The sequence below is a fragment of the Bradyrhizobium sp. AUGA SZCCT0169 genome (assembly GCF_018130085.1).
Lineage (GTDB): Bacteria > Pseudomonadota > Alphaproteobacteria > Rhizobiales > Xanthobacteraceae > Bradyrhizobium.
The window spans coordinates 1-56,419 of the sequence record NZ_JAFCMC010000005.1 but is presented as its reverse complement, the minus strand read 5'-3'; the positions used below and the strand labels follow the sequence as shown (position 1 = coordinate 56,419).

The following is a 56,419-nucleotide window of genomic DNA, read 5'->3' as shown; positions in this document are numbered from 1 at the left end:
CCGCGGCGACGAGCTGATCGCCGTCGCCCTGACCGACGTGCTCAGCGACGGGCTGTCGATGGTGTATTCGTTCTTCGAGCCGTCGGAGCACAGCCGCTCGCTCGGCACCTTCATGATCCTCGACCATATCACGCGCGCAAGGCGGCTGGGGCTGCCTTACGTCTATCTCGGCTACTGGATCGAAGGCTCCAAGAAGATGGACTACAAGGGCCGCTTCCTGCCGCAGCAGCGGCTGGCCCCCTCAGGCTGGCTGCGCATCGACGCGTCAGGCGAAGTACTGACCGAGCCGCAGGATTGAAGATGGCGAATGGCGAATAGGGAGTGGCGAATAGGGTAACTTCCATTCGCTACTCGCCCTTCGCGACTTCTTCAGCCAAACAGCGTGTCGTACAGCAGCTTGACGTTCAGCGTCACGATGATCCCGGCGACGATCCACGCCAGCGTGGCGACCGAACGCGAAATCGCGAAATCACCCATCTTGCGGCGGTCGGAAACGAATCGCACCAGCGGGATCACCGCGAACGGCAATTGCATCGACAGGATGACCTGGCTGAAGACCAGCAGGTTGGACGTGCCCTTCTCGCCATAGAGTGCGGTGACGATCACGACGGGGACGATCGCGACGCCGCGGGTGACCAGCCGCCGCGCCCAGTTCGGCAGGCGCAGGTGCAAAAAGCCTTCCATCACGATCTGGCCGGCCAGCGTGGCCGTTACCGTCGAGTTGAGGCCGGACGCCAGCAGCGCGACGGCGAACAGTGTCGAGGCGATCCCGAGGCCCAATAGCGGCGACAACAGCTCATACGCCTGCCCGATCTCGGCCACATCGGTACGGCCGCTGGAATGGAACGTCGAGGCGGCCACGATCAGGATCGCGGCATTGATGAACAGCGCCAGCATCAGCGCGATGGTCGAGTCCGTGGTCGCCCATTTGATCGCATCGCGCCGGCCCTCGTCGGTGCGCGGATAGGCGCGGGTCTGCACGATCGAGGAGTGCAGATAGAGGTTATGCGGCATCACGGTGGCGCCGATGATGCCGATCGCGATGTACAGCATCTCCGGATTGGTAACGATCTCGGTCGACGGCAGGAAGCCGCGCAGCACCGCGGCAACCGGCGGCGCGGCCGCGAAGATCTGGATCGCAAAACAGACCGCGATGACGATCAACAGCGAGATGACGAAGGCTTCGAGGAAGCGAAAACCCTTGTTCATCAGAAGCAGCAGCAGGAAGGCGTCGAGCGCGGTGATCAGCGCGCCGCCGATCAGGGGAATGCCGAACAATAGCTTCAGCGCAATCGCGGTGCCGATCACTTCCGCCAGATCGCAGGCGATGATCGCGGCCTCGCAGGCCAGCCACAGCATGAAATTGACCGGACGCGAAAAGCTGGCGCGGCAGGCCTGCGCGAGATCGCGGTCGGTGACGATGCCGAGCCGTGCGGCGAGCGCCTGCAGCAGGATCGCCATCAGGTTCGACAGCAGGATCACCGACAGCAGCGTGTAGCCGAACTTCGATCCACCGGCGAGGTCGGTCGCCCAATTGCCGGGATCCATATAGCCGACGGAAACCAGATAGCCGGGCCCAAGAAACGCCAGCAGCCGGCGCGCCCAATGGCCACCCAGCGGCACCAAGATGGTCGCGTTGACTTCGGCCAGACTGCGCTGCCTGTTCGCTGCGGCGTCGGCGCGCCAGCCGGCGTCGGCGTCTTGCAAGGCCACAGCCAAGCTCTCCGAATTAGTCTTTCGGCCCAATTCGGGCGTTCGTGCATCCATCTCATCAAGATGGTCGAAATTCGCCCTTATTGCAACTCATTTGCAACTGCATCTAGTGATCACCCTAAGATGATACCGGCAGACGAGAAATTCGCGTCGAGACCGGCCTGCGGTGACCCTCGGCCTGCGCGACCGCGCCAGTTTACGTGGCTGGAACCATGAACCGGCGAATCCCGCTCGACGACAAACAGATCGCGATCAAGGGACCAACAACCATGACCATCAGCACAGTTCGAGGACGCGTCTTGGTTTCATTCGAAGTTCCGGGCTACCTTGCCGGTTGGGAGTGCCCCTTCCCGGCTCACCTGGTCTCAGACGGCCCGGCTTACGAGATCGACATCGCCGTCAAATCCCAACCGGAGAAGGCCATGACCCACGAAACGGCGATCACCGAACGCCTCGCGCGGATCAAATCCTCACAATGAGCGCCGTCATCGACCTCCTGCTGGCGGCGGACGTCCGCCCCTTCACGATCGCCGCGGCCATCGTGGCAGTGCTTGCCGTGATCGAACTGCTGTCGACGATGGTTGGGTTTTCGCTCAGCCACATCGTCGGCAAGGATGTCGAGATCGAGGCCGACGGCCACAGCGCCATCTCCGGCCTGTTTCTCTGGATCAATGCGGGGCGCGTTCCGCTTTTGATTCTTTTGATGTTGACGCTTGGCATGTTTTCGATCGTGGGATTTTTCCTGCAGGCCATCGCGCACAGTGTTGGAATTTCTCTCCCGGTTTCGCTCGCCGCCGTCGGCGCCATCATCGGCGCCATTCCGGCAGTCCGGGTTACCAGCCGCGCGATCTCACGCGTGATCCCGCGCGACGAGACCTATGCGGTCGATGAGGCCGACTTCGTCGGCCAGGTCGCCGTGGTTTCGATCGGTCCGCTCGACCAGGGACTGCCCGGCCGCGTCCGTCTCAAGGATGTCTTCGGCAACTGGCACTCTGTCCCGGCGCGCGCCGGCCCCGATTCGAAAGCGCTCGCGGTCGGCACCAGCGTGTTGCTGGTCGACCGCGACACCAGGAGCTTTATCGCGATTGCCGCACCAGCCAACCTCATTGCACAACAATGGTCATCAGACAGGGCATGAACATGTGGGAACTTGCAGTACCGATCGCTATCGGCGTCCTTCTCTTTGTCATCATCGGCTTCATGTTCGCGACGCTGTACCGGCGTTCGACCCGCGACGAGGCCTATGTCCGGACCGGTCTTGGCGGCCAGAAAGTCGTTCTCGACGGCGGCTCCGTCGTGCTTCCGGTTTTCCATTCCACGGCAGCCGTCAATCTGAAGACGTTGCGGCTGGAGGTCGCCCGCGGCGGCCCGGACTCGCTGATCACCAAGGACCGCATGCGCGTCGACATCGGCGCCGAGTTCTACGTCCGTGTCAAACCGGACATGTCGTCGATCGCGCTGGCCGCGCAGACGCTCGGCAACCGCACCAACGACGCTGCTGAACTGCGCGAACTGATCGAGGCGAAATTCGTCGACGGCCTGCGCTCGGTCGCCGCCACCATGCATCTCGAAGAGCTGCAGGAACAGCGCGCGACTTTCGTCAAATCGGTGCAGGACGCGGTCGGCGCCGACATCCAGAACAACGGCCTCGAGCTTGAATCGGTCTCGCTGACGAGGCTCGACCAGAGCGACATCAAGCATTTCAACCCGAGCAATTTCTTCGACGCGCACGGCCTCACCACGCTGACCAAGATCACCAAGGAGCGTGAGCAGGAGCGCAACCAGATCGTCCGCACCACCGAGGTGAACATCGCGCAGCAGGATCTGGTTGCCCGCCAGACCACGCTGACGATCGAGAGCACCAAGCGCGAGGCGGAACTGGCGCAGCAGCGCGACATCGCCAACAAGACCGCCGCGATGCGCGCGCAGACCGCGCAGGTCGAGCAGACGGCGCTGCAGAACGAGGCCGAATACCGCATCCAGCAGGAACTGGCCGTCGCCAACGTCCAGACCGAGGCCAACCAGGCCCGCGACACCAAAAAGATCGAGGCTGATCTGGCGGTGAAGCGCCGCACCACCGAAATGGAACGTGATCTCCAGATCGTGGCGCAGGAAGCCGCGATCGTCGTCGCCACCAAGAACAAGGAGCAATCCGAAGCGCAGACCATCGCGGAAACGGCGCGCGCGCTTGCGATCGCAGCCGAAGAAAAGGTCACGACGGCACGGGCCACAGAAATCGCCGAGCGCGACAAGATCATCAACGTGATCGCGGCGCGCAAGGTGGCGGAAACCGACGCGATGCCGATCACCGTGATGGCGGAAGCCGAACGGCAGGCCGCCGCCAACAAGGCGGAAGCGATCAACGTGCTCGCCAAGGCCGACGCCGACGCCGCAACCACGCGTGCGACCGGCGTCAAGGCGCTCGGTGAAGCCGAGGCCGAGGTGGCGGCGCTCAAGGCTGAGGCCCGCAACAAGCTCGGTGCCGAGATGATCGAGTACGACCTCAACCTCGCCCGCATCAATATCATTCCGAGCGCGCTGGCCGAAGCGGTCAAGCCGATCGAGAAGATCTCCGACATCCGGATCTTCGATACCGGCGGCATGCTCGGTCGCGGTGGCGGCAACGGCGCGATGAACGGCGGCGGCAATGGCGGTCTCGGACTCGGTGATGGTCTCGCCGCGCAGCTATTGTCGGTATCGGCGTTCAAGCCGATGATCGACAGGATTCTCGGCGAGGCTGGCTTCCCGGCTGGCCCCGACGGCATGACCAGCCTGTTGAATGCGCTGCGTGCCGGCAGCGGCCCGCTGACCGAAGCGGAGTTGCCGGCCCCTGCCGACAGCCCCGCAACACCGCCGACCACCCTCTCGGGCACGGGCAAGGCGACGCTCGGACCGAAGTCGTAGTCGCGATGACGGTCTGAGCCGCCGTCAGATCGCAAATAGAGAGAAGCCCGCCGCAGTCGATGCGGCGGGCTTTTTTTACGCCTTGCCGGGCACGGCGCGTTCGTCCCCTTCATTTCCTTATTGCAAATGCTTCTCATTAGTGACACTAGTTGCGAATAATTCGCAATTGCAGGTCAGGGAGACGGTCGATGCGTCAGCTCAAGCGGGCTTTTGGCGGCAAGGACGGAGACCATGACGATTTCCACTTTGGCCATTTTTCCCAGCATTTTTTCCTGCCGCACCAGCCTCACGGTTCACATGGCTCGCACGACGCCCACCCCTCTCACGGATCCCATGGTTCTCACGGGGGCCACGGCTCTCATGGCCCGCATGACGGCCCGTCGTGCCAACCGGGTCCGCAGCCGGTAAAAATCGAGTACCGCAGCTTCGACGGCTCGCAGAACAACCGGTCCGATTCCACCCTCAACGCCGCCGGCACCGAATTCGCACGTATCGGGACGGCGCATTTTGCCGACGGCATTTCCGTGCCGCTGGGCGGCAACAATCCGCGCACCATCAGCAATCTCGTGGTCGGCGCCGGCGATGCCGACGTGGCGAACCCGGAAGGTGTTTCCGCGTTCATGTACGCCTGGGGCCAATTCATCGACCATGACATGACGCTGACCCGCACCGACGGCGTCAACGACATCAGCGTCGTGGTCCCCGCCGGCGATCCCGTATTCCCCGCCGGCACCATCATTCGGATCACCCGCGCCGTCACCGATCCCACGACCGGTGCCGGCAGGTCCAATCCGGCGATGGCGGTCAATTCCAATTCCGCCTGGCTCGACGCCTCGATGGTCTACGGGTCGAGTGCAGCGGTAGCCGCCAGCCTGCGCACTGCCGACGGCCACATGAAGACGTCAGCGGGAGACAATTTGCCCATCGTCAACGGCATGGTCGTGGCCGGCGACGGCCGTGCTGCGGAAAACCCGGCGCTGACCGCGCTGCAGACGCTGTTCGTGCGCGAACACAATTACCAGGTCGACAAACTGCACCTTGAGCATCCGAACTGGAGCGGCGACCAGCTCTACAATTACGCCCGCGCCATCGTGTCGGCGGAAATCGCCAACATCACCTATTCCGAGTTCCTGCCGAACCTCGTCGGCAAGGACGCGCTCACGCCCTATGACGGCTACGACCCCAATGTCGATCCGCATTTGACGCTGGAATTCGTCGCCGCGGCGTTCCGCTTCGGACACTCGATCGTCTCGGGCGAAACCGAAGGCCTTGCGGAGAACGGCGAGGTCATCGCCGGCTCCGAGGAAGACCTGAAAGACGTGTTCTTCCAGCCGGCGGCCAACTTCATCGACAATGGCGGCGCCGACGGACAATTGCGCCATCTGGCCGCCGATCCCTCGCAGGCGCTCGATGCGCGCATTGTCGAGGATCTGCGTAATTTTCTGGTCGATGCGCCGGTGTCGATGGATCTCGCCGCGATCAATATCCAGCGCGCCCGCGACCTCGGCCTCGGCACGCTCAACCAGACCCGTGAAGCGCTCGGGCTCGACCCCTACACGGATTTCAGCCAGATCACGAGCGATCCTGAGACGCTGGCCGGGCTGAAGGCGGCCTACGGCAACGTCAACAATGTCGGCCTGTGGACCGGCGGCCTGTCGGAAAACCATGTCCCCGGCGCGCTGGTCGGCGAAACTTTTCAAGCCATCCTGACGATGCAGTTCGAGGCGCTGCGCGATGGCGACCGGCTCTGGTTCGAGAACCAGGGTTTCGATGCCCGGACGCTATCCGAGATCAAGGGCACGACGCTCGCCGACATCATCCTGCGCAACACCGACACCAAGCACATCCAGGATGACGTCTTCGTCACCTATGTCCGGCACACCGGCCTTGCCGGCGGCGTCGAGTCCGAAGACCCCGACGCCCGCCAGATCGTGATCGGCTCCGATGGCACCGACACCCTGATCGGCGGTCCGCAGGGCGATTACCTGTTCGCCGGAACCGGCAAGCAGACCATGACAGGCCATGCCGGCGCCGATCGTTTCGTGTTCGATACCGGCGCCACCAAAGCCAGGATCACCGACTTCGATCCCGGCGTCGACCTGCTGGTGTTCGAGCATGCCGGCCGCCTCGACTTTCGCGATGTAAAAATCTCGGGCAATCACGGCAACACGATCGTGCACGTCGGCGACGACTGGATCGAATTGATGGGTGTGCGGCCCTATGAACTCAGCAGGCACGACTTTCTGTTCGACGTCTGATGGGTCAGCAAGACGTGGATGCCGGGGCAGGTTTAGCCCGGACAGATCACTGACAGGTGTTGGGAGACATCGCTGACCCATCAAGGTGAGAAACCCCCACACGTTCGCGTGTGGAGGTTTTTTCGTTGCCCCACCGCTTGTCGGGAAACGGGTGGGTTGGGCCGTGCTGTCGTCGGACAATGAGGGCCGATAAAGCCATCAGGGAATCGCCCCATGTCCGCCGCCGAGACGCCGCGCCTGCCACCGACCTTCAACCGCCTCGCCTGGTCGAACCTCGCCGCGCAATCGGCCGAACAAGTCGCGCTGGCCGCCGCCCCGATCGTCGCCGTGCTGCTGCTGGGCGTCGGCGAAGGTCAGACCGGCCTGCTGCAGACCGCGCTGACGCTGCCCTTCATCCTGTTTGCGATCCCTGCCGGCCTGCTCGCGGACCGCATCTCGCGGCGCTGGCTGATGGCGGGCGCCGAAGCGCTGCGCGCGGTGGCGCTCGGCGGAATCCTGCTGCTGATCTGGCTCGGCTGGATGACGCTGCCGCTGCTGGCTCTGCTCGGCTTCATCGCGGTGTGCGGCACGGTCGCCTACAGCGTCGCGGCACCGGCGCTGGTGCCCTCGCTGGTGAACCCGGAGCAACTGCCCGCGGCCAATGCGCGGATTGAACTGGCGCGCACAGTCGCCTTTGCCAGCGGCCCCGCGCTCGGCGGCGTGCTGGTCGGATGGGTCGGCGCCGCCCCCGCGTTCGGATTTGCCGCTGCGCTGTCGGTCATCGCGGTCGTGCTGCTGTCGGGCATCTATGAGCCCGCCCGCGCGCCCGCCCCGCGCCGCCATCCGCTGCAGGAGATCAAGGAAGGCGCTGTCTTCGTGTTGCACCACAAGCTGCTGCGGCCGGTGTTCATCACCCAGTTCATCTTCAACACGGCCTCCTTCCTGCTGCTTGCGGTGTTCGTGCCCTATGCCGTGCGTCATCTCGGCCTTTCCGCGACCGGCGTCGGCACCACGCTCGCGATGTACGGCGTCGGCATGGTGGTCGGCGCGCTCCTGGCGACGCGCGTCATGAAGCGCCTCGCCTTCGGCACCGTGATCGGGCTCGGCCCGGTGACCGGTTTCGTCGCCGCCGCCGTGATGGCGCTGACGACCATCTTTCCCTCACCGCTGCTCGCGGGCCTGAGCTTCTTCCTGCTCGGCGTCGGTCCGATCCTGTGGGTGATCTCCACCACGACGCTGCGCCAATCGGTGACGCCGCCCTCGCTCTTGGGCCGCGTCTCCGCCATCAACATCATGAGCTATGGCGCCCGCCCGCTCGGCTCGGCGCTCGGCGCCATCGTCGGCGGGCTCTACAGCGCCGAAGCCTGCCTCTACCTGGCGGCCGCGATCTTCGCCGCCCAAGCGCTGGTCATCCTGATGTCGCCCGCCGTCTCGCTGACGCGGCAGCCGGAAATGGTCGGCGACGGGCCGGCGCTGCGGGCGCATGCGTTCTGAAAAGGTCCTCGTCATGCCCGGGCTTGACCCGGGCATCCACGTCTTCCTTGGCTGCAACCGCGAAAGTAAGTCGTGGATGGCCGGGTCAAGCCCGGCCATGACGAATCAACGCCAACACAAAGCAAAATGGCATGGCTTTTTGCGTTTCCGCACCCCGTTTTATATGATATACATCATCTTATCGAAATGCGGGAACCCTCCATGGCCGACCAGACCGTAGCGATCGCGCGCCCCCGTCCCGAGGCCTCCTCCACCGTTCTGCAGATCGCGGTGCTGGCGGCGCTGGCTGCCACCGGGACGCTGGCGACCAATATCCTGCTGCCGTCGCTCCCGCAGATGGCAGCCTCGCTGCACGTCACGAGCGCGGCGGTCACGTCAGCGATCACGATCTTTCTGGCGGTGTTCGCAGTCGGCCAGCTGGTGGTCGGGCCGATCTCGGACCGCTACGGTCGCCGCTGGCCGGTGCTGATCGGATTTGCCGTGTTTTTCGCCGGCAGCGTCTGGTGCGGCCTCGCCACCGACCTGCCCAACCTGCTCGCCGGCCGCGTGGTCCAGGCCGCCGGCGCCTGCGCCACCTCCGTGCTGTCACGCGCTATTGCGCGCGACCTGTTCTCCGGCGCCGCATTGGCGCGCGCGATGGCGCTGATCATGATTGCGATGGCGGCGGCGCCTGGCTTCTCGCCGCTGCTCGGCGGCGCGCTCGACCATTATTTCGGCTGGCGTTCCGAGTTCGCGCTTGTCGCCGCCTTTGCCGTGCTCGGCGCGCTCGCCTACGGCATGGTTCTGGGCGAGACCCATCATGCGACGCGCACACCGCTCGACCCGCTCGCGATTGCCAAAAACTATCTTGGCCTGATCGCCGACCGGCGTTTCGTGGTGCCGGCAGCGACCGTGAGCCTGATCATGGGCGGTCTGTTCGCGGTGTTCTCGGCCGCGCCCCGCGTGCTGATCGAAGCGATGCACTTTACGCCAATTCAGCTCGGCCTGTTCTTCGCCGGCACCGTGCTGATCGTATTCGCGGCCGGAATGCTGGCGACAAAGCTGGCGCCGCGCTACGGACTCGACCGCTCGATCCGTGGCGGATTATTCGCGGCGGCAGCCGGCAGCCTCGCGATGCTGCTGGTGTCGCTGTATAGCCCGACCTTCCTGCCGTTTCTGGGCGCGATGAGCGTGTTCCTGCTCGGCATGGGCATCGTGAACCCCTTGGGCACCGCACAGGCGCTCTCCCCGTTCGGCGAGAAGGCAGGCGCGGCCTCCGCGCTGGTCGGCTTCTGGCAGATGATGAATGCGGCGATCGGCGTCTGGCTGGCCGCGACGATCTCGCACGAGGCGCTGTTCGCGCTCGGCGTGGTGCTGACGGTGTTTTCCCTGGTGGCGGTCGGGCTCTACACGCTGCGCGCCAAAGCGGCCTAGCTTCCGAGATACCGCTCGTACTTTCCGGCCACGACTTCATCCGACGCAATGTCCGGATCGAGCGTATAGAGATCCTGCGCGCGGCCGATGCCACGCAGTGCATAGCGGCCGGTGGAAACCAGATAGTTGCGCCCCGCAGCATCCAGTCCGGTCCGGAACGCCTGCGATGTCAGCAATTCGCGGTCGACCGAACGGCACATCGAGGCGATGCGGCTGACCTCGTTGACGGCCGGCCCCACCACGGTGAAGTCGAGCCGGTCCTCGCTGCCGATATTGCCGTAGAAGACCTCGCCGACATGCAGGCCGACATGGGCCGTCGTCACCGCCACCCCTTCGGCGGCACGGCGCGCGCTGACCGCAGCCATGTTGTGGCGGAAGCGATGCTCGGCGCGCAGCGCCGTGCGCTTGGCAACGGCCATGTTCTCATGGGTGAACATCGCCAGCACGCCATCGCCGATCAGTTTCAGCACCTCGCCGCCGGCATCGTGGATGGCGTCGATCGAGGCCTGCGCGTAATCGTTCAGGAACGGGATGATCTGGCCGGGCTCGATGCTCTCGCTGATCGAGGTCGAGCTGCGCAAATCCGAAAACCACAGCACCGCGTTGATACGCTCGGTGACGCCGCGGGCAATGCGGCCGCGCAGCACCTGCTCGGACGCGTCCCGGCCGAGATAGACCCGCCCCAGCGTCCGCGCGACCTCAGCCTGTGCGGCGGATTTGACCGCAAGCCCGAGCACCGGCACCAGCTCGCGCAGGGCGGCGAGCCCCTGCTCGCCAAACCCTTCGTCGCTCCGGGTTACCCATGTCGAGTAAAAGCAGTCCATCTGGCCCATGGTGCCTGCTTCGCCGAACCGGTGCACGAAGCTGAGAAAATGCTTGTGACCCTTGGCGGTCAGGTCCTCGATCATGTTGAAATCGAGGCCTTCGCAATCGGACAGATCGATCAGCAGTTCGTCGCCACCGGTTTCAAGCAAATGGTAAAATGTCGAGCGCCGCCAGTTATCCGCGACGGCGCCCTCGCTGCTCGAACCATATTCAAACCTGTCGGCCTCGTTGGTCTGGGAATCGCTCCAGCGAAATCCGCGGCCCTCGAACACCGGGTGCAGCGTGTCAATGATGACCATTGCGCGCGACAGCTCCAGGCCATGGGCGCGGCAGCGTTCGCAAAAGCCGCGGAGCAGATCGTTCTCGGGCAGGCCTGTCAGGCTCTGATGGGCGATCCAGTTCATCAGGCGCAGGCGGGGCGTGAGTTCCATGCCGCCATTATGCCGCGCAATCGTGACAGACGGAAGCCTGCGGAAATCCCTTAGGTTTTCCTGGATACGACGACTTCGCCGTCTTCCTTCACGAAGGAGGCCACGGGACGGTCGAGCAGGTCGAGCACCATCTCCGACGGCCGGCACAGCCGAACCCCCTTCGGCGTCACCACGATCGGCCGGTTGATCAGGATCGGATGGGCGAGCATGAAATCGATCAGTTCGTCGTCGCTCCATTTGGGATCGGCAAGGCCGAGCTCCGCATAGGGCGTGCCTTTTTCGCGGAGCAGCTCGCGCGCGGAGATGCCCAACGCGGCGATCAGCTCGACCAGCCGGGCGCGGCTCGGCGGCGTCTTCAGATACTCGATCACCTCGGGCTCTTCGCCGCTTTGCCGGATCATTGCCAGCGTATTGCGCGAGGTGCCGCAGGACGGGTTGTGATAGATCGTCACGCTCATGAGCGAGCTTCCTTCGCAGTTGCGGCCACCTCGCCTGCCTCGCGCAGCAGCCAGCCCATCAGCATCATCGCCAAGATCGCACCACAGAGTTCGGCGGCGATGAAACCGGGCAGATCGGTCGGACGAATTCCCGAAAACGTATTGGTGAACGATCGGGCGATGGCGACCGCGGGATTGGCAAACGACGTCGACGATGTGAACCAATAGGCCGCCGTGATGTAAAGCCCGACCAGCCACGGGATCGCCGGCCGGTTGAACCGGATGCCGGCGAGAATCGTGACAACCAGGCCGAACGCGGCCACGCCTTCGGCCAGCCATTGCGCACCGCCGGTTCGGACCTTCAGCGAGGCATCCAGCAGCGGCAGGGCGAACATCGCGTGTGCCATGATGGTTCCGGCGATGCCGCCGGCGATCTGCGCCGCCACATACGACAACGCCTCGCGCGCCGTCAGCTCGCGCCGGAGCGCAAACACCAGGGAAACCGCAGGATTGAAATGCGCGCCCGATATCGGCCCGAGAATGCTGATCAGCACGACGAGGATCGCACCGGTCGGCAGCGTGTTGCCGAGCAGCGCGAGCGCAACGTCCTTGGTCAGCGTTTCCGCCATGATGCCGGAGCCGACCACGGTTGCGACCAGTATCGCCGTGCCGAGGGCTTCGGCGGTCAGGCGGCGCGGAAGATCAAAATCGGACATCAACTCGCCTTCTCGTGACCGTTAGTGGCACCATCGATGCGGCCGATATCGCGCAGCCGCGTTCCCAGCGACAGCGCATCGATGCTGCTCAGCGGCAGGCTCGTGAACGCGGCGATACGATTCTTCATGTACCGGAATGCTTCGACGAATGCCGCTTCGCGCTCGATATCGGTACCAACAACCTCCGCCGGGTCTGCAATACCCCAATGCGCAGTCATCGGCCGGCCGGGCCACACCGGGCAGGACTCGCCTGCGGCATTGTCGCAAACCGTAAAAATGAAATCCATCGCGGGGGCGCCGGGGCGCGCGAACTCCTCCCAACTCTTGGAGCGCAAATCGCCGGTCGGATAATCGAGGCTATTGAGGACCCTGATCGCGAACGGATTCACCGTTCCCTTCGGCTGGCTCCCCGCGGAGAAGGCGCGGAAGTGGCGATGGCCATCCTTCCGCAGAATCGCCTCGGCCAGGATCGAACGGGCGGTATTTCCAGTGCAAAGGAAGAGAACATTATACATGCGATCAGACATGGGCTTTCCTCCTCTTCGATTTAGGTGAACAGCAAGGCGTGAGGTCCTCGATCAGCGGCGCGCAGATTTCCGGACGTCCGTCGCAGCAATCCCTGACCATGAACAGCATGACCGCCCGAAACGCGTCGAGATCGGCGCGGTAGACGATCGAGCGGCTGAAGCGCTGGGCCGTCACCAGCCCCGCCCGCGACAGGATCGCCAGATGAGACGACATGGTGTTTTGCGGCACCGCCAGCGACTTGGCGATATCGCCGGCCGCCAGCCCCTCCGGTTCGTGCTTCACCAGCAGGCGAAACACCTCGAGCCGGGTCGGCTGCGCCAATGCAGCGAGCGCAAGAATGGCCTGTTCTGATTCCATATATCCAGACTTATGGATATATCTGAACATCGTCAAGCGGCTTATCGATATTGCCACTACGAGCGGCAAATTCCCGACTGGATCGGCGGGCACGGCACGGTGCCGTAAGAACAAAACACGCAGCAATCGCCCGAGCGAGGCTTGAGACGCTCCCCGCAGCCCTTGCAGTCGTAAAAGAACTGGCAGGCGTTGGTGGGCATGGTCTCGACGGATTGATGACTGCACTTTGGGCAAGTGAGCGTTGATTCCAACTGCATCAGGGATTTGCTCACACTCATTTTCAGCCGCATCGCGTTCAACGCCGCCACAAGGATCGTCGATCGCCCCACCGCGAAACTGCGCAACGCGCACTGCGTCGCCTAGCGGTCAAGCACAATCTAGCAGCCAAGGCGCGACAAAACAACCCGACGGGCAAATCACTTACGATTAACAGAAATCATGTCAAGCCCCGGAAGCAAAAATATTTCTGTTTTACAGAAGCAAAAATCGGTTTATATAACAGCCATCCCGTCCCGCTCAGAGGGCGTCGGCCGTCGTCACGGACGTTGGACGGGTTGCGGTGGACGCTGATGTTGCGGAGACGTAACGCGACAGCGGCGTACGGCGAAGACGCGTGGTCCTGGCGCCCGTTGCTGGCGTCAAGTTCCTGAGAAGCCAAAAGCTGATCAGGGGCGACGGAGTCAATCGAGAACTCGTCTCCGGGGAGAGCGCGCTATAAGCCGTAAAGCCATTGCGCAGGGAATGTCGGATGTTCTCCGCTGCCCTGTATGCTCGTGTGCAGCTTTGTTTGCACTATTCGCACACGAGACCGCGGGTGCAGCGCGCATCCGGCATTCCCTGCGCCCTCTCATTTGGGCGGGAAGTTTCCAGCAAAGCTCGGGCGCAATGCGTCGCGAGATTGCGAAGCCACGTTTTGGATGATGGTGCAACAACAAACGCCGCCGTCGTCCCGGCCTTGAGCCGGGACCCATAACCACAGGGAGAAGTTTTGCGAATGGTCCCTGCTATCGAGTCTTCATCGAGAGATCACGCGGTATGGGTCCCGGCTCAAGGCCGGGACGACGTCTTAGCTAGACCTGTTATTTCCATAATTCTAGAAATATCGTTGACAACTCTCGACTCGAATGTCACGATCACATCATGAAACTCGACGACGCCGCTGCACACCTCGAAGCCCTGGGCAATCCGACCCGGTTGAAAATCTATCGCGCGCTGGTTCGCGCCGGCGATGCCGGAATGCCGGTCGGGCGGCTGCAGGACAAGCTGAAGATCGCGCCATCCACCCTCTCCCATCATATCAAGACATTGATGGTGGTCGGCCTGATCAGTCAGGAGAGAGAGGCAACGACACTCGTGTGCCACGCCAATTACGACGTGATGCGGGGACTGGTGGACTTCCTGGTGGCTGAATGCTGCACCGGCTCCGAAAGCAACGATACGCAGACCGCGGCGTGAATTTGCGCCGCCATCAATTTCGATACTTCTAGTTTGATGGGAGAACAGTATGAGCGAGGCAAAGTCCGTTGCGATCATCGGCGCCGGCCCGGTCGGCCTTGCCGCCGCCGCCCACGTGCTGGAGCGCGGGCATCGGCCGATCGTGCTGGAAGCAGGCGACAGCGTCGGGCATTCCGTCCGCCAATGGAGCCATGTCCAGCTGTTCTCGCCGTGGGAATACAACATCGACCGCGCCGCGGAGCGTCTGCTCGCGGCAACGGGGTGGAACTCGCCGGACCCGCAGCACTATCCGACCGGCGCGGAATTGCTGGAGGGCTACCTTGAACCGCTCGCGGCCAAGACCGCCCTCGCCGATCACATCCACACCTCCAGTCGCGTCACCGACATCAGCCGCGCTGGTTTCGACAAGCTCAAGACCAAAGCACGCGAGTCCGCGCCGTTCGAGATTCGCTATCAGAACGGGCAAGGCCCGAAGGTCGTCAAGGCTGACGCCGTGATCGACGCGTCAGGCACCTGGCATTCGCCAAATCCGGCCGGCGCCAACGGCCTCCCCGCCATCGGCGAGACGCAGGCCGCGGGCAAGATCGCCTACGGCATGCCCGATGTTCTCGGAAGAGATCGCGCGCGCTACGCCGGCAAAACCGTCGCCGTGCTCGGCGCCGGTCATTCGGCGATCGGCACGCTGACCGATCTCGCGCGACTCGCCGCCGAGGTATCGGGAACACGTCCGGTCTGGCTGTTGCGGGGCAATGATCCCGCCAAGGCCTTTGGCGGCGGCGCGAACGACAAGCTGGTTGCGCGTGGCGAGCTGGGCGCGGCCTTTGCATCACTGGTCGCCGCTGGCCGCATCAAGGTCGAGAGCGAGTTTCGGGTTTCGCACATCACGGCGGAGGGCCCCCGCCTCACCGTTGCGACCGGCGCGGGCAGCTGCTGCCGTCAAATCGTCGTCGATGAGCTGATCGTTGCCACGGGCTTCCGGCCGGACCTGGATTTCGTGCGCGAGCTTCGCATCCAGCTTGATCCGGCGATCGAATGTCCGGTGGCGCTGGCGCCGCTGATCGATCCGAACGAGCATAGCTGTGGCACCGTGCGGCCCCACGGCGCACGCGAACTGGCGCAGGCCGAACCCGGCTTCTATTTCGCCGGCATCAAGTCCTACGGCCGTGCGCCGACCTTCCTGATGCTGACAGGCTACGAGCAGGTCCGTTCAATTGCCGCCGACATCGCCGGCGATCATGAAGCGGCGGAGCGTGTCGAACTGGTGCTGCCCGAAACCGGCGTTTGCAGCCGCGCGGAAGTGCCCGGCGCAAGCCAGTGCTGCGGCGGACCGGCGCCATCAGCTGTTGACGCCTGTTGCGCAGAGGACGCTAATGCCAAGCAACAAGGCAAAACAGGATGCGGCTGCGCGTCCTGAACGAACCGGGGTGAAACGCATTTCCTTAAACGGCCGATCCGTCATCGTCGCGATGTGTGTGGGGCAGCTCGGCAGCCTGCTCCCCCATGTCGTGGTGCCCTCCATTCTCGCGGCGTTCCTGATTCCGGAATGGCATCTCAGCGGCGCGCAGGCCGGCCTGCTCGCAGGCTCAGGCGCTGCGGGCTACATGTTGACCGTGCCGGTGCTGGCGACGCTGACCGACCGGATCGACGCGCGAAAAATCCTGATTGCCGGCTCGGCGGTCAGTGCACTCGGTACATTGCTGTTCGGCCTGTTTGCCACCGGCCTCTGGTCCGGGGCGTTGTTCAACGCCATCGCGGGCATCGGATTTGCGGGCGCTTACATGCCCGGCCTCAAGGCGTTGACCGACCGGCTTGCGCCGGGCGATTCATCGCGCGCTATCACGTTCTACACATCAAGCTTCTCGTTCGGCGTCGGACTGTCGTTCCTCGTCTCGCAGCTCGTCGCCGAAGCTTGGGGTTGGCGCGCCGCCTTCCTGGTGACGGCGCTGGGCCCGCTGGTGATGCTTTCCGTCTGCTTCCTGTTGCAACCGGTGACGCCAAAGCCCGCGCAAGGCCGTTTGCTGGATTTTGCGCCGGTGTTCCGCAACACCAGCGCGATGGGTTTCGTTCTCGGCTATGGCGCGCACTGCTTTGAGCTTTACGGCATCCGAACCTGGCTGGTGGCGTTCTGGACGTTCGTGGCGGCGAGGAATTCGGACGGCTCGATCCTGACCCCCGTCGTCGTCAGCGTGCTGTTCTCCGTGCTGGCGATGCCCGCAAGCATTCTGGGCAATGAATGCGCGATCCGGTTTGGCCGCCACCGCGCCATCACGGCCGTGATGTTCAGTTCTGCGGTCGTGGCGCTGCTGATCGGCGCGTTCGCCGACAAATCGCCATGGCTGCTGCTGCCGCTGATCCTGGCCTACGCCATCACCGTGCCCGCCGATTCCGGCGCGCTGACATCGGGGATGACGATGGCGGCGGACCCGAAATACCGCGGGGCGACGATGGCCGTGCATTCGACCGTCGGCTTCAGCCTTTCGGCTTTGGGCGCCTGGGCCTTGGGCGTGGCGCTGGATGCGGCCGGTGGACCGTCGAGCGCCTCCGCCTGGACGGCGGCGTTTATCGTGCTCGCGGTGGGCATTCTGCTGGGGCCACTGGCACTCTACTGGTCGAGACGGACCACGGTTCAGGCATGAGTGCGACACAAGCCTGTTGCCACCTGGCGTCATGGCGCTTAGGTTCCAAGTTGTCTATTATCATAGACAACTTGATTCCGGCACGCCGGAACGACGGCAACGACAACAAGCCGGCGCAACGAAAAAGATAAGCCATGAGCGCACGCCCCCTCCCCATCATCATCGCGCTCGGCACCACGCAGACGCTGGCCTGGGCGTCGAGTTATTATTTGCCGGCCATTCTGGCCGACCCGATGTCGCGCGATCTCGGCGTCTCCTCGAACTGGATATTTGCCGCCTTCTCGGCAGCATTGGTGCTCTCGGCTTTGCTCGGCCCGCGTGTCGGCCGGCAGATCGACCTGGTCGGCGGCCGATCGGTCCTGTCGATGTCCAACATGGTATTCGCGGCAGGACTAACGCTGCTTGGGTTCAGCTACTCCATTCCGGTGATGGCCATCGCATGGCTGCTGCTCGGCATCGGCATGGGCGCGGGCCTCTACGATGCAGCGTTCGCCGCGCTCGGGCGCATCTACGGCAATGAAGCGCGGCGCTCGATCACCGGCATCACGCTGCTCGCGGGTTTTGCGTCGACGGTCGGATGGCCGCTGTCGGCCTGGGGGCTGGAGACCATCGGCTGGCGCAACACCTGCTTTGCCTGGGCGGCGGCGCATATCCTGATTGGGCTGCCGATCAATTTGCTGATGCTGCCGGAGGTGAAGGGCGCCAAGGCTGCGGTGGCGAACGCCGTCAAGCCGCACATCGCGATCGACCGCACCATGATCCTGCTGGCGTTCGTGTTCGCCGCCGCCTGGACCGTCACCGGTGCGATGGCCGCGCATCTGCCGCGCATCATGGAAGCCGCCGGCGCCACCACCGCGCAGGCCGTGTTCGCCGGCGCCCTGCTCGGCCCGGCGCAGGTGGCGGCGCGCATTTTCGAGGCTGGCTTCCTCAGCCGCTTTCATCCGCTGGTCTCGACCAAGCTCGCATGTGTCACCAATCCGATCGGCGCGGCGATACTCGGATTGGTCGGTGGCGGCGCGGCCAGCGTGTTCGCGATCTTCTACGGCGCCGGCAACGGCATCCTCACCATTGCGCGCGGCACGCTGCCGCTGGCGATCTTCGGCCCCCAGAATTACGGCTATCGCCTCGGCATCATCGGCGCGCCGGCGCGGATGGCGCAGGCGGCTGCTCCATTGCTGTTCAGCCTCCTGATCGACATCATGGGCAGCCGCGTTCTCATCGTCTCCTCCGCGCTCAGCCTCGCGGCGCTGCTCGCGCTGTTTTTGGTGCGCAGCCATCCGCCCATGACAAAGCCATCATGAGGACTCCCAATGGCAGATGACACACCACCATCGATCCGGCGCATCAATCCTCCCGAACTCGGCACTCCACCCGGCTATTCGCAGATCGTTGACGTCAGCGCCGGCCGTCTTGTGTTCATCGCGGGCCAGACCGCGCTCGACCGCGACGGCAACGTGGTCGGCAAGAATGATTTTGCCGCGCAAGCGGATCAGGTGTTCGAAAACCTCACCGTCGCGCTACGGGCAAGCGGATGCACCGCCGCCAACCTGGTCAAATTAACGGTATTTCTCACCGACATGAACAATCTCGGCCGCTATCGGGAGGCGCGCGACCGCTTCTTCGCCTCCGTCACACCGCCGGCGGCGCCCGCGGTGACGCTGGTCGAGGTGTCGAAACTGTATGGCCCCGACTTCCTGATCGAGATCGAGGCCATCGCTGCGCCATAAGCGTCGCAAATCTGCTTCGGCCCAACGGAATGTCGTGAGGTGAACCATGTCCGGCGATCTGCTCATTCGCACCGTCGAGCAAGCCGATCTTCCAGCGCTGCTGGAATTGTACCGCGACCTGAATCCCTCCGATCCGCCTCTCGCGCCGGAGGATGCGACATCGATCTGGCGGCAGCTCTCAGCCTACCCGGGAAGCGCCGTTCTCGTCGGCGTCCGGCAGCACGTGCTCGTGACTTCCTGCACGCTGGTCGTTGTGCCGAACCTGACGCGCGGCGGCCTGCCCTATGCGCTGATCGAGAACGTGGTCACCGTCGCAAACCATCGCAAGCAGGGACACGGCGGCGCCGTTCTCAAACACGCGATCGCCGAGGCCTGGAAACACAAGTGTTACAAGGTCATGCTGTTGACGGGGTCGAAAAGCCCGGCGACGCTGAAATTCTATACTGGCGTTGGCTTTGAACAGAACAAGACCGGATTCCAGATCCGGCAGTTGCCGGTGCGCGAAGACTGATCCGGGCAATTCCCACGCCGCGTCAGGACGACTCCTCGGGCGGCTTGATGTGGCGGAACGAGAACAGCAGCGCGAGGTCGTAGCCGATCTTCAGCGCGCCGCAGACCACCAGCGGCAGGCCGGAGAATGCCGTCATCAGCAGCGCGCCTGAGATCGCCGGGCTGATCGCGGACGCAAGGCTGCGCGGCACCGCGGTGACGCTGGCGGCGGCGGGCCGCTCTGCGGGTGTCACCACTGCCATCACATAGGAAGTACGAGTCGGTACGTCCATTTGCGACAGCGCCGAGCGCAGCAACAGCAACCCCAGCGCCAGATAAAGATTGGGCGAGAACGCTGCCAGGATCAGGAACACGCTGGAGGGGATGTGCGTGAACACCATGGTGTTGACGAGGCCGATGCGTCTGGCGAGCCAGGCGGCGACCGGATAGGAGAAGGCGCTCAGCGTGCTCGACCAGAAGAAGAACAGCCCCGCCGCGGATAGTGAAAGATCGAAGCGCTCGAACAGCCACAGCGCCAGCAACGACTGCGCGACAAAACCGCCTGCGAACGCATCGATGCTGAACAGCGCGGCGAGCTTGTAGACGGTGCCGCGCGAGGGCCCGAGCGGCGTCTGCGGCGCCCTCTCCTCGCCGCGCGTGTGCGGGACACGACGATAGAGCGCGGCGCAGAGAATACCGAGCGCGGCGTAGGCATAGAACATCAGGCGGAACGCGCCGAGCTGGGTGCTGCCGCCGGCGACGAGAAAATCGGGCAGCGACGCCGCCAGCGAGCCCGCCGCGGTGGCGAGCGCGCCGATCAGGCTGTAGCGGGCAAAGACCTGCGTGCGGCGCTCGTCGGTCGTGCTGTGCGCCAGCACCGTATGTTCAAGCGGCACCAGCACGCCGAGATCGCCGCCGGACGGATTGATGGTGCCGATAAAGGCGACCAGCACGATCAGAACGAAATGCTCGACGCCCGGGAACGCAATCCCGGTGGCCGCCATCAGGCCGGCGCCGAACATCAGTAGCGGACGCAGATCATGCCGGGGCGCGATCCAGCCGACGATCAAGGTCAGCAGCGCGGTTCCGAGCAGCGCGGCTGTGGCGACGATGCCGACCGCGATGGCATCATAACCCAGCAGCGTCATGTAGGCCGGCAGGATGATGATCGCAAAACCGTCGCCGAATCCGCGCAAGCCCCGCGCGAGATAGAGCAGGGTGATCAGCGAATTTGCCGACGAGACGTTCGATTCCGAGGGGATGCTGGCCATCGATCCATGCTTTCATGCGCAACTCGACACGTCGAGCGGTGCGCAGAGCTTGGACGGCGGACCGTCTGACGGGGAGCCTGCTTGTCCCCGATATGAAACAGGCTAGGCTCGAATTTGCACCGGCGCAAGGCTGCAAGGTTGACAGCCGAACCGGCAAGCGGTTAATTCGCCCCATGGGGACTCTGCGATCTCCCCACGAGGCGACATGCCCAAGTATCGCGCCCGTTTTCTCATAACGAGGGCGCAACCATGTCATCCTACACCACGATATCTCCAGATAAGCTTGCACGGTTGATCGGCACTGCAAACATGCCTGTCCTGATCGACGTCCGTACCGACGAGGACTTTGCCGCCGACCCGCGGCTAATCCCCGGCGCCGTCAGGCGCAGCCATCAGGACGCCGCCAGTTGGGGCGAGGAGTTCTCCGGCCGTCCCGCCATCGTGGCTTGCCTGCGCGGCCAGAAGCTCGCGCAAGGCACCGCCGCCTGGCTGCGGCATCTCGACGTGTCGGCCGAAACGCTCGAAGGCGGCTTTGAGGGCTGGAAGGCTGCCAAGCTGCCGCTGGTGCCGGCCGAAAAGCTGCCCGCGCGCGATGCGCGAGGCCGCACCGTCTGGGTCACGCGGGCGCGGCCGAAGATCGACCGCATCGCCTGCCCCTGGCTAGTTCGCAGATTTGTCGATCCAAACGCGGTGTTCCTGTTCGTCGCACCGTCCGAAGTCCTCGCGGTCGGCGAGCGCTTTAACGCAGCGCCCTTCGACGTCGAGAACGTGTTCTGGAGCCACCGCGGTGAACTCTGCACCTTCGATGTGATGGTCGAGGAGTTTGGCCTGGCAACGCCGGCCTTGCTGCGGCTGGCAACCATGGTCCGCGCCGCCGATACCGGACGGCTCGACCTTTCGCCGGAAGCACCCGGGCTGCTGGCCGCCTCGCTCGGCCTGTCGCGAATGTTCGACGACGATCTCGAACAGCTGGAGGCAGGCATATTGCTGTATGATGCCTTCTATCGCTGGTGCCGCGATGCGACCGGAGAGACCCATAACTGGCCGAGCAACAAGGCGAAGTCGTAATGGATGCGACCATCAACAAGACAGCCGAAGCCGGTGCCAACAGCGAATACGCGCACGGCATCAGCTTCGGCGAGGCATTCCGGGTCTGGCTGCGGGTGGCGTGTTTGAGTTTCGGCGGGCCCGCCGGTCAGATCGCGGTGATGCACCGCATTCTGGTTGAGGAAAAGAACTGGATTTCGGAGAGCCGGTTTTTGCATGCGCTGAATTACTGCATGCTGCTGCCGGGGCCGGAGGCGCAACAGCTCGCCACCTATATCGGTTGGCTGCTGCACCGGACCGCCGGCGGCATCATGGCCGGCGGCCTGTTCATCCTGCCGGGCGTCATCGCTATCATGGGGCTGAGCTATATCTACGCGGCCTACGGCAATGTCGGCTTCGTCGAGGCGGTGTTCTTCGGGCTGAAAGCGGCGGTGCTCGCCATCGTCGTGCAGGCGGTAGTTCGGGTCGGCAAACGCGCGTTGCGCAACCGGATCATGATCGCGCTGGCAGGCATCGCCTTTGTCGCGATCTTCTTCTTCAATGTCCCCTTCCCGATCATCATCATTGCCGCCGGGGTGATCGGCTATCTCGGCGCCCGTAGCGGCCGGTCGGAATTCGCCGCGGTCGAACATGGCGGCGGCGGCAAGAAGACAGCCGTTGTCGACAGCCTGCTCGGCGAGGAGTTGCCTGAGCATGTCCGCCCGAGTGTCGCCAAGGCGCTGAAAGTCAGTTCGGTCTGGTTGCTGCTATGGCTGGTGCCGGTGGCCGCGCTGCTGATCGCGTTCGGCCAGGACAATGTGTTCAGCCAGATCGCGCTGTTCTTCTCGAAGATGGCGATGGTGACGTTCGGCGGCGCCTATGCCGTGCTCGCCTATGTCGCCCAGCAGGCAGTCGAGCATTATCACTGGCTGCAGCCGCGCGAGATGCTGGACGGTCTCGGCATGGCCGAGACCACGCCGGGCCCGCTGATCATGGTGCTCCAGTTCGTCGGCTTCATGGCCGCCTTTCGCGATCCGGGCACACTGTCGCCGATGATGGCGGCGACCCTCGGCGGGTTGCTGGCGACCTGGGTGACCTTCACGCCCTGCTTCCTCTGGATCTTCCTCGGCGCGCCGTTCATCGAGACCCTGCGCGGCAACAAGGGGCTAGCGGGCGCGCTAACCGCAATCACCGCCGCCGTGGTCGGCGTGATCCTCAACCTCTCGATCTGGTTCGCGTTGCATACGCTGTTCCGGCAGACGACGCCGGTTCGATCGTTTGGGCTGTCGTTCGACATGCCCGTGCTGTCGAGCATCGATATCGCCGCGTTCGTATTGGCGGCGGCCGCCGCCACCGCAATCTTCCGCCTCAATATCGGCATGCTCTGGGTGCTGGCGGGGTCCTGCGCGGCCGGCGTGGCGCTGCGGCTGACGGGGATGATTTGAGCGGCGGCGCTGCCGCCTACACTTTCTCCGCCGGCGCCAGCTTGCAGACCGCGCCGCTGGACTCGATCTGCAGCGTGGCGTGGTGAATGTTGAACCGGTGCAACAGCTCTTCGCTAACCCGATGCAGGAAGGCGTCGTCGCTGCCGTCAGGCCGCACCAGATGCGCCGTCAGCGCGGTCTCGTTGGTGCTCATGGCCCAGACGTGGAGGTCATGCACTTCCGAGACGCCATCGAGGGTACCGAGATAGTCCCTGACCTTTGCCAGCTCGATGCCGCGCGGCACGCCGTCGAGGGCGAGATTGACGCTGTCGCGCGCCAGGCCCCACCCGCTCACGAGCACCACGGCGGCGATGACGAGGCTGATCGCGGGATCTACCCACAGCCATCCCGTGAACATGATCACCAGGGCCGCGATCACCACGCCAAATGACACGCCGGCATCGGCGGCCATGTGCAGATAGGCGCCGCGAACATTGAGGTCGCCATGGCGGCCGCGCATGAACAACAAAGCCGTGCCGCCATTGATGGCGATGCCGAGTGCCGCGACCGCCACGACGGTCCAGCCGGCCACCGGCGCGGGGGCCGAGAGGCGATTGATCGCCTCGACGATGATGCCGCCGACCGCGACCAGCAGAAGGCCGGCATTGAACAGCGCCGCGAGGATCGAGGCCCGCCGGTAGCCATAGGTATGCCGCTGGGTCGGTTGCTTCTGCGCGAGCCACGCCCCGCCCCAGGCCAGCAGCAGCGCGATCACGTCGGATAGATTGTGAACGGCGTCCGAAATCAGCGCCAGCGAATTGGCGGCATAGCCGAAGATCAGCTCGGCGGCGACAAACGCCGCATTGAGCGATGCGCCGATGGCAAATGCCCATCCGAAACTGTCGGGCGCATGGCTGTGCCCGGCGTGGTCATGTGCGTGGGAGTCGTCGTGGTGGTGGTGGTGGTGGTGGTGGTGAGCCTGCGCCATGGCGCGGATATATAGCGCACGGAAATCCGAATACTAGCACAGCAATTGATCGTCGTCCCGGCCTAGTGCGCAATTGCGCACTAGGCCGGGACGACGCCGCAGAAACCTACTCCACGCCCCGCAGGAACTTGTTCGACTTCGGCAGGCCGTGCGCAAGGCGGCCAGCGTCGGCGCGGTTGCCGCGCCAATCGGCCAGTTCTTTCCAGCTCATGCTTTGGTCGCGGCCGGCGGAATCTTTCCAGTTCAGCCCCGCCTTGGACTCGAATACCGCGACGTCGGAGAGTTTGGCGCTGGTGTATTTCTGCAGCCGTACGCCGCGGCCGCGCGCCATCTCCGGCACCTGGTCGAGCGGGAACAGCACCATCTTGTGGTTGGTGCCGATCACGGCGACGGTGTCGCCGGCCACGGTCGTGATCGCGCAGGCCTCGTTCGGCATTTCGACGTTGAGCACCTGCTTGCCCTTGCGGGTATTGCCGACGCAATCGTCCTCGTTGACGATAAAGCCCTGCCCTTCGAGGCTTGCGATCAGGAATTTGCGGCCGCCCTTGTTGACGAACAGCGACACGATCGCGGTTTCCGGCTCCATGTCGATGAACATGCGGATCGCCTCGCCATGGCCGCGGCCGCCCGGCAGCTTGGCGACGTCGAGCGAATAGAATTTTCCGTTGGTCGCGAACACCAAGAGCTTCGAGGTGGTCTCGGCAAAGAAAGCGTGGTCGAGCTTGTCGTCGGTCTTGAAGGCGAGCCCGGAAATATCCTCGACATGGCCCTTGAGCGTGCGCACCCAGCCCTTTTCGGAGATCACCACCGTGCACGGCTCGCGCTCGACAAAGGCCTCCTCGATCGCGGCGAGATCATGCTCGGGCGCATCGGCGAATGTGGTGCGGCGCTTGCCGAGCGGCGTCTTCGGACCAAACATGTCGCGGACCTTGCGCACCTGGTCGCCGACCTTGGACCATTGCTCGGCCTCGGAGCCGAGCAGCGACTTGATGCCCTTCAATTCGGCCCGAAGGTTCTTGTCCTCGGTGCGGATCTCGAATTCCTCGAGCTTGCGCAAACGGCGCAGCCGCATGTCGAGGATGGCGTCGGCCTGGACCTCGGTCAGCTTGAACGCCTTCATCAACTCCGGCTTCGGTTCATCCTCGGTGCGGATGATCTTGATCACCTTGTCGATGTTCAGATAGGCGATCAGGTAGCCGCCGAGCACTTCCAGCCGGTTCTCGATCTGGGTCTTGCGGTAATTCGAACGGCGCAGCAGCACGTCGCGCAGATGGTCGAGCCATTCGCGTAGACATTCGGCAAGCCCAACCACTTTCGGGATCTTACCCTTGATCAGCACGTTGAGGTTCAGCGAAATCTTGCTTTCGAGCTCGGTGAGCCGGAACAGCGATTCCATCATCAGCGCAGGATCAACGGCGCGAGATTTCGGCTCGATCACGAGCCGGACGTCTTCGGCGGACTCGTCCCTGACGTCGCCGACCAGCGGCAGCTTCTTCTCGTTGAGCAGTTCGGCGATCTTCTCCACCAGGCGGGATTTCTGCACCAGCCACGGGATCTCGGTGATCACAACGACCCAAGTGCCGCGCGCGCCCTCTTCCTGGGTCCATCGCGCGCGGGTGCGGAACGAGCCGCGCCCGGTCATATAGGCTTCGGCGATCGCTTCCTTGGAATCGACGACGATGCCGCCGGTCGGGAAATCCGGCCCCTTGACCCATTTCAGCAGCGACTTCGATTTGGCATCCGGCTTGTCGATCAGATGCAGGGCGGCGTCGCACAGCTCGGCGGCGTTGTGCGGCGGAATCGAGGTGGCCATGCCGACCGCGATGCCCTGAGAGCCGTTGGCGAGCAGGTTCGGGAAGCCGCCCGGCATCACCACCGGCTCTTTGGTCTGGCCGTCGTAATTGGGACGGAACTCGACGCCGTCCTCGTCGATGCCCTCCAGCAGCAGCTGCGCCACCGCGGTCATACGCGCTTCGGTGTAACGATAGGCGGCCGGATTATCGCCGTCGATATTGCCGAAATTGCCCTGGCCGTCGACCAGCGGGTAGCGCGAGGAGAAATCCTGCGCCAGCCGCACCATGGCGTCGTAGATCGCCTGGTCGCCATGCGGATGGAACGAGCCCATCACGTCGCCGACGATCTTGGCGGATTTCTTGAACGCCGTGCCGGGGTCGAGCCGCAGCAGCCGCATGCCGTAAAGGATGCGCCGATGAACCGGCTTCAGGCCGTCGCGGCCGTCCGGCAGCGCGCGGTGCATGATGGTCGAAAGCGCATAGGTGAGATAGCGCTCTTCCAGCGCATCCCGCAGCATGACTTCATGGATTTCGGCCGGCTCTTCCGGCGGTAACGTTCGTTTTCCCATGGGGACGGGTTAAACTTTTGGGCTGACTCGGGCAAGCCGCGAATCGGGGCAACACCATCATGGCGTCGTCCCGGCGAAGGCTCAGATGCGCAATTGCGCATCGGGGGACCCATAACCACAGGTGTTTTTGAAAGAAATCGACTGGAGCCACGGCCCTTATCGATAAGCCGCGGCGTATGGGTCCCGGCTCAAGGCCGGGACGACGGGCCCTGCCTTCAGACCGCGGAACTGATTCGCGCCCGGTATTTGGTCACCGCGTTGATGAATCCATCGCGGGCGTCGGAATGGCCCTGCCCGCGCGGCTCCAGCACGTGGCGGAGCAGGAACATGCCGGTGAGCCGAAAGCCGTCCTGCAGGTCCTGGTCCGACCAGCCATTCGTCCCGCCCTCGCCCTCTCGCAAAAATGCCGGCAGCGGCAGCAGCCGGTCGCGGTAGGGCTCGCCGGCGCGCCGCGACACCGCGCCGCCGGATTTCGGCGACACGTAGATCAATTCCGTTGTCTCGCCGGTCGCGGCGCAGTTTTCCAGGTCGAGGCCGAAGCCGAGTTCGGCCAGCATCGCGAGCTCAAACCGGATCAGATGCGCCGCGGCGCCGCCGACATCGTCGAAATCGTCCAGCGTGCGCTCGAACATCTCGTAGATGTCCTCGTGCGGGTCGCGCTCCGGCAACAGCCGCACCAGCGAGGCCAGATGGGTGACGCCATAGGTCGCATGCGCCGACGCCAGCAAGGTCGCCGCGCGCAGCCGCGTGCCCTCGATGGCGTAATATCCGAGATGCTCGTCGAGCCGCGCCCGCCACACCGTGGTGACGCTGTTGCCGGGCTGCAGCAACGGCCGCATCCTTTTCCCCGCGCCGCCGCGCACCAGGCCAAGGTGCCGGCCATGGCTGCGCGTCAAGAGCTCGACAATGGCGGAGGATTCGCCATGCCGCCGCACCCCCAGCACGATGCCTTCGTCGGTCCATTCCATGGGTGGGAGTTTATCACGTAGGGTGGGCAAAGCGTAGCGTGCCCACCGCGATCAACAAAGCCGTCCGCGCGAGATTGGTGGGCACTGCGCAAGTGCGCCTTTGCCCACCCTACGCAGTGTCGCGGTTACGCGTTGAACCAGCCGACGGCATCGCCGGTGAAGGAAAAATACAACCCCGCCGTCGTCAGCGCGCAGGACACCACCTCGATGGCGCTGTCGAGTTGCAGGCCGTTCGCACCGATCACCTGCGCCAGCGAGATCACCGACAGCACCAGCGCCGCGGCCAGCACCCAGCGCGGCCAGTTCTTGCGCTCCCGCGCCGCGAGCCGGACGAAATTGACCAGCAGCAGGATCAGGCCGGCCGCCATCAGGGTCGCGACCATGATCATCTGTTCGGTCATGTCGCCTTTCGGCGTGCGGTCCTGGAAAGCGACCGACACCGCATCCAGCGTCAGCGACATATACAGCAGCACTTCAAACCAAACTACGTTCCTGGGCAGGGTCATCGAAGACGCCGATCATCGCTGATGTTTCTTGATTATTCTTTGGGGAAATCAATTCCCATTTCGCGGTAGCGCTCCGGGTCGTCGCCCCAGTTCTCGCGCACTTTGACGAACAGGAACAGATGCACGGGCTGCCCCAGTATTTCGGCGATCTCTTTCCGCGAATCCGCGCCGATCGACTTGATGGTGGCGCCGCCCTTGCCGAGGACGATCTTGCGCTGGCTCTCGCGCTCGACAAAGATGGTCTGCTCGATGCGGACCGATTTGTCCTTGCGTTCGGTCCAGCTGTCGGTCTCGACGGTGGACTGATACGGCAGCTCCTGGTGCAGCTGCCGGTAGATCTTCTCCCGCGTGATCTCGGCCGCGAGATGCCGCATCGGCGCATCCGACATCTGGTCTTCGGGATAGTGAAACGGGCCTGCCGGCACCATTCTGGCGAGCTCGGCGCGCAGATCGTCGACGCCGTCGCCCGACAGCGCCGAGATCATGAAGGTGTGTTCGAATTTCATGCGGTCATTGGCGGCCTGCGCCAGCGCCAGCAATTTCTCGCGCGGGATCAAATCGATCTTGTTCAGCACCAGGATTTTCGGATGCTGCACGCTCGCAAGCCTGCTCAGGATCGCGTCAGCCTCCTCGTCGATGCCGGCTTTGGCATCGAGCAGCACGCAGACCAGATCGGCGTCATGCGCCCCGCTCCAGGCGGTCGATACCATGGCGCGGTCGAGCCGCCGTTTCGGCGCGAAGATGCCGGGCGTATCGACCAGGATGATCTGCGCGTTGTTCTCGATCACGATGCCGCGGATCAGCGCCCGCGTGGTCTGCACCTTGCGCGACACGATGGTGACCTTGGAGCCGACCAACGCGTTGACCAGGGTGGACTTGCCGACATTGGGCGCGCCGATCAGCGCGACGAAGCCGCAAGCGGTCTGGGCAGGAGATTCAGCTGTCATTGCCACCACCGCCGCCGACGCCCTCGCGCTCGATCATCACCGAGGCCGCAACCTTCTCGGCCGCGCGCTTGCTGCCGCCGACGCCTTCGGCCAGCGCCAGTCCCGGCAGTTCAACGGAAACGCGGAACTGCGGATCGTGATGCGGGCCGGTGCGCTCGACCTCGCGATAGACCGGCGTCGGCATTCCTTTGCTCTGCGCCCATTCCTGCAATACCGTCTTGGGATCGCGCAGCGGCCGGCGCGGCTTGCGCATCCGCTCGGTCCAGTTGCGTTCGACGAATTGGGCGGCGGCACCGTAGCCGCCGTCGAGAAAGATCGCCCCGATCACGGCTTCGCAGATGTCGCCGAGCACGGATTTGCGCAAACGGGCGCTGGCGCTGGCGCCGACCTGGCCGAGCTTGATGTCGTCGACCAGCCCGAGCGATTTGGCGACGTCGGCGCAGCTTTCCTTGCGCACGAGATCGGCGAGGCGTTTTGACAGCTCGCCCTCGTCGGCGTTCGGAAAGGCGCGATACAGCATGTCGGAGACAATCAGTCCCAGCACATGATCGCCGAGAAATTCGAGGCGCTGATAGCTTTCGGTGCGGTTGCGCGCCGGCTTGAGCGCGGACACATGCGTGAACGCTGATGTCAGGAGGTTGGGATCGGCGAACTTGTGGCCGATGCGTGCTTCGAGCGCGGCAGCCGCGGCCTTGGCCGATTCCTTGGCCGAGCCCCTGCCGCGCTTCTTCTTGGCCGCAGGTTCGCCACCGGCATCAGGCTGCGGGCTCTCGCCCGGTGTCGGGGTATCCCTGATGACGGGCGTTTCGTCGTTCATCGCACGATTGAAAAAATGCGATTCCAGCGCACCGCGGTCGGCCAGCGCCAGAACATCCAGGCATGTTCGCCCTCGGCAATGGAGAAGAAGATCATTTGCGCCCGGCCGACGATGTTTTCGAACGGCACATAGCCCACCGCCGACAACACGCGGCTGTCGGTCGAATTGTCCCGGTTGTCGCCCATCATGAAGAAATGGCCGGCCGGCACGGTATAGATGGTGGTGTTGTCGTAGAAGCCGTTGTCGACGCAATCGAGCGACTCATAGGAGACGCCGTTCGGCAGGGTTTCCTTCCAGCGCTTGACTCGCGCGGTGGCGTCGGAGCCGCACGGGTCCTCACCGATGAAATCGCTCAGGCGCTCGCGCTTGATCGGAGCGTCGTTGATGTAGAGCAGTCCTTCGCGCATCTGGATGCGGTCGCCCGGCAGGCCGATCACGCGCTTGATGTAATCGGTGGAATCGTCCTTCGGCAGGCGGAACACGACGATATCGCCGCGCGACGGCTCCGAGCCGAAAATGCGGCCCGAGAACAATGGCGGCGACAGCGGGATCGAGTAGTGGCTATAGCCGTACGAATATTTCGAGACGAACAAATAGTCGCCGACCAGCAGCGTCGCCTTCATCGATCCCGAGGGAATGTTGAACGGCTGGAACAGGAAGGTTCGGATCACGAGCGCGATCAGGAGGGCGTGGATGACGACACGGATGGTTTCGCCCAAGCCGCTTTCAGTTTTTGTCCCGGATGTCACGCTCATCGCTTTCCCAATTCCCGCAAGGCTGCTTCAAGCAAGGCAAGTACTAAACAGAGGCTTGGCCTGCACGGTGGCAGAACGTTTTCCTCACGCGAATCGAACAGTTCCGTTCGCGTCAAGAAAATGGTCTTCGATACTGATGTTGAAGGCAAATTCCGGCGCAAAACCCGAATTCGCCCTGGCTCGGTAGTGTCGCCGCGGCGTTTTAGACGGTTGTTCGCGGCCGTGCAATCAAGCGCCTCGGTAAAACTTCGTAATACATTGATAAATCAATGTTTTTTAGTTTTACGTCGGTCCCCTGGCGCGAACGGCCGCCTGCCCTATGATTTGCCCGGAACGACCGCCGAAATTATGACGAAGGCCTGCGCCAGCGGCCAGTCGTCGGTGATGGAAAGGTCGATCCGGGCCTCGAACCCTTCCGGCGTCAGTTTCTCGAGCCGGGCCAGCGCCCCGCCGGTCAGCTTCATGGTGGGACGGCCGCCCGGCAGGTTCACCACCCCCATATCCCGCCACCAGACGCCCTGACGGATGCCGGTGCCGAGGGCCTTGGAACAGGCCTCCTTGGCCGCGAATCTCTTGGCATAGGTCGCGATCACCATCTTCTCGTTGTTGGCGCGGCGCGCGGCCTTGGCGCGCTCGGCATCGGTGAAGATGCGCTCGAGGAAGCGCTCGCCATGGCGTTCGATCACCTTGGCAACCCGCGTGATATCGATCAGGTCGGAGCCGATGCCGATGATCATGTCGAAGCCACGCTGCGCTGCCGCCCGCGGTCCATCGCCGCGCGCATGCTGCGGACGGTTTCGCCGAGGCCGACAAACAGCGCCTCCCCCATCATGAAGTAGCCGATATTGAGCTCGGCAAGTTCGGGCAGCGCGGCGATGGTCTCGGCCGTGTCATAGTCGAGGCCGTGGCCGGCATGAACCTCAAGCCCCGCGGCGCGCGCCAGCCGCGCGCCCGCGACGATGCGCTGCCATTCCGCCTCGGCCTTGGCGGCATGGCCATCCACCACGGCGTCGCACCAGCCGCCGGTATGGATTTCGATCACCGGCGCCCGGAGTCGCGCGGCCATCTCGATCTGAGCCGGATCGGCGGCGATGAACAGCGACACCCGGATGCCGGCATCGTTCAGGCGCGCGATGAACGGCGCCAGCGCATTGTGCTGGCCGACCACGTCAAGCCCGCCTTCGGTGGTGAGCTCTTCGCGGCGCTCGGGAACCAGGCAGACCGCGTGCGGCCTGGTCGCCAGTGAAATCCGCAGCATGTCCTCGGTCGCCGCCATCTCGAAATTCAGCGGTTTTGAGATTTCGGCCTTGAGGCGCGTCATGTCGGTGTCGCGGATATGGCGGCGGTCTTCGCGCAGATGCGCGGTGATGCCGTCGGCGCCCGCCTCGATCGCGGTCAGCGCGGCGCGCACCGGATCCGGCCGCGCGCCGCCCCGTGCATTGCGCAAGGTAGCGACGTGATCGACATTGACCCCGAGGCGCAGCGGAAGAGCTTTCGGCATTTCACTCTCTTGGAATCCTAGCGGGCGACGTTACCCATTAACACGCTCGACCCGTGCGACGACGGCCTTGGCGCGCAACTGAGCGATAATAGCGCTGAGATGCTTCAGGTCATAGACCTCGAGATCGATGGTCAGCTCGGTGAAATCGGGGGAGCGGCGCGACATGCTGATATTGTCGATATTGCCATCATGCTCGGCGATCACGGTGGCGACCTGGGCAAGGCTGCCGGGCTCGTTGACGTTGTGCACGAGAATCCGCGCCGGAAAACGTTGCGGCATCGTCTCGTCGACGTCCCAGCGCACGTCGAGCCAGCGCTCCGGCTCTTCCTCGAAATCCTTCAGCGCCGGCGACTGGATCGGATAGATCGTGATCCCCTCACCCGGTGAAACGATGCCGACAATGCGGTCGCCCGGCACCGCGCCGCCGTTCGGGGCGAACTTGACCGGCAAGTCGGAATTGAGGCCGCGCACCGGGATCACCGACGCGCTGCGCGCCGGATGTGGCGGCGATTTCAGCTTCAGCTTGTCCGCGAGGCTTCGCTTGGCCCCGTAACGCACCATCCGCTCTTCCTTGTAGTCCGGATACATCGCCCGCGCGACGTCGGACGCCTTCAGTTCGCCGCGCCCGACGGAGGCCATCACGTCTTCGATCGAGGCGCGCGCCAGCCGGGGCAGCGCGCCCTTCAGCTTGTCATCGGCGTATTCGATCTTGGCGCGGGCAAACAGGCGGTCGACGATACGGCGGCCAAGTCCGGCATATTGATCGCGCACGGCGGTCCGGGTGGCGCGGCGGATCGCCGCCCGCGCCTTGCCGGTGACCGCAAGCGACTCCCAGGCCGATGGCGGCGCCGCCTGTGCCTTCGAGGTCAACACCTCGACCTCGTCGCCGTTCTGCAATTCCGACGACAATGGCGCGAATTTGCCGTTGATCTTGCAGCCGACCGCGCTGTTGCCGACGTCGGTATGCACGGCATAGGCGAAGTCGATCACGTTGGCCTGGCGCGGCAGCGCGATCAGCTTGCCCTTCGGGGTGAAACAGAACACTTGGTCGTGGAACAGTTCGAGCTTGGTGTGTTCCAGGAACTCTTCGGGATTGGCGCTTTCGGACAGAATGCCGACGGTGTGGCGTAGCCAGGCAAAGGCGTTGGACTCGTGCTTGAGCCGCTCGGTCGGCGAGCCCTCCCCCTCCTTGTAGAACGCATGCGCCGCGATGCCGAATTCGGCGATCTGGTTCATCTCCTCGGTGCGGATCTGCAGTTCGACGCGCTGCTGGCCGGGACCGATCACGGTGGTGTGGAGCGAACGATAGTCGTTCTGTTTCGGCGTCGAGATGTAGTCCTTGAAGCGCCCCGGCACCACCGGCCAGGTGGTGTGGACGACGCCGAGCGCGCGATAGCAGGATTCGACGTCGGCCATCACGACGCGGAAACCGTAGATGTCGGACAATTGTTCGAAGCCGACGGACTTGCGCTCCATCTTGGTCCAGATCGAAAACGGCTGCTTGCGGCGGCCATAGACCCGCGCGGTGATTCCGTTCTTCTGCAAATTCTTCGACAGCTGGCTTTCGATTTCGCCGATCAGATTGCGGTTACGCTCGGCCAGTGCGTCGAGCCGCTGCATCACCACAGCATAGGCTTCGGGATCGAGCGTGTGGAACGACAGGTCCTCGAGCTCTTCGCGCATCTCCTGCATGCCCATGCGGCCGGCGAGCGGCGCATAGATGTCGAGCGTCTCCTCGGCGATCCTGCGGCGCGAGGCGTGCGGCACGAATTCCAGGGTCCGCATGTTGTGCAGGCGGTCGGCGAGCTTGATCAGCAGCACGCGGACGTCGTCGGCGATCGCCAGCAGCAGCTTGCGCAGGTTCTCGGCCTGCTTGGCCTCGCGCGAAACCAGCTCCAGCCGCTTCAGTTTGGTGAGGCCCTCCACCAGCGCGCCGATCTCGTGGCCGAACACGTTGTCGATCTCGGCGCGCGTCGCCTCGGTGTCCTCGATGGTGTCGTGCAGCAGCGCTGCGACGATGGTGGCATCATCGAGCTTGAGGCCGGTGAGGATCGCCGCGACCTCGAGCGGATGCGAGAAATAAGGATCGCCCGATGCGCGGGTCTGGGTGCCGTGCGCCTTCATGGCGTAGACATAGGCGCGATTGAGCAGGTCTTCGTCGGTGTCCGGATTGTACGAGCGAACACGCTCGACCAGATCGTATTGCCGCATCATGCGCGAACGGGGGGATTTGGGCCGCTCCACGGCGGGCAAGGCCGGCGCCACCGCGACCGAATCGGTCGCAGCCTGCATTTGCCGGGATATGCGGCGCCAGAACGCCATCGAATCACTGCCTCATCCGCGCGCCGAGCTCGGCCCGCTGCAAGAATGCCTCAAGAACACTAATGCGATTTCGAGCGAAGCTGCACCCCGTTGGGAGTCCGCAAGCGATCAATTTCGCATGGCTTGGAACGATTGTGATGCCGAACCCGGGTCAAGCTGCGGCCAACCCGGTTCAGGCGATCTCGCACCCATCCGCCAAGCACGCATCGTACCTGAAAAAATGTCAACAAAAGCAGAGGCCCGGACAAATGTCCGGGCCTCTGTCAGATCAGGGTGTTCGGGACGTCCCGTTGCCGGGTCTATTCGTCCTCTTCGGGCTGCTCTTCCGGCGGCGCCAGGCCCTCGAGGCCCTTCAGGAGCTCTTCCTCGGTCATGCGCTCGACCGCGACCTCGGTGTCGTCGGCATCGACGCTGGCGCCGGCCGAGCCGATCAAGGGCACGGTATCGGGCTCAGGCTCATCGACTTCGACGAATTTCTGCAGGGAATGAACCAGTTCCTCGCGCAGGTCTTCCGGGGAGATCGAGGAGTCGGCGATTTCCCGCAGCGAAACGACCGGATTCTTGTCGTTGTCGCGGTCAACTGTGAGTTGTGATCCGGACGAGATCATACGGGCGCGATGTGCTGCCAGCAGGACCAGGTCGAACCGGTTGTCGACCTTATCAATGCAATCTTCCACGGTGACGCGCGCCATAGACTGTCGCTCCGTTAAATGGGGCCCAATATGTCGGTTATGGGGGCTAGTTATAGGGGCGGATGGCGTTTCGCAAGACTAAATTTGTGATTTGCCTTCTTAATGGGCTCTGGTAACCCAGTTCCCGGGGCCAGAAGGCCGGAGCGTCCGAAGACGGCGGGACACCGTTCGGGACAAGTATTCTCTCCTTACAACGTCAAAAGACTAGGTATTTCGCCCTCGCCTCACCATAATTGCAGTGGTGATTGTCGTGGGGAAAGATTCACCGAACTTTAGACAGCTGACCTGGAAAGTGCGCGCGGTCGATTCCCGCTGCGCTAAAAACGTTAACAACAACGCGAGAACCCTTTGATGTCACCCGCTTCCAACAAGATCGCGCTCTTCATCGATGGCGCCAATCTCTATGCAACCGCAAAGACACTCGGCTTCGACATCGACTACAAGCGCCTTCTCAAGGAATTCCAGAGTCGCGGTACGCTGTTGCGGGCGTTCTACTACACGGCGATTATCGAGGATCAGGAATATTCATCGATCCGTCCTTTGATCGACTGGCTCGACTATAACGGCTACACTGTCGTCACCAAGGCGACCAAGGAATTCATAGACGCCAGCGGCCGCCGCAAGGTGAAGGGCAATATGGACATCGAGCTCGCGGTCGATGCCATGGAGCTCGCCGAGCACGTCGATCAGATTGTGCTGTTCTCGGGCGATGGCGATTTTCGCTCCCTGGTTGAAGCGGTGCAGCGGCGCGGCGTTCGCGTCACGGTGGTGTCGACGATTTCGAGCCAACCGCCGATGATCGCCGACGAGTTGCGCCGCCAGGCCGACGTCTTCACCGATCTGGTCGAGCTGCAATCGAAGCTCGGCCGCGACCCCTCCGAGCGCCCCGCTCCGCGCGAGCCGCGTCATCACGCACCGCAATTCCTGCAGCGCGCCACCACCATGGCGCCGCGGGCCGCCGGCGACGACGATTTCGAAGATTGAGAATGATCCGCTGCACTGCTAGAGCCCGGTTCTGGAATCAGAACCGGGCTTTTGCTTTTGTCGTGACGCGCTTTCCTGACACCAACCGGTATCCGCTGCGCTGGAAAACGCTATGGTCGTAGATGGCTAGCGTCGCCGCCCTTCCCGCAACCGAACCCGACCGCAACTGCCCGCTCTGCCCGCGGCTCGCCGAATTTCGTGGGCAGGCGCGCCTGCGCGAGCCGGGCTGGCACAATGCACCGGTGGCCTCGTTCGGCGACCCGAAGGCCCGGCTATTGATCGTGGGGCTGGCGCCGGGCCTGCAGGGCGCCAATCGCACCGGACGCCCTTTCACCGGCGACTACGCGGGTGATCTGCTCTATGCAACCTTGCTGGAATATGGCTTTGCCAAAGGCAGCTATCAGGCACGGCCCGACGACGGGTTGCGGTTGGCCGACTGCCGGATCAGCAACGCGGTGCGCTGCGTGCCGCCGCAGAACAAGCCGCTGCCGGTCGAGATCAACACCTGCCGGCAATTCCTGATCACGACCATCGCCGGCATGCCCAGACTTCGCGCGATCGTGGCGCTCGGCAGGATCGCCCATGAATCGACGCTGAAAGCGCTTGGCCTGCGCAGCGCCGCGGCGTCGTTTGCGCACGGCGCCGTGCATAGTGCCGGCCCGATCAAGCTTTACGACAGCTATCACTGCTCCCGCTACAATACCAATACGCGGGTGCTGACGCCGGAAATGTTTCGCAATGTGTTTGCGAAAGTGCGCGCGGATCTGGATAAGAGCTAGACCCGGTTTTCCTTCAGCCACGCCAGCACGTCGCCGGCGTTCCGGTCCGGCGGAAACACCGGATAGAACACGTGGCTGATGCGCCCGCCATCGATGATCAGCGCCAGCCGCTTGATCAGCGTCAGCCCCGCCACCTCCATGGTCGGCAATTCGAGGGCGCGGGTCAGCGCCAGCTTCTCGTCCGACAGCACCGGGAACGGCAAATGCAGCCGCGACGCCATTTCGGTCTGGTAGATGTTGCTTTGCGTCGACAGGCCGAAGACATGCCTGGCGCCGGCGGCCTTCAGATCGGCGAACAGATCGCGGAACGAGCAGGTCTGCGGCGTGCAGCCGCGCGCCCCGGGGATCATGTCCCAATCGTCGACCAGGCTGATCTTGCCGGGCTCGCCGGTGCGGGGATAGGCGAATACGACGACCCGGCCCGGCAGCGCCGACAGTGTGACCGAATTGTCGTCGGTCGCCATCAGGCTGAGCGGCGGGATCGCCAAGCCGACAAGGTGGGCGGCTGCGCCATCGTCCGACGGCGCCGGGATCTTGCTCCAGTCGACTTCGAGCAGATTTTTTTGATTCATTGAATGCTCGCTCCCTCAAGGTGGCGAGTAGCGAATGGCGAATAGCGAATAGAAGGGATAGCTGCCGAATTTACCATTCGCCATTCCCTGTTCGCCATTCGCCCCCTACCCCCGCGCGCGCAGCAGGCGGCCCTTCTCCCGGCCCCAGTCGCGTTTCTTCTCGCTCTCGCGCTTGTCGTGCAGCTTCTTGCCCTTGGCCACCGCCAGCAGCAGCTTGGCGCGGCCGCGCTCGTTGAAATAGAGTTTTAGCGGAATCAGCGTCATGCCGTCGCGATCGACCGCGCCCATCAGCTTGTTGATTTGTTTGCGGTGCAGCAGCAGTTTACGCGGCCGCTTGGGCTCGTGGTTGAAGCGGTTGGCCTGCAGATATTCGGGGATGTTGGCGTTGATCAGCCAGATCTCGCCGTCCTTGGTGTCCGCATAGGACTCCGCAATGGTGGTCTTGCCGTTGCGAATTGATTTCACCTCGGTGCCGGTCAGCGCGATGCCGGTCTCGATGGTGTCCTCGATCGCATAGTTGAACCGGGCCTTGCGGTTCTCGGCGACGACCTTGATCGGGCGCTCGTTCTTCTCGGCCACGTTAGCTCTTCTTGAGGAGATCGCGGATCTCGGTCAGCAGCTCTTCCTGGCGCGTCGGCTTCGGCAGCGCCGCGGGCGCGGCCTCGTCCTTGCGCTTCAGGGTGTTCATGGCGCGAATGACCATGAACAGCACGAACGCGATGATGATGAAATTCAGCGTCAGCGTCATGAAGCTGCCCCAGGCCAGCACGGCGCCCTGCTTCTTGGCATCGGCCAGATTGGTCGCCGTCACCGCCTTCGACAGTCCGGTGAAGTAATTGGAGAAGTCGAGACCGCCGGTGATCGCACCGATGACCGGCATGATGAAGTCGCCGACCAGCGAGGTCACGATGGCGCCGAAGGCCGCACCGATGATGACGCCGACCGCGAGGTCGACGACATTGCCCTTCATCGCAAATTCGCGGAATTCCTTCAGCATAGTCGGTTTCCTTCGTGCATCGGGCGAAGTGAGAGGCCAGCCTCAGTTGATCAGGCCGGCATGGACCATGGCGTCGCGGATCACCTTGCCGGTTGCCGGCGTCACATTCATCAGCGGCAGACGCACTTCTTCTTCCAGCCGTCCCAATAGCTTGAGGCCATGCTTGGCTCCCGCGAGACCCGGCTCCTTGAAGACCGCATCATGCAGCGGCACCAACCGGTCCTGAAGCTTCAGTCCGGTGGCGTAGTCGCCCTTCAGGACGGCCGTCATCAGCTCGGCGCACAGTTTCGGCGCCACGTTGGCGACCACCGAAATGCAACCATGTCCGCCCGCCGCCATGTAGGCCAGCGCCGTCATGTCCTCACCGGACAGCTGGATAAAATCCGGTCCCATCGCATGGCGCTGTTGCGATACCCGGGCGAGATTGGCGGTGGCGTCCTTGACGCCGGCGATGTTCTTCAACTCGAACAGCCGGGTCATGGTCTCGACCGACATATCGACGACGGAGCGCGGCGGGATGTTGTAGATGATGATCGGGATGCCGATCGCGTCATTCACCGCCTTGAAGTGCTGATACATGCCTTCCTGGGTCGGCTTGTTGTAATACGGCGTGACCACCAGCACGGCATCGGCGCCGGCCTTCTCGGCGTGGACAGCCAGATCGACGGCCTCGCGCGTGGAGTTCGAGCCCGCGCCGGCGATGACGGGCACGCGCCCCTTTGCCTCCTCGATACAGATCTCGACCACGCGGTGATGCTCGGCATGGCTCAGCGTCGGGCTTTCGCCTGTCGTGCCGACGGGAACGAGACCGTGCGAACCCTGCTCGATTTGCCAGCTGACGAGACCGCGGAAAGCCGCCTCGTCGAGCGAACCGTTCTTGAAGGGCGTGACCAAGGCGGTGAAGGATCCCTGGAATTTTGTCTTGGCTGCCATGGATTTCCTCCCAACGCGCGCGTGACGGCACCGCTAAAAATGACCAGCCAATTCATATCGGGTCTGGCGATCTGGCGAAAGGGCCGAAGGATATGACCACAGGCCTTTGTTTTTGACGCATTTTCCGGCCGCGAGGCCTCGAGTGTTCCCGGATCGAATCCGACGGCTCGAAAATGCCGTAGCCGCGATTTTGCCGTGGTGTTGGCGCAAACACCCCCGGCCGCGACGTTTTTAGCATTTTGTACGCATATTCAATCAAATAGACCTAAGGCTTGAGCGATTGAGTGATTCGCCGCCGCAGAGGAAATTCGTGACCCGATCCGCCCGCGCAGCCGCATTGCGATCGACCGCACTGGCGACAGGTCTGGCGCTGTCGGTTGGGCTTTCCGCAGTTTCTGTGGAGGCCTGGGCCAAGCCGAAAGTTCCGTTGCCGAAGCCGCGGCCGATCGCCCGCAACGTCGTTCCGAAAACCACACCTGCAAGCCCGACAACGGCAAACCCGACGTCTGCGATCCCGACGCAACATTCAGCAGCGCAAACGACGGCTCCCGCTTCGCCAGGTCCAGCACCGATCCTCGCGCCTGCGACGCGCCAGCACGCCGCTCTGCCCGCGGCGCGCAAACACGTGACCCCTGCGGCGGTCGCCGCGACGTCGTCGACCTCGCAGTCCGACAAGGACGCGCTGGAGAATGTCATCGAGCTGGTTCGCAAGCGCAAGCCCGGCGATGCGACGCAGGCACAGGCTGCCATATCAGATCCGGTCGCCCGCAAGCTTGCGGAATGGCTGATCCTGCGCAGCGACGACAATGGCGCTTCCGTCGAGCGCTACCGCGCTTTCATTTCAGCCAATCCGAGCTGGCCCTCGCAGACCTTCCTGCGCCGGCGCATCGAGGCCGCGCTGTGGGACGACCGCCGCGACGACGCCACGGTCTGGTCGTGGTTCGAAAACGAATCGCCGATCTCGGCCAAGGGCAAGTTCGCGCTGGCGCGGGTGATGATAGGGCGCGGCGATCGCGCCAATGCCGAACGTCTGGTGCGCGATGCCTGGCGGCACGACGGCATGACGGAGGACACCGAAAACACCGCGCTCGATCTGTTCGGCGCCCTGCTGACGGCCGGCGATCACAAGGCACGGATGGATTTTCTGCTCTATGGCACCGAGCAGGAAGCCGGCGGCCTGCGCGCCGCGAAACGGCTGGGTGCGGGCCACATGGCCTTGGCCAAGGCGCGCATCGCCGCCACCAGGAAGGGCTCGAACCTCCGGGCCTTGCTGGACGCGGTGCCGCGCGAACTGCACGGCGATCCCGGCTACACCTTTGCCAGGATCCAGCTGCTGCGTCGCGAGGAGAAATTTGCCGAGGCAGCCCAGTTGATGATGGGCGCGCCGAAGGATCCGGGCCGCTTGCACAATCTCAACGAATGGTGGGTCGAGCGGCGGCTGCTGGCGCGCAAGATGATGGACGTCGGCGAGCATCGCAACGCCTATCTGATCGCGCGGGATGCCGCCCTGCCCTCGCGCGACATCTACAAGACCGAGCAGGAATTCACCGCCGGCTGGATTGCGCTGCGCTTCCTGAAGGACCCTGCGGTGGCCGCCCAGCATTTCGCGCGGATTGGCGTCGGCAGCGTGAACCCGACCGCGCTGGCCCGCGCCGGCTATTGGCAAGGCCGCGCGGCGGAAGCCGCCGGCCGCGCCCAGGAGGCCCGCGCCGCCTACACAAGGGCCGCCGAACAATCGACCAGCTATTATGGCCAGCTGGCGCGCGCCAAACTTGGATTGCCGCAGATCGACCTGAACGGCGTTCCCCGCGGGCGCGGCGCCGAGCGGCTCGAGATCGTGCGCGCGGTGCAATTGCTCTATGAACTCCAGGAGCGTGAGCTCGCCATCCCGATTTTCGGCGACATGGGCGAGAATGGCGATCCCGACGCGCTGGCCGGGCTTGGCGAGCTGACCGCGCGCTACACCGACGCCCGCGGCATGCTGCTGCTCGGCAAGGCCGCCCTCAATCGCGGCCTGCCGTTCGACCATTACGCCTATCCCGTCAACGGCATCCCGCCGTTCAAGTCGATCGGGCCCGAGGTCGAGCAGAGCATCGTCTACGCCATCTGCCGGCAGGAAAGCGCCTTCAACCAGGCCGTGGTCTCCCCGGCGCAGGCCTACGGACTGATGCAGGTGACCCCGGATGCCGGGCGCTATGTCGCCAAACGGGCCGGCGTCAGCTTCGACCTCAACCGGATGAAGACCGATCCGGTCTATAACGCCGCGATGGGCGCCGCCGAACTCGGCGGCTTGCTCGAGGACTATCGCGGCTCCTACATCCTGACCTTTGCGGCCTACAATGCCGGCCGCGGCAGCGTCAAAAAATGGATCGAGCGCTATGGCGATCCGCGCGACCCCAAGGTCGACGCGGTCGACTGGGTCGAGCAGATCCCGTTCTCCGAAACGCGAAACTACGTGCAGCGGATCATGGAGAACCTCCAAGTCTACCGCGCGCGGTTCGGCGGCGGGACCAGGCTTCAAATTGAAGCCGATTTGCGGCGCGGCTCCAGCGTCGAGTAGCGCCGTCGCACGGGTTTTGTGGGCCAGGATTCCCGGGCGGTTGGATCGAGGTGCCGTAGAAAACCAGCACCTTGGAGATCCCGGCTAGACGTTGTTGGACGCCCGGGGGAAGTGGTTTAGAATCGACGTCGTGAGTAACAGGCAGAACAATTCCCGCGATCAGACGCTTCAGCAGGCCTCACAAGCGCTGCAGATGCAGCAGTTCGATCGAGCCCAGCAGCTGGTCTCCGGCATACTGAAATCGAACCGCACCGACAGGAGCGCGGTCCTCGTTCTGGCTCATGCCCTGATCGGTCAAAATCGTCACGTTGAGGCGATCATGCCGCTCGAAAGGATGATGCGCCGTAACAGCGACGGGGAGATCGAAACCCTGCTTGGTGCCGTGTTGTGCGGTGCACGCCGATCGTCGGATGGTATCGATCAATTGCGGCGCGCTGCGGCGCGGCGTCCGCCATATTTGCCTGCGTTTCAGGAACTGGCAGGCCAGCTCTCCAAAGCCGGACAACTCAACGAAGCGATCAGGACCATCGAGGATGCCCTCGCATTGGCTCCTGCGAGCATCGACTTGAAACTCGACTTGGGGCGCCTGCTGCTTGAGGACAATGATCGCGCAAGGGCTCGCGAAACTCTGATGGTCGCGCGCGATGCAGCGCCGGGGCGCCCGGACATCCTGACAGAGCTCGGGCGGGCATTGCTCCTTGACGGCGAATACGCGGCGGCTGCCGATGCATTCCGCCACGCGCTCGGCCTGCGCCCTCAGGATGCGTTGGCGCGCGCCAACCTTGCCGCATGCCTGCTGGAGATGGGAGAGCGCGATGGTGGCGAGGCTGCCTTGCGTTCCGTCATGCGCGGACGCCCTCAGATGCTCGGCCGCGCCACCTACGCCCTTTCCGCTTCCTCACATGGGCGCTTTTTTTTCCGGCGGAGTGCGGTGGTGCAATTCCTCGGCGAGAAGCGCCCGGAGTAGCTACGTCCTGAAATTCCGCCTGTACAATCCGGGCTCGCGTCTGATCTGGTGTTGCAAAGCGCTAACCCGCCGCGCTTCTTCTTCCGTGAAGCAAGAAATTTGCGCGCTCCAGTTTTCTCGCCTGACGGGAATGCATTGCGCGATGGGCGTGCCTTTCGGAATAACACCCTCGAAGTCCCTGTCATGCCAATGCGCCGGGAAGTGCACCCAGGTGTCCTTGTAGCGGTCGCAATCGACCAGTCCGCTCAGCGTGGTAAAAGGCAGATCGAAGCGATTGACGGGATGCGTGAAGAATACGCAGTAGCCTTCCGGGGCTTCGATGGTCCACAAATTGTGGAACTTGACCACGAAGTGGTCGGCTTCAAAAAGTGGCGTACCGGTGACCTGCCCCTCATCGTGAAATCCGATTGGCGAACGGGGAAGATCGAGGGCTCCACCCGGTGGGATCTCGTTGTCCCACGTGATCTGGCCGTTCGCGACCCTCAAGTCGCAGATCAACGGAAGCAGAAAGCCGTGGGTCATTGCGTCGATGAACGGCGGGCACCGCTTTACCGTCTCATCTTCACGCATGTTGATTGAGCTGTAGGCCTTGGCCGGCATCGCCTTGAGCCAGTCGGGAACGCCTTGGGCGGCCGGCACTGGCGCGGGCAGATAACCCTCAAGCTCTCGAGGACAGCGAAATTTGAGATGCAGCGTGTCTAACATTTCAATAGCCCGGTTGTGAGCGCTTCAATGCCACACAGATCACTACTAAGCGGAAACGGCTTCTGACCATCCCCTAAATGTGATGCCAGCCCAAACTTGGCTGGTGTCAGCATTGCGTCAGGAACTGGAAACAAGATGTCCGCACCGAAGCCGGTCTTGCGGCCTTTGTGGCGCTTTACCCCGGCTGCAAGGAACGCGGTCAGTGGAACTCGGTCCAATAAGGCAAAGCCCCCGGCAGTTTCCTGCCGGGGGCTCAGCTAGAGATCGATCAGACGAACTGGATTACCAGTTACGCTGAGCGCGAAGCAGCAGGACGATGCTGTCCTGATCGCGCAGTTCGTACACGGTGGCCGGCTTCGCCGGAGCCGCGAGGAGCGGGGAAACAACCGTACCGGCGTACTTCTGGTCGATCCGCGTCCAGTTCACGTCAGCCGAGAACGTCAGGCCCTTCACCGGGGTCCAGCGAGTGATGAGACCCGCCTGAGCGACGTTGAAGTCCGGGTTGCAGGTACCAACCAAGGCAAGCAGCACGGCTGCGTTGGCGCAAACAGCGGTCCGGCCCAGATTGCCGTACTTGACTTGAGCGTAGGCACCGTAGAGACCGCTGCTCCAGTAGGGATCCCAGTTGTGGTTGAAACCACCGCGGAAGCCCCAGGTCCTGATGTTCTCGAGCGAGCTGCCGTTGGCAGCCGTGGTTCCCGTGTACACAGCATCCGGAGCGTTGGCGAAGGCGACGCTCTGGTAAGCGCCGGCCAGGCCGGTGCTGCCGAACATCGAGTAGGAAGCCGGAGCCAGGTTCTGGATGTTGTAGCGGGTCGCGCCGTCCGTGTAGACAGCCTGCAGGTTCAGAGTGTCACCCGCACCAGTCGGGATGTTCTTGATCTGCAAGGCACCTTGGACAGCCCAGCCCCAGTTGTTGCTCGGGTGGCCGGTCGTTTCGTTCGAGCCGTAGTAGCCAACCGTGTTGTTGTGCGCCACGGCCGACAGCTGGAACAAGCCCCAGGCCTGGTCAACCTTGAGGACACCGATCAGGTCCGGAGAGCGCGTGCCGGCGGTGTTGTTTACACCGTAGGTGCCGCCCATCATGCCGCCCGCGGTAGCACCGGTCAGGTTCAGGATGCCAGCCTGCCCGTAGGCGACCACGTCCTGAGCCGAAAGGGTACCCGACACGCCGTTGCCGAACTGAGCGGTGTAGGTGAACTGGTTCACACCAGTGACCATGCCGCTGCCGCCGACGAGGCTGTCGAAGTTGTTGGCGGGATAGTTGACCCAGGGAGCGTCGAACTGCGAGATCGTCTTACCCATCGTGAACCCAGCGAACTGGATGAACGCATGGTAGACGCCGAGCGAACCCTGCGAGGTGAGGCCGTCAGCCTGCGCACCAGCAATGCTCGAATACGCGCTGCTGCCGGGGGTCGTGCCGGCTCCGGCGAAGTTGCCGGTGGTCCAGCTGAAGACCGCATCGAAGTAGGTGCGGACGACGCCGTATTCGGTCGCAGTGCGCGTATCGATGTTGATGTCCTGACGGGAACGAGCGGTGTAGTAGTTGGTGAACCGGTTCCGGGCGCCGTTGTTGCCGCTGAACTGGCCGCTGTAATCGCTGTTGGTGTTGAGCGCCAAGTCAACGCGCAGATAACCACCCAGCTTGATGCAGGTGTCCGTGCCGGGGATGTAGTAGAAACCAGCACCGTACAGGGAGCAGATCCTCACGTACTCGACCGCTTTGGCCTTGACGGGAAGATCGGCAGCCTGTGCTCCGCTCATGGCGATCAGACCCGCCGCTGAGCCGAGAATAAGGCTCTTAACCATCTTCATGATAAACCTCCAAGTTGCTCTGTAGGGAAGGTTCCGGATCCGCCGGGTGCAAACACCCTAAGGTTGGTTCCCTTAATCCCTTGAAACCCGCTTAGTCGCTTCGCGCCTTCGGACACTCCCGCATGAACGCGAGGGACTTAAGCGAACCACCTAACGGGACGACCTCGGGATGCCCCCCTCCGTCGCGAGATCACAATTACCGAGGACTTCTGCACACGCAACAAAGGAACCGCTTCCAGACGCATGACTCAGCGCCTTTTCCAAAGGGTGTTGCACAAATAACACGCAGACGTGATCAGACTTTCTTCGTAACCAATTGTTTCAAATAGATATTTTTTGAAAGTTCCATTTGACCCCCGAATTGTTGCTGGTGGCCGGCCGGCGAACGGTTTTCCCTTTCCGGGCATGTGGCGGCGTCGAATCGAGCGTCCAAAATCACCGAATCCCCGCCAGGCCGTCACACTCGTGGTGAAATGAGGATCGGCGAAATGACCGCCGCAATGCCCGTTCGCCACCATCTATCGCAGCCATATAAAGGCTCATGGAGCCGCGGTGTTGCTTTACCGGAACGGGTCCGGCCCACAAACGGCTCTGCGAAACCGTCCCCAGGATTGCAAATGTCCCTATTACCGGCGGCCGAAACGCGCCTTTGCCTTTGCGGGCAACCCGTCTCATCCGAATCCGCGGTGAGCCGCGCCGAATCGCTGACAGGGGTGTCGCCCGAATGAACGGATCCCGCCTTTTGAAGACGTCAAAGCCAGCACACGCGCGAAATGAGCCCAGGGCCGGCTTTCAAGGCCGGCTTTAATTGTATGGACGCCGTCTGGCCGCACGGGGAAGGCCGCACGGAAGCTCTCAAACCGGCGCCGCCAGATGCGAATTGGCGTACCGCGCGCGCCAGTGGGCGGCAGCCTCCATAAATGGCCCCGGCGTAACCTGAATCTGCCGCTTGCGGCCCGCCCCTGCGTCGGGCATATCCGCCCTTACGGAGCTGTGGCCGAGTGGCTGAAGGCGGCGGTTTGCTAAACCGTTATAGGGTTGTAAAGCCCTATCGAGGGTTCGAATCCCTCCGGCTCCGCCACACCTTCGCCCTGACGGGCTTCCGGTGGCAGGCCACCCGGAGACCGTCGGGGCGAAGGGTGTTGCCACATGTGGAACGTCTATTTTCCTTGAACGCAGCAACGGCGATGCTCGACGGATGATCTCCGACGTCATTTGCGTCTCATCAACAAGGGCGCGTCGTTTCGACGAGCGCCGAGCCCGATCATAAAGGGACTGGTCGCACCAGCCCCCTGTTGAATGCGTCGGGCAGTAAAGCCTATCCGCCCCACGAACTGCGGCTGGTCGCAGATTTCTTCTTCTTCGCCTTCGCCTGCTTCTTTGCCGAGAACTCGTCGATCGTGCTCTTCCCACTCAGGTCCGCAACTTGCGGTCCGACCTGCCCTGCGAGCAGCCTCTCGGTGGCCACCGCGGGCGCCGCAAGGCCTACACAGGCGGTGGCCGCAAGGATCAATGTCAGCTTTCTCATCTGCTTCTCCATTCGAAGCCGATAAATGCCCACCAAGATCCAACGAACGAACGCACGCCGCGTTCCTATCTTCTCCCGCGGATCAGCGCCGAGGCGCGGGGCCAAGGTGGCATGTGGAGCATCGTCTCGATGAAGATGGCGTGGGCCGTGAAGCTGCAGCAGGTGCGCATTGCGGTGGCTTGTCAAACACGGAGCGCGAGAACGAATGGCCCGGAAGCCACGCGCGATAGTCGAGTGCCGCGAAGAGGCGTTTTCCTTCGTCCCCTCGTAACGAAGTCACCATGAACACCGTTGGTCGCCCGGAGAGAGCCTGCCAGCTCCAGGCGACGCGCGGACTGGCGAGCGGACAGACCAGAATGCGAGCCGTTCCGTAAGGCGACAGAGAGGTCGTGCCGTCGATCGTCGCCGCGCACTCGCAGGGAGCGCGCGAGGCCCAATCGGTGCGGATCGGCCCCGGCAGCACCGCCCTGCAGACCGGCGGCCCGTCACGATAGTGCGTGATGGTGTACCCCTGCGGATCAAGAAGCAGCGAGTCTTGAACCGTGATCCCAGCTTCCGCTTCCCCGAACGTTCGGGTGCGTTGTGCCGGCATGGTCCAGTCATACAGCACTTCGGTCGGGTATGGGTTTTCATCGGAATCGAACGGTGTCACCAGACCTGTGATCGCGAGTTGCTCGGGCCATTCGGAAAACGGGACCGCCGCACAATCTGCCTTCAGTTCAGGCATGATCCGCTTGATCTCGTTCTCGGCAAATTCGCGCGATTGCGACATTGCATCGATCAGGCCATCCAGCACACGCGGCGGATTAGCTGTCATCGCCGGCTTGGCCGGTTTGCAGGCGGCAGCGATCTCGGCAAGATCTGTCTCGTCCAGCGTCTCGAATCGAACCTGATAGCTGAGCGCATATCGGCTGAACGGCGGAAGCCGATCACTTGCAAACGGAAATATGAGGCGGAACGGCGTTTGATCCGACGTCTTGTACCAGAGCCAATAGCTAGCGGGCTCTGGCGCGATAGCTGTCTTCCACCATTCAACCGGCGTCTCGCCGATCGGCGCTGAGCCGGCGCACAGCGACTGCGGTGCAAGCCAGTCTGTCGTAAGCGGCCGCCAGCCGGTCTCGCCTAAAGCGCGGCACTGCTTGTTCGCGGCGCCTTCCGACTTGAGGACGTACGTCTGGTTGCCCGCAACGAACAGGTCCAGCGACCCGCGCCTGACGCCATGAAGCTTTACCCGCATCGCGGGAAGCGTAAGGTCAGCGACGATTTCGGCCAGCACGAGCTGTGCCTTGGTGAAAGGCGCCATCAGATAAGTGCCGCGCCATTTCTCCGGCAGGCGCGGATGTGATGTTGCGCCGCAAGGGGCGAGTTGCGGCAGGTCGAGCAGCGCACGCGGTTCTTGTGCCGCCGCGGGAAAAACCATCAAGGCGGCAATCGTTACCGAAGCCATGCGCCAGCATGCGTATCGCGTTCAGGTGCTCCTGAGTTCTCCGTTCATTCCGTTCGGGTAGAAGCCGCCCTTGCTAACGCCGGTCTTGTCGGTCAGGTAGACGATACGCAGAACCTCTTGCGGCGTGCGCCGGAAGGCAATCGCATCTGACGTCGAAGGCACAAAGTTGGCTTTACCGTCGACTCTGATCCCCTCGTCTTCTTTCTCGGGGGTCCCGTCAATTTTATCCCGCGCATCGGAAATCGCGTTGGCGGCTTCCCACGCCTTCTCGCCCATCATGTAGAGCTGGGAGCGGGCCATTCCCATGTGGTAGGCCTCGACAGCAAGAATCCCGGCCGCCGCCTGAACGAATTCCTTTTTCTTGAGCAGCGGCGCCGCGCCCGCATAAGCGGTCACGCCGACGTCTTCGAACAGCATGCCGCCGAGCAGGACCGACATGTCATCGGCAAATGGATCGAAATCGGCGGGCAATCCGGCAGCCTGAGCTGCGGCCTTGAACCCGGCGTCGAAGTCGATCGCCGGTCGCGATATGGCGTTCCTGCCAAGCGTCTTGCGGTAGAAGCGAACGTGGGCCAGCTCGTTTTCCGCCGTCTCTTCGATGAACTCGCGGATCGCCTTTTCCTTGAACTGGGCCTCGTGTCCACCCACCACCCTACCGGCGTCCATGCCGGCATCGGCGTCGCTAATGCCCTTGCCGGTCGTGGCGCGCAGATAGAACTCAGCCTCCATGTATTCGAGGTTCAGGGCGAAGGTGAAAATATCCTCGTCGTCGATCGCTGCCCTTTTCTGACCGATCCCAACGCCGGTCGTCTCGCGCTTTTGCTGGGCATAGGCCTGCGGCATGAGCAATCCCGCGAGCCCTGCGACCGATAGGCCGGCGATCGACTGCCGGCGGGAAATAGGCCGGGAGATATGCAAGGCATCCATGGCGTAACCTCCTGCGTTCTGAGAGGGGCCGCGCCACTGTTCATCGCTATCCAAGGCGCATACGGGCGCGGCCTTGGCACCAGTGCCTGGTGCTCGAAGCGCACAACAGGAGACCACGGCGCAGGTTCCAAACCGCCCGGAAGCCAAGCAGCACGATCTCGTGACGCTTCCCCGAAAGTCGGCCTTCGTGGTTTTAGTCAATGGTGGCACGCAGGTGGAGCGGCCCGGGCGGGCCTGTGAGCCGCAGCGAAACTGAGCCGGCGATTGCACGTCGCGAAAGCGGCAACGAAAAAACCCCGCCGGATGGGATCTCCGGCGGGGGTCAAGTCAGGGTTAGCAACGCGTTGCGAAAAACAACGCTGCGAACAATCATCGCGCTTATTATTCTTATTTAAAAGATTAATCTTTGCCCTTTAATTTTTAAATGTTGATTACATGGTGGGCGACAATCGGTCCGATACTTCGCGGTTGCTGCCAAACAAGGCGGCCTTGCAATTCGGATTGGCGGCAAGCCCGCAGAGCGATGCTGTCCGTCGCCTTGCCGACCAGGGTGGAACATGCGCGCGCGCCGCGCATTTGTTACGGACAGCCATGGCGAACGCGCTGAACAAGTGGCCGCGGTCACGGCCACCGATCGAGCGGACCTTGCCGTAGGCGCTTGATCTGGAAAGCCTCGGTCCCGGGGATAGCCACTCTTATATTTTGTTCCCGGCGCGAAACTTTACAGGCGAAACTTACAGGCGAAACTTTACAGGAATGGCTCAAGCGGCTGAAAGTGCTGCTTCGGCTCACCGGGCATGCTGCAAATTTTTCGGCTCCGTCCGGGAACAAGTGGCAATGTTCGACGTTATCCCGCGTCTGATGGACACGGACATAGGACCCCTATACGGCCTCGGCGCGCTTCCCCCGTGCGCTGAGGCCGTTCTTTTTTCTGCAGGCTTCACGGACCGCTTTGAGGGGTTTACCGTCACCTGCGCGACCGCTGCCGAGGCGCCCGGCGTCAAGGCGCCCTGCCCGGATCGCCAACGGGACGCGAGCCATCCTCACCATTCGCAAGCGAGGTGACCGCGGCATGCGTGAGGATGTTGCCGAGAAGATCCTTGATCAGCACTTCCGAATGCCCGTCTTCGAAACTTGAGCTGCCCAGGCGGTGGCGTATCCAAAACTTTCTACAGGCGGTGCCGTTAGCCCGCCTTGGCGACCTCGATGCCGCCCGGCACGCGGACGTCTCATAGGTTAAACAGTTGCGGATTGCTCGTGACGTATTCGGCCCAAAGCTCGCGCATCATCCGCCTGACGTCTTCAGCCCTGAAGCCGCTTCCATTCGGATGTCTATTTGCGAGTTGACCTGAGCGTTCGATTCCCGAAAAGGGATCGCCCGGATATGGCGTGAAGGCTGCGTCGGTCGGCTTATGGACGATGCCTTGCGGAGTGATATTGAACTGGTCGCGCCTGACTAAAGTGCTCTCCATCATCGACGTCCTGCGGCCAACAGGTAAAGGCCTGAACCGTGCAGGGAAAAGCGAGGAAGCGAGGATAAGTTCCTGGCGTTCGGATCAGACGAAAGCCGCACACCGGGTGCTGCCATTCCGGGCCCATGGTCCGGTGAAGGCTGGATGAACGAAGACCTCGGCAAGGCGTTTTGCCTGACGAAGCCGTGGCGCCGATGCGAAAGCCGGCGGCAAGGAGGTCAGCAACGATGAAACGCAGATCGATCTGGAAACGATACGGGTTCGCCTGGGTGACTGGAGCGCTGTTCGTGATCACCCTGTCGGGCCACTGGGTATTTGGCTGGTTCGCCTACGTGAACGAACAGCACTCGCTTCAACAGCCTGTTGAGATCAGCGGCTATACGATCGAGATGATGCGAGACACGCTGGAAAACTGGCAGTCCGAGTTTCTGCAGCTGCTCTGGCAGGTTGCAGGCCTCGCCATCCTGCTCCACGTCGGGTCTCCCCAATCCAAGGAAGGCGATGATCGTATGGAAGCGAAACTCGATGCGATCCTGCTGGCAGTCGACCCCGGAAAGGGCGATCAGCTCATCAAAGGCATCGATGATGAATATGAGGGCCGGCATACCGATCGTCGCTTTGTCCGAATGCTGGAGCAGCGCCGTTGACGTTCGTCTGAACGGCTCTGCCGCAGCTGTCGGGGCGATGCCCCCACATTGAAACCTGGTCGGCCGTCGCGGATTGTCCCCCCACACGAGGGAGAGAAACCATGGCTGATCCGGAGCGCTTGAAACCAAATGACTTCCCCGTTCACGCCAACAAGAAGAAAATTATCAAAAGCGACGGCGAGGACATTGCTGAAGCCACGACGCCTGCGGTCGCGGAAGACGTCGCGGAGCGATTGAACGAAGACGAGCACCGCCGGGAAGAAGATCGGTGGGCATAACTCGTTCCGCGGCATTGATTTTGAAGGAACGCCGCAAATCAAAAAAACGCCGGGCAAAGGAAAACCCTGCCGAAGCTCGACAGGGTTACGTAGATAACCGATGGACGGCAAAGCGAAGGCATTGTCGCCCATCGGGGGAATACGCTAATTCGCCAAGATCAGTTTTCCGTGCAGACCTTCATGGTCTTCATGCCGGTTTCGGCCTCGGTTCTGGTCTTAAATATTCCGTTGTCCACGACGGTTGTCGTCGTGGTCGTCGGCTTCTTGTCAACAATGGTGCACTTCTTGGTCGTCGTGTCTCTCACGACATAGAACTCGGTGGTTTGCGCCAGGGCCGAAGTGACCGAGAATGCGACGACAACGCTTGAAAGCAAAAGCTTCTTCATGGGGCTTCTCCAGATTGATCAAGTCAGGTTGCGGTTTAGTTCACCGTGCGGACCAGGAAATAACCAACGCCGCCGACGAAGATCACGGCAGGCACCGCCCAAAGTAATAGAACTGGCATACTACTCTCCTCATGTTTGCCCACGTGGACTAACTTCGCCGATTGCCACTTGTTCCCGATCCAGTGCGCAAGGCCTGCGGACGACCGCCCTCCGCATTGTGTGTGGTGGACTATCTTCCTCGATCCGCCGGAACATTTGATCTTCTGTTCTGTTCTCCAAGAACTGTTTCAAACCTGGAGGATGTAATGAAGACTCTCGTCACTGCCGCTCTCTTGAGCGTTGCCGTTATTAGCGCCCCGGCCTATGCCCAGACCGCCCAGCCCGGCGATCGCGCTGCCCCGGCCGCGACCACCAGCCCGGCGGCTTCCAACAAGATGATGCTCAAGGGAAACTGGCGCGCATCGAAGCTCATGGGCCTCGACGTCTACAATGAAGCCAATGAGAAGCTGGGTGATGTCAACGAGATCATCCTGGACAAAACCGGCAAGGTTAGTGCTGTCGTTATCGGCGTCGGCGGCTTCCTTGGAATGGGCGAGCACGACATCGCCGTTTCCCTGGACAAGTTGAAGTTCATGGAAGAGCCCGCCCGGACCGCCTCAACCGCTCCGGCGACGACAACCGCGCCGGCGACGACGCGTGATAGCACGACCGGCGCGGCCACAGCCCCGGCCACGGCTCCCGCGCGTACGGCGGGTGCCAATGATTGGGTACCCGATCATGCCGTGATGAGCGGCAACAAGGAGCAACTCAAGGCGATGCCGCAGTTCAAATATTCGGATTACAACTAAGGTCGAAAGCGAGGGGGCCCATCTCGGGCCCCCTTTTTCTTAACGATAACCTCAACGCGGGGACTTCGGCCACGATGCGGCTATTCCTCCGGAACCTATCAGCTAACGAAAGACCCTAACTTCGGGGGCTAGCCGGGGGCGTCGTCGACGTTTGTGGCGCGGCGGGCTGCGGATCGCCGGTCCCGCGGGGCACACAGGTGCCCACGTTGCTGAGCAGCCGTTTGGCCTGCAGATCGCGCGCCCTGGCATATTCCCGCCGACGCTCGAAGTTGATGGCAGCCCCTCGGTCCCAGGCCTCGAATGCATCGGCATAGTGCTTGCGCATCTGTTCTTCCGCAGCCAGACACTCGGAGAACTTCTCAAACACCAAGTTTGTATTCACGGGGGTAATGCCGCCGACCAGGACCACGAGCATCCATTTCATCGTCCGCACCCACGCTGTTGCCCTGCACACAACAGCGAGAACGCGGTTACGTTCCAGCATTCGGGAACAGGTGGCAATGAGCGGCGTTGAACGTCCGTCTGGCGGATACCGGACATATGGAAACGGCCTCAGCGTCCTACCCCGAGGCTGGGGCCGTTTCTGCTCGCTTGTGCTCAGCGCCAGCCACCTTTAGCGTGGACTTGCTTTGGATGCCGTAAGCCCAAGGGACGCCGTTGGCCGCATCCACATCGAGAAGATCGAGGGACCGTTCCTGTTTGCCCACGGTGGCGGCCCGGCTGAGTACGGCGAAGGCCTCACATTTGCAATCGAGCGCGGTTGGCTCTGGAAACACGAATCCGGCCTATGTGAAGTTCACGCCGGCTGGCGCGCAGCTGTTCGCTTGAGCGTCCGGTGAAACCGGACAGGGTCACTTACTCAGTTGTAGATGAGCTCATTTAAAGTGGTTCCCGAGGGGGAACGAAATATATACGGCTCGCGTTCTAAGGGGGCGGGGCGCAAGATTGCTCGTCACTGCGAGATCCGCGGCTTCCATCTGTGATGAGAACGCCCGCTCCCGCCTTCTACAAACGGAAAGTAGCGCGCCATGCCCCAACGGCGTCGGATCCGACAAAAATTATCCCTCTCAGAACGGATGGCGCCATACGGCAAGGCCGCGCGAGAGAAGGCTTCCCTTCTTCAACCGGGAGCTGAGAAAGACGAACTCCTTCGCAAGGCGGGACTGGCCGATACTGCGGCGCACCTCAACGAATGGGCCAGCTCGCCCGGCCTTCCGCCGCCGAAGTAGAGTCATGAAGGATTATCAAGCGTCCGTCGAAAAGCTTCGCAAGGATGCGGCCGAGGCCGCGCTGATCCGCTTGGCAACGGATGGCAAAGCGCGACGTCTTCAATCGTCTATACGAACCCCTCAATCGCCTTGCAGACGAAGTCGAGTGAGCGATGAGCGGTCAGACAGCTGGAGGACGACCATGGCTAGCGACCTGCGCATCCGTGACCTCAATGCTGAAGCCGATGAAGCTTTGGAGCGGCGCGTACCATGCCGAACGGGCAAGCGAAGATGGAAGCCTTGAAAAAAGCCGGACGGCTGCGCAACGCTGCCGATGCTGGCGGGATTTCATTCGCAAAGCGTGGCAAGCCACGAAAGTAAGGCCGCCTCAGTTTGGCGGCCCTTTGAGCCGTCGATAGGCGGCCCCAGCGCGACTGGCGCTGCACTGGAGCCGCCCCAACCGCCGGCAACGGCGGCTGCTAACGGGTCAGCCAAATTACTGCAACTTGATTGATCTTCCCGAACTAGTTCGGACTACCTCGCGGCCTGGCGGGCGTAAAAAAACGGCCCCAGCGTCTAAATTCCATTAAGCGGGGATTGTAACTCGGAGCAGTTGCCACTTGTTCCGGTCGGCCGAGACAACTCTGGCAAGTCGGCGCTAATTCCTCCGACGCGAGGATGGTGGCGCAAATTGGTTCCCACATGGGAACGAACACGGAGCATGGGCCGTTATCGCCTGGATAGTAGGCCCGGCCTTGGAATCAGCCTAGGCCCCGCCGCTCTTTATCAGAGGGACAGCCAAGATCGGGTGGCATCATGTTGGAGCTAATGGCGCTGGTGACCGCAGCCGTTTCGATCCCGACAATCGTAGTGCTTGGCCTGTTCCGCCTTGCTGAATTGAAGCGTGCCGAGGACCTAGAAACACCGCCCCAGGTCGATGAATGGCTTGCGTCTGAAGAGCTTCATTCGCCGAATTGAATGATTGTCACTTGTTCCCGAAACTCCGTGCCCGTTTTCAGCAAACTTACTTCTCGGCGTCATCGGAGCGGGTTTGTTTTTTCCCGAGCCACCCCTGAACCACCCGCAGCCAAGCGGTTCGTTCGACCTCGCTAGGTGCGCGATCCGCTTCTCGCTGAGCCTCTGCCGTCTTCGCCTTGTAATCGTCGCGGCCCGTCATCAGCGCAAATTAGGTCGGTGCGTCCCGAAAGAACGAGGCTGCAGCATCGTGATGTTCGACCCCAGCCATTGCGGCTTGCATCAGATGGAAGACGACAAGACCTGCCAGGCCTTTCCTGTTCGGCGTGGTCGGGCTGTTTGGATCGTTTGTCGGCTGCAATCGCCAGGCTGGTCTGGGGGCGATCGGAAGTATCTGACCGCCTCACCTCTCCCGCCGCACGTCCTTGAACTTTTTCGCGGCCTTGATCTTTCCTGACGGCCATGAACTCGCCGCTCTTCTTGTTGCGCCTGGTCCAGGCGCTGGCGCCGCCGAGCTTCGTCTTACAGCTGGGTGCGTTTCTTCTCCGCGCCCTTGCGCGCATTGTCCCCCTCGGTTTGTTGACCGCCATCCTTTATCTCCGTTGGCCGCTGCCGGAAGGAAAGCCCTTAACCGGGCAGATGGTTCCGGCGAAGGAGCGATCGGTCAGCGCTGGCCGCGGTAGGCCACAAAAAGCCCGGCTCAAAGGCCGGGCTATTCTGAGGAGGTATCACTGCTTAACTCCGAATTTTCAAACGGCCCCAACCGAGGGGCCGCCAACCCGAACGATACGGGTTTTCCTCCAGCAGTCGGGGGGCGCCTTCTGGCTGGAAGCTTCAAAACGACGCTCTGGCAATCCAATGGTTCCAGCCAAAGCGAATTCGGACACTCAAAAGATTCAACTTTGGCACTGCGAGGAATACAAAGGCATTTCGGCTCACAGGAATTGCCGGCTTGCGCCGGCCCTTCTTGGGCGGGTGATGGGAGCGCTGATTTGATGGCCTTCGCGCTCCAGCGATGCTCTGCAAAGGTTTGCGCAGCTCGGTCGCAAGGCTCGCAGCGTGCGTTTCCGGGATCAGAATACCGATGCTGCGGTGCTACCTTGGCAACGTGTTGGTCGAATAGAGTTTGAGCTCCCGTGCGGGCCGACGTTTGTTCAAATGACCTTACCGGCAGGTGCCGCTCTTCCCCGTTAGCGTGTCACCTGCGATCAGTCGCGAAGCTGCAATGACGAAATCATTGCTCTCCTGCGTCCAATTGACCCGTCGGGCAAATCAATTCCGATTTACGGAATTCGTGTCAAGCCCCGAAATGAAAAATATTTCTGTTTACCAGAACTAAAACCAGGTGTATATCTTTGCCCATCCCGTCCTACTCAGAAGGGCGTCGGCCGTCGTCACGGACGTTGGGCGGGTTGCGGTGGACGCTGGTTTACGCTGAGACGACGGCGTG

General features: G+C 62.9%; 54 protein-coding genes and 1 tRNA gene (1 of these 55 cut by a window edge). 24 read left to right on the top strand and 31 right to left on the bottom strand.

Translation table 11 applies throughout. From position 1 onward, the window contains the following. Nucleotides 1–298 carry the end of an arginyltransferase gene (locus JQ609_RS07645; protein WP_212208191.1) on the top strand. The gene continues 479 nt to the left of window position 1, outside the view, so only the last 298 of its 777 coding nucleotides appear in the window; its start codon lies beyond the left edge, outside the window; it ends in the stop codon at nt 296–298. A gap of 71 nt (nt 299–369) precedes the next feature. Here JQ609_RS07645 and JQ609_RS07640 read toward each other — a convergent pair whose 3' ends face one another. Then, the gene (locus tag JQ609_RS07640; protein WP_212272838.1) at nt 370–1,767 is read right to left on the bottom strand and encodes an Nramp family divalent metal transporter; all 1,398 of its coding nucleotides are present in this window, start codon (nt 1,765–1,767) and stop codon (nt 370–372) included. 158 nt (nt 1,768–1,925) lie between these two features. Here JQ609_RS07640 and JQ609_RS07635 point away from each other — a divergent pair, with 158 nt between their 5' ends. The 6 genes from JQ609_RS07635 (at nt 1,926) to JQ609_RS07610 (ending at nt 9,761) form a co-directional block, all read left to right on the top strand. Then, entirely contained in the window at nt 1,926–2,192 is a 267-nt protein-coding gene (locus tag JQ609_RS07635) for a hypothetical protein (RefSeq protein ID WP_212208193.1), read from the top strand. A gap of 8 nt (nt 2,193–2,200) precedes the next feature. After that, entirely contained in the window at nt 2,201–2,851 is a 651-nt protein-coding gene (locus JQ609_RS07630; protein WP_212208246.1) for an OB-fold-containig protein, read from the top strand. 2 nt (nt 2,852–2,853) lie between these two features. Then, a complete protein-coding gene (locus JQ609_RS07625; protein WP_249127766.1) occupies nt 2,854–4,617 on the top strand; it encodes a flotillin family protein in 1,764 nt (587 codons plus the stop codon). Between the two features lie 188 nt (nt 4,618–4,805). Beyond that, nucleotides 4,806–6,875 (top strand): peroxidase family protein, encoded by a 2,070-nt coding sequence (locus tag JQ609_RS07620; RefSeq protein WP_212272836.1) that lies wholly within the window; start codon nt 4,806–4,808, stop codon nt 6,873–6,875. A 213-nt stretch (nt 6,876–7,088) separates the two neighbouring features. Beyond that, a complete protein-coding gene (locus tag JQ609_RS07615) occupies nt 7,089–8,348 on the top strand; it encodes an MFS transporter (RefSeq protein ID WP_212272834.1) in 1,260 nt (419 codons plus the stop codon). A gap of 201 nt (nt 8,349–8,549) precedes the next feature. After that, the gene (locus JQ609_RS07610) at nt 8,550–9,761 is read left to right on the top strand and encodes a multidrug effflux MFS transporter (protein WP_212272832.1); all 1,212 of its coding nucleotides are present in this window, start codon (nt 8,550–8,552) and stop codon (nt 9,759–9,761) included. Here the strand turns inward: JQ609_RS07610 and JQ609_RS07605 are convergent. Genes JQ609_RS07605 through JQ609_RS34950 form a run of 6 tightly spaced genes read right to left on the bottom strand, consistent with a single transcriptional unit; the run spans nt 9,758 to nt 13,312 of the window. Continuing rightward, nucleotides 9,758–11,017: an adenylate/guanylate cyclase domain-containing protein gene (locus JQ609_RS07605; RefSeq protein ID WP_212272830.1), complete on the bottom strand. Its 1,260-nt coding sequence runs from the start codon at nt 11,015–11,017 to the stop codon at nt 9,758–9,760. The genes JQ609_RS07610 and JQ609_RS07605 overlap by 4 nt on opposite strands. Nucleotides 11,018–11,067: 50 nt before the next feature. Continuing rightward, nucleotides 11,068–11,475 carry an arsenate reductase (glutaredoxin) gene (gene arsC / locus JQ609_RS07600; protein ID WP_212272829.1) on the bottom strand — a complete coding sequence of 136 codons (408 nt, stop codon included), beginning with the start codon at nt 11,473–11,475 and terminating at the stop codon, nt 11,068–11,070. Then, nucleotides 11,472–12,170, bottom strand: a complete 699-nt coding sequence (locus JQ609_RS07595; RefSeq protein WP_212272827.1) for an MIP/aquaporin family protein — start codon at nt 12,168–12,170, stop codon at nt 11,472–11,474. Before JQ609_RS07595 ends, arsC begins: the two co-directional genes overlap by 4 nt. Beyond that, the gene (locus tag JQ609_RS07590; protein WP_212272825.1) at nt 12,170–12,697 is read right to left on the bottom strand and encodes an arsenate reductase ArsC; all 528 of its coding nucleotides are present in this window, start codon (nt 12,695–12,697) and stop codon (nt 12,170–12,172) included. Before JQ609_RS07590 ends, JQ609_RS07595 begins: the two co-directional genes overlap by 1 nt. After that, a complete protein-coding gene (locus tag JQ609_RS07585) occupies nt 12,690–13,055 on the bottom strand; it encodes a helix-turn-helix transcriptional regulator (RefSeq protein ID WP_212272823.1) in 366 nt (121 codons plus the stop codon). Before JQ609_RS07585 ends, JQ609_RS07590 begins: the two co-directional genes overlap by 8 nt. A 56-nt stretch (nt 13,056–13,111) precedes the next feature. After that, a complete protein-coding gene (locus JQ609_RS34950; RefSeq protein ID WP_212296262.1) occupies nt 13,112–13,312 on the bottom strand; it encodes a GDCCVxC domain-containing (seleno)protein in 201 nt (66 codons plus the stop codon). Between the two features lie 883 nt (nt 13,313–14,195). On the opposite strand from JQ609_RS34950, the gene JQ609_RS07580 reads away from it, so the two are divergent. The 6 genes from JQ609_RS07580 to JQ609_RS07555 all read left to right on the top strand — a co-directional run bounded on the left by JQ609_RS07580 (nt 14,196) and on the right by JQ609_RS07555 (nt 19,384). Continuing rightward, nucleotides 14,196–14,510, top strand: a complete 315-nt coding sequence (locus JQ609_RS07580) for a helix-turn-helix transcriptional regulator (protein ID WP_212208200.1) — start codon at nt 14,196–14,198, stop codon at nt 14,508–14,510. A gap of 49 nt (nt 14,511–14,559) precedes the next feature. Continuing rightward, nucleotides 14,560–15,924 carry an NAD(P)-binding domain-containing protein gene (locus tag JQ609_RS07575; RefSeq protein WP_212272821.1) on the top strand — a complete coding sequence of 455 codons (1,365 nt, stop codon included), beginning with the start codon at nt 14,560–14,562 and terminating at the stop codon, nt 15,922–15,924. 52 nt (nt 15,925–15,976) lie between these two features. Then, nucleotides 15,977–17,146 (top strand): MFS transporter, encoded by a 1,170-nt coding sequence (locus JQ609_RS07570; protein ID WP_212273159.1) that lies wholly within the window; start codon nt 15,977–15,979, stop codon nt 17,144–17,146. A 134-nt stretch (nt 17,147–17,280) separates the two neighbouring features. Beyond that, nucleotides 17,281–18,447 carry an MFS transporter gene (locus JQ609_RS07565; protein WP_212272819.1) on the top strand — a complete coding sequence of 389 codons (1,167 nt, stop codon included), beginning with the start codon at nt 17,281–17,283 and terminating at the stop codon, nt 18,445–18,447. Nucleotides 18,448–18,456: 9 nt separating this feature from the next. Next, on the top strand, nt 18,457–18,873 hold the full coding sequence (locus JQ609_RS07560) for a RidA family protein (RefSeq protein ID WP_212272817.1): 417 nt from the start codon (nt 18,457–18,459) through the stop codon (nt 18,871–18,873). Nucleotides 18,874–18,919: 46 nt separating this feature from the next. Continuing rightward, nucleotides 18,920–19,384, top strand: coding sequence for a GNAT family N-acetyltransferase (locus JQ609_RS07555; protein WP_212272815.1), 465 nt, complete (start codon nt 18,920–18,922; stop codon nt 19,382–19,384). Nucleotides 19,385–19,406: 22 nt separating this feature from the next. On the opposite strand, the gene JQ609_RS07550 is transcribed toward JQ609_RS07555, so the two are convergent. Next, a complete protein-coding gene (locus tag JQ609_RS07550; RefSeq protein ID WP_212272813.1) occupies nt 19,407–20,633 on the bottom strand; it encodes an MFS transporter in 1,227 nt (408 codons plus the stop codon). A 249-nt stretch (nt 20,634–20,882) separates the two neighbouring features. On the opposite strand from JQ609_RS07550, the gene JQ609_RS07545 reads away from it, so the two are divergent. Together JQ609_RS07545 and chrA are read left to right on the top strand one after the other, a co-directional pair. Continuing rightward, nucleotides 20,883–21,701: a sulfurtransferase/chromate resistance protein gene (locus JQ609_RS07545; RefSeq protein WP_212272812.1), complete on the top strand. Its 819-nt coding sequence runs from the start codon at nt 20,883–20,885 to the stop codon at nt 21,699–21,701. After that, the gene (chrA, locus tag JQ609_RS07540) at nt 21,701–23,104 is read left to right on the top strand and encodes a chromate efflux transporter (protein WP_212272810.1); all 1,404 of its coding nucleotides are present in this window, start codon (nt 21,701–21,703) and stop codon (nt 23,102–23,104) included. Before JQ609_RS07545 ends, chrA begins: the two co-directional genes overlap by 1 nt. Nucleotides 23,105–23,120: 16 nt before the next feature. Here the strand turns inward: chrA and JQ609_RS07535 are convergent, their stop codons facing one another. The 11 genes from JQ609_RS07535 to rpoZ all read right to left on the bottom strand — a co-directional run bounded on the left by JQ609_RS07535 (nt 23,121) and on the right by rpoZ (nt 34,941). Then, a complete protein-coding gene (locus tag JQ609_RS07535; protein WP_212272809.1) occupies nt 23,121–24,071 on the bottom strand; it encodes a cation diffusion facilitator family transporter in 951 nt (316 codons plus the stop codon). Between the two features lie 106 nt (nt 24,072–24,177). Beyond that, nucleotides 24,178–26,433 (bottom strand): DNA topoisomerase IV subunit A, encoded by a 2,256-nt coding sequence (parC, locus tag JQ609_RS07530; RefSeq protein ID WP_212272807.1) that lies wholly within the window; start codon nt 26,431–26,433, stop codon nt 24,178–24,180. A 215-nt stretch (nt 26,434–26,648) separates the two neighbouring features. Continuing rightward, nucleotides 26,649–27,401 carry a DNA repair protein RecO gene (recO, locus tag JQ609_RS07525; RefSeq protein WP_212038341.1) on the bottom strand — a complete coding sequence of 251 codons (753 nt, stop codon included), beginning with the start codon at nt 27,399–27,401 and terminating at the stop codon, nt 26,649–26,651. A 125-nt stretch (nt 27,402–27,526) separates the two neighbouring features. Then, the gene (locus tag JQ609_RS07520; protein WP_212208213.1) at nt 27,527–27,907 is read right to left on the bottom strand and encodes a hypothetical protein; all 381 of its coding nucleotides are present in this window, start codon (nt 27,905–27,907) and stop codon (nt 27,527–27,529) included. 32 nt (nt 27,908–27,939) lie between these two features. Next, nucleotides 27,940–28,854 (bottom strand): GTPase Era, encoded by a 915-nt coding sequence (gene era / locus JQ609_RS07515; RefSeq protein WP_212208214.1) that lies wholly within the window; start codon nt 28,852–28,854, stop codon nt 27,940–27,942. After that, nucleotides 28,844–29,671 (bottom strand): ribonuclease III, encoded by an 828-nt coding sequence (gene rnc, locus JQ609_RS07510; protein WP_212272805.1) that lies wholly within the window; start codon nt 29,669–29,671, stop codon nt 28,844–28,846. The genes era and rnc overlap by 11 nt, the downstream gene beginning before the upstream one ends. After that, complete coding sequence (gene lepB / locus JQ609_RS07505) at nt 29,668–30,426, bottom strand: signal peptidase I (protein WP_212038338.1); 759 nt, start codon at nt 30,424–30,426, stop codon at nt 29,668–29,670. Before lepB ends, rnc begins: the two co-directional genes overlap by 4 nt. Nucleotides 30,427–30,743: 317 nt before the next feature. Then, complete coding sequence (gene acpS / locus JQ609_RS07500) at nt 30,744–31,163, bottom strand: holo-ACP synthase (RefSeq protein WP_212208215.1); 420 nt, start codon at nt 31,161–31,163, stop codon at nt 30,744–30,746. Further along, nucleotides 31,160–31,927, bottom strand: a complete 768-nt coding sequence (locus tag JQ609_RS07495) for a pyridoxine 5'-phosphate synthase (protein WP_212272803.1) — start codon at nt 31,925–31,927, stop codon at nt 31,160–31,162. The genes acpS and JQ609_RS07495 overlap by 4 nt, the downstream gene beginning before the upstream one ends. Before the next feature lie 30 nt (nt 31,928–31,957). Next, nucleotides 31,958–34,249 carry a bifunctional (p)ppGpp synthetase/guanosine-3',5'-bis(diphosphate) 3'-pyrophosphohydrolase gene (locus JQ609_RS07490; RefSeq protein WP_212208217.1) on the bottom strand — a complete coding sequence of 764 codons (2,292 nt, stop codon included), beginning with the start codon at nt 34,247–34,249 and terminating at the stop codon, nt 31,958–31,960. A gap of 299 nt (nt 34,250–34,548) precedes the next feature. Continuing rightward, nucleotides 34,549–34,941, bottom strand: a complete 393-nt coding sequence (gene rpoZ, locus JQ609_RS07485) for a DNA-directed RNA polymerase subunit omega (protein ID WP_074276225.1) — start codon at nt 34,939–34,941, stop codon at nt 34,549–34,551. 351 nt (nt 34,942–35,292) lie between these two features. On the opposite strand from rpoZ, the gene JQ609_RS07480 reads away from it, so the two are divergent. Both JQ609_RS07480 and JQ609_RS07475 read left to right on the top strand, forming a co-directional pair. Continuing rightward, the gene (locus JQ609_RS07480) at nt 35,293–35,925 is read left to right on the top strand and encodes an NYN domain-containing protein (RefSeq protein ID WP_212272801.1); all 633 of its coding nucleotides are present in this window, start codon (nt 35,293–35,295) and stop codon (nt 35,923–35,925) included. Nucleotides 35,926–36,047: 122 nt separating this feature from the next. After that, complete coding sequence (locus JQ609_RS07475) at nt 36,048–36,704, top strand: uracil-DNA glycosylase (protein WP_212272799.1); 657 nt, start codon at nt 36,048–36,050, stop codon at nt 36,702–36,704. Here the strand turns inward: JQ609_RS07475 and JQ609_RS07470 are convergent. The 4 genes from JQ609_RS07470 to dapA all read right to left on the bottom strand — a co-directional run bounded on the left by JQ609_RS07470 (nt 36,701) and on the right by dapA (nt 39,206). Next, complete coding sequence (locus JQ609_RS07470; RefSeq protein ID WP_212272798.1) at nt 36,701–37,276, bottom strand: peroxiredoxin; 576 nt, start codon at nt 37,274–37,276, stop codon at nt 36,701–36,703. The genes JQ609_RS07475 and JQ609_RS07470 overlap by 4 nt on opposite strands. A gap of 105 nt (nt 37,277–37,381) precedes the next feature. Then, nucleotides 37,382–37,855, bottom strand: coding sequence for an SsrA-binding protein SmpB (gene smpB / locus JQ609_RS07465; RefSeq protein ID WP_027537130.1), 474 nt, complete (start codon nt 37,853–37,855; stop codon nt 37,382–37,384). Between the two features lies 1 nt (nt 37,856). Continuing rightward, a complete protein-coding gene (mscL, locus tag JQ609_RS07460) occupies nt 37,857–38,273 on the bottom strand; it encodes a large conductance mechanosensitive channel protein MscL (protein WP_212272796.1) in 417 nt (138 codons plus the stop codon). Nucleotides 38,274–38,315: 42 nt separating this feature from the next. After that, nucleotides 38,316–39,206 (bottom strand): 4-hydroxy-tetrahydrodipicolinate synthase, encoded by an 891-nt coding sequence (gene dapA, locus JQ609_RS07455; protein WP_212208222.1) that lies wholly within the window; start codon nt 39,204–39,206, stop codon nt 38,316–38,318. A gap of 310 nt (nt 39,207–39,516) precedes the next feature. Here dapA and JQ609_RS07450 point away from each other — a divergent pair, with 310 nt between their 5' ends. Together JQ609_RS07450 and JQ609_RS07445 are read left to right on the top strand one after the other, a co-directional pair. Continuing rightward, entirely contained in the window at nt 39,517–41,766 is a 2,250-nt protein-coding gene (locus JQ609_RS07450) for a lytic transglycosylase domain-containing protein (protein WP_212208223.1), read from the top strand. A 130-nt stretch (nt 41,767–41,896) separates the two neighbouring features. Continuing rightward, on the top strand, nt 41,897–42,733 hold the full coding sequence (locus tag JQ609_RS07445; RefSeq protein ID WP_212272794.1) for a tetratricopeptide repeat protein: 837 nt from the start codon (nt 41,897–41,899) through the stop codon (nt 42,731–42,733). Here JQ609_RS07445 and JQ609_RS07440 read toward each other — a convergent pair whose 3' ends face one another. Both JQ609_RS07440 and JQ609_RS07435 read right to left on the bottom strand, forming a co-directional pair. Beyond that, nucleotides 42,734–43,438 carry a hypothetical protein gene (locus JQ609_RS07440; RefSeq protein ID WP_212208225.1) on the bottom strand — a complete coding sequence of 235 codons (705 nt, stop codon included), beginning with the start codon at nt 43,436–43,438 and terminating at the stop codon, nt 42,734–42,736. It lies immediately after the preceding gene. 282 nt (nt 43,439–43,720) lie between these two features. Further along, nucleotides 43,721–45,253, bottom strand: coding sequence for a porin (locus JQ609_RS07435; protein ID WP_212208226.1), 1,533 nt, complete (start codon nt 45,251–45,253; stop codon nt 43,721–43,723). A 987-nt stretch (nt 45,254–46,240) separates the two neighbouring features. On the opposite strand from JQ609_RS07435, the gene JQ609_RS07430 reads away from it, so the two are divergent. Then, a tRNA-Ser gene (locus JQ609_RS07430) sits at nt 46,241–46,334 on the top strand. Nucleotides 46,335–46,571: 237 nt separating this feature from the next. Here JQ609_RS07430 and JQ609_RS07425 read toward each other — a convergent pair. The 4 genes from JQ609_RS07425 to JQ609_RS07410 form a co-directional block, all read right to left on the bottom strand. Further along, nucleotides 46,572–46,781 carry a hypothetical protein gene (locus tag JQ609_RS07425; protein ID WP_212272792.1) on the bottom strand — a complete coding sequence of 70 codons (210 nt, stop codon included), beginning with the start codon at nt 46,779–46,781 and terminating at the stop codon, nt 46,572–46,574. A gap of 82 nt (nt 46,782–46,863) precedes the next feature. After that, nucleotides 46,864–48,084: a hypothetical protein gene (locus JQ609_RS07420; RefSeq protein WP_212272790.1), complete on the bottom strand. Its 1,221-nt coding sequence runs from the start codon at nt 48,082–48,084 to the stop codon at nt 46,864–46,866. A 165-nt stretch (nt 48,085–48,249) separates the two neighbouring features. Then, nucleotides 48,250–49,155 carry a ferritin-like domain-containing protein gene (locus JQ609_RS07415; RefSeq protein WP_409363390.1) on the bottom strand — a complete coding sequence of 302 codons (906 nt, stop codon included), beginning with the start codon at nt 49,153–49,155 and terminating at the stop codon, nt 48,250–48,252. 1,229 nt (nt 49,156–50,384) lie between these two features. Beyond that, complete coding sequence (locus tag JQ609_RS07410; protein ID WP_212208230.1) at nt 50,385–50,630, bottom strand: hypothetical protein; 246 nt, start codon at nt 50,628–50,630, stop codon at nt 50,385–50,387. A 224-nt stretch (nt 50,631–50,854) separates the two neighbouring features. Here JQ609_RS07410 and JQ609_RS07405 point away from each other — a divergent pair, with 224 nt between their 5' ends. Beyond that, entirely contained in the window at nt 50,855–51,274 is a 420-nt protein-coding gene (locus JQ609_RS07405; protein ID WP_212208231.1) for a DUF6766 family protein, read from the top strand. 101 nt (nt 51,275–51,375) lie between these two features. Then, nucleotides 51,376–51,552, top strand: a complete 177-nt coding sequence (locus JQ609_RS07400; protein ID WP_212208232.1) for a hypothetical protein — start codon at nt 51,376–51,378, stop codon at nt 51,550–51,552. Nucleotides 51,553–51,710: 158 nt separating this feature from the next. Here JQ609_RS07400 and JQ609_RS07395 read toward each other — a convergent pair whose 3' ends face one another. After that, a complete protein-coding gene (locus JQ609_RS07395; protein WP_212208233.1) occupies nt 51,711–51,938 on the bottom strand; it encodes a hypothetical protein in 228 nt (75 codons plus the stop codon). A gap of 305 nt (nt 51,939–52,243) precedes the next feature. On the opposite strand from JQ609_RS07395, the gene JQ609_RS07390 reads away from it, so the two are divergent. Continuing rightward, nucleotides 52,244–52,786, top strand: coding sequence for a PRC-barrel domain-containing protein (locus JQ609_RS07390; RefSeq protein ID WP_212273157.1), 543 nt, complete (start codon nt 52,244–52,246; stop codon nt 52,784–52,786). 115 nt (nt 52,787–52,901) lie between these two features. Here JQ609_RS07390 and JQ609_RS07385 read toward each other — a convergent pair whose 3' ends face one another. Next, complete coding sequence (locus tag JQ609_RS07385; protein WP_212272789.1) at nt 52,902–53,210, bottom strand: hypothetical protein; 309 nt, start codon at nt 53,208–53,210, stop codon at nt 52,902–52,904. Nucleotides 53,211–54,822: 1,612 nt separating this feature from the next. Between JQ609_RS07385 and JQ609_RS07380 the strand changes: the two genes are divergently transcribed. Beyond that, nucleotides 54,823–54,972, top strand: a complete 150-nt coding sequence (locus JQ609_RS07380) for a hypothetical protein (protein WP_212208237.1) — start codon at nt 54,823–54,825, stop codon at nt 54,970–54,972. Nucleotides 54,973–56,419: the final 1,447 nt, after the last annotated feature.

Coding starts and splice junctions, on each gene's coding strand:
- JQ609_RS07435 (WP_212208226.1), bottom strand. CDS start 45,253: ATGAAGATGGTTAAGAGCCTTATTCTCGGCTCAGCGGCGGGTCTGATC.
- JQ609_RS07520 (WP_212208213.1), bottom strand. CDS start 27,907: ATGACCCTGCCCAGGAACGTAGTTTGGTTTGAAGTGCTGCTGTATATG.
- lepB (WP_212038338.1), bottom strand. CDS start 30,426: ATGAGCGTGACATCCGGGACAAAAACTGAAAGCGGCTTGGGCGAAACC.
- JQ609_RS07610 (WP_212272832.1), top strand. CDS start 8,550: ATGGCCGACCAGACCGTAGCGATCGCGCGCCCCCGTCCCGAGGCCTCC.
- JQ609_RS07400 (WP_212208232.1), top strand. CDS start 51,376: ATGGCTGATCCGGAGCGCTTGAAACCAAATGACTTCCCCGTTCACGCC.
- JQ609_RS07625 (WP_249127766.1), top strand. CDS start 2,854: ATGTGGGAACTTGCAGTACCGATCGCTATCGGCGTCCTTCTCTTTGTC.
- JQ609_RS07390 (WP_212273157.1), top strand. CDS start 52,244: ATGAAGACTCTCGTCACTGCCGCTCTCTTGAGCGTTGCCGTTATTAGC.
- JQ609_RS07425 (WP_212272792.1), bottom strand. CDS start 46,781: ATGAGAAAGCTGACATTGATCCTTGCGGCCACCGCCTGTGTAGGCCTT.
- JQ609_RS07385 (WP_212272789.1), bottom strand. CDS start 53,210: ATGAAATGGATGCTCGTGGTCCTGGTCGGCGGCATTACCCCCGTGAAT.
- parC (WP_212272807.1), bottom strand. CDS start 26,433: ATGGGAAAACGAACGTTACCGCCGGAAGAGCCGGCCGAAATCCATGAA.
- mscL (WP_212272796.1), bottom strand. CDS start 38,273: ATGCTGAAGGAATTCCGCGAATTTGCGATGAAGGGCAATGTCGTCGAC.
- JQ609_RS07560 (WP_212272817.1), top strand. CDS start 18,457: ATGGCAGATGACACACCACCATCGATCCGGCGCATCAATCCTCCCGAA.
- dapA (WP_212208222.1), bottom strand. CDS start 39,206: ATGGCAGCCAAGACAAAATTCCAGGGATCCTTCACCGCCTTGGTCACG.
- JQ609_RS07415 (WP_409363390.1), bottom strand. CDS start 49,155: ATGGATGCCTTGCATATCTCCCGGCCTATTTCCCGCCGGCAGTCGATC.
- JQ609_RS07620 (WP_212272836.1), top strand. CDS start 4,806: ATGCGTCAGCTCAAGCGGGCTTTTGGCGGCAAGGACGGAGACCATGAC.
- JQ609_RS07575 (WP_212272821.1), top strand. CDS start 14,560: ATGAGCGAGGCAAAGTCCGTTGCGATCATCGGCGCCGGCCCGGTCGGC.
- rpoZ (WP_074276225.1), bottom strand. CDS start 34,941: ATGGCGCGCGTCACCGTGGAAGATTGCATTGATAAGGTCGACAACCGG.
- recO (WP_212038341.1), bottom strand. CDS start 27,401: ATGGAATGGACCGACGAAGGCATCGTGCTGGGGGTGCGGCGGCATGGC.
- rnc (WP_212272805.1), bottom strand. CDS start 29,671: ATGAACGACGAAACGCCCGTCATCAGGGATACCCCGACACCGGGCGAG.
- chrA (WP_212272810.1), top strand. CDS start 21,701: ATGGATGCGACCATCAACAAGACAGCCGAAGCCGGTGCCAACAGCGAA.
- JQ609_RS07615 (WP_212272834.1), top strand. CDS start 7,089: ATGTCCGCCGCCGAGACGCCGCGCCTGCCACCGACCTTCAACCGCCTC.
- JQ609_RS07420 (WP_212272790.1), bottom strand. CDS start 48,084: ATGGCGCCTTTCACCAAGGCACAGCTCGTGCTGGCCGAAATCGTCGCT.
- JQ609_RS07595 (WP_212272827.1), bottom strand. CDS start 12,170: ATGTCCGATTTTGATCTTCCGCGCCGCCTGACCGCCGAAGCCCTCGGC.
- era (WP_212208214.1), bottom strand. CDS start 28,854: ATGACAGCTGAATCTCCTGCCCAGACCGCTTGCGGCTTCGTCGCGCTG.
- JQ609_RS07535 (WP_212272809.1), bottom strand. CDS start 24,071: ATGGCGCAGGCTCACCACCACCACCACCACCACCACCACGACGACTCC.
- JQ609_RS07590 (WP_212272825.1), bottom strand. CDS start 12,697: ATGTCTGATCGCATGTATAATGTTCTCTTCCTTTGCACTGGAAATACC.
- JQ609_RS07490 (WP_212208217.1), bottom strand. CDS start 34,249: ATGGCGTTCTGGCGCCGCATATCCCGGCAAATGCAGGCTGCGACCGAT.
- JQ609_RS07480 (WP_212272801.1), top strand. CDS start 35,293: ATGTCACCCGCTTCCAACAAGATCGCGCTCTTCATCGATGGCGCCAAT.
- JQ609_RS07640 (WP_212272838.1), bottom strand. CDS start 1,767: ATGGATGCACGAACGCCCGAATTGGGCCGAAAGACTAATTCGGAGAGC.
- JQ609_RS07405 (WP_212208231.1), top strand. CDS start 50,855: ATGAAACGCAGATCGATCTGGAAACGATACGGGTTCGCCTGGGTGACT.
- JQ609_RS07565 (WP_212272819.1), top strand. CDS start 17,281: ATGAGCGCACGCCCCCTCCCCATCATCATCGCGCTCGGCACCACGCAG.
- JQ609_RS07410 (WP_212208230.1), bottom strand. CDS start 50,630: ATGATGGAGAGCACTTTAGTCAGGCGCGACCAGTTCAATATCACTCCG.
- JQ609_RS07440 (WP_212208225.1), bottom strand. CDS start 43,438: ATGTTAGACACGCTGCATCTCAAATTTCGCTGTCCTCGAGAGCTTGAG.
- JQ609_RS07555 (WP_212272815.1), top strand. CDS start 18,920: ATGTCCGGCGATCTGCTCATTCGCACCGTCGAGCAAGCCGATCTTCCA.
- JQ609_RS07395 (WP_212208233.1), bottom strand. CDS start 51,938: ATGAAGAAGCTTTTGCTTTCAAGCGTTGTCGTCGCATTCTCGGTCACT.
- acpS (WP_212208215.1), bottom strand. CDS start 31,163: ATGATCATCGGCATCGGCTCCGACCTGATCGATATCACGCGGGTTGCC.
- arsC (WP_212272829.1), bottom strand. CDS start 11,475: ATGAGCGTGACGATCTATCACAACCCGTCCTGCGGCACCTCGCGCAAT.
- JQ609_RS07580 (WP_212208200.1), top strand. CDS start 14,196: ATGAAACTCGACGACGCCGCTGCACACCTCGAAGCCCTGGGCAATCCG.
- JQ609_RS07605 (WP_212272830.1), bottom strand. CDS start 11,017: ATGGAACTCACGCCCCGCCTGCGCCTGATGAACTGGATCGCCCATCAG.
- JQ609_RS07545 (WP_212272812.1), top strand. CDS start 20,883: ATGTCATCCTACACCACGATATCTCCAGATAAGCTTGCACGGTTGATC.
- JQ609_RS07635 (WP_212208193.1), top strand. CDS start 1,926: ATGAACCGGCGAATCCCGCTCGACGACAAACAGATCGCGATCAAGGGA.
- JQ609_RS07470 (WP_212272798.1), bottom strand. CDS start 37,276: ATGAATCAAAAAAATCTGCTCGAAGTCGACTGGAGCAAGATCCCGGCG.
- JQ609_RS07475 (WP_212272799.1), top strand. CDS start 36,048: ATGGCTAGCGTCGCCGCCCTTCCCGCAACCGAACCCGACCGCAACTGC.
- JQ609_RS07550 (WP_212272813.1), bottom strand. CDS start 20,633: ATGGCCAGCATCCCCTCGGAATCGAACGTCTCGTCGGCAAATTCGCTG.
- JQ609_RS07495 (WP_212272803.1), bottom strand. CDS start 31,927: ATGCCGAAAGCTCTTCCGCTGCGCCTCGGGGTCAATGTCGATCACGTC.
- JQ609_RS34950 (WP_212296262.1), bottom strand. CDS start 13,312: ATGCAGTTGGAATCAACGCTCACTTGCCCAAAGTGCAGTCATCAATCC.
- JQ609_RS07585 (WP_212272823.1), bottom strand. CDS start 13,055: ATGGAATCAGAACAGGCCATTCTTGCGCTCGCTGCATTGGCGCAGCCG.
- JQ609_RS07570 (WP_212273159.1), top strand. CDS start 15,977: ATGTGTGTGGGGCAGCTCGGCAGCCTGCTCCCCCATGTCGTGGTGCCC.
- JQ609_RS07380 (WP_212208237.1), top strand. CDS start 54,823: ATGGCGCTGGTGACCGCAGCCGTTTCGATCCCGACAATCGTAGTGCTT.